55 protein-coding genes and 4 pseudogenes (2 of these 59 cut by a window edge) are annotated in these 57671 nt (G+C 53.2%); 38 read left to right on the top strand and 21 right to left on the bottom strand.

Going from position 1 to position 57671, the window contains the following annotated elements; genetic code table 11:
- Positions 1-1478, top strand: the 3' portion of a protein-coding gene (locus AO242_RS27560) for an FAD-dependent monooxygenase (protein ID WP_099271172.1). The gene continues 280 nt to the left of window position 1, outside the view; only the last 1478 of its 1758 coding nucleotides appear in the window; the start codon falls outside the window, past its left edge; its stop codon occupies positions 1476-1478.
- Positions 1479-1684: 206 nt separating this feature from the next.
- Here the strand turns inward: AO242_RS27560 and AO242_RS27555 are convergent, their stop codons facing one another.
- The 3 genes from AO242_RS27555 to AO242_RS27545 are packed head-to-tail and all read right to left on the bottom strand — an operon-like array spanning position 1685 to position 3116.
- Positions 1685-2128 (bottom strand): hypothetical protein, encoded by a 444-nt coding sequence (locus tag AO242_RS27555; RefSeq protein WP_141562246.1) that lies wholly within the window; start codon positions 2126-2128, stop codon positions 1685-1687.
- Positions 2082-2315 (bottom strand): TetR family transcriptional regulator, encoded by a 234-nt coding sequence (locus tag AO242_RS30345; RefSeq protein WP_099271170.1) that lies wholly within the window; start codon positions 2313-2315, stop codon positions 2082-2084. Before AO242_RS30345 ends, AO242_RS27555 begins: the two co-directional genes overlap by 47 nt.
- 18 nt (positions 2316-2333) lie before the next feature.
- The gene (locus AO242_RS27545) at positions 2334-3116 is read right to left on the bottom strand and encodes an IclR family transcriptional regulator (protein WP_099271169.1); all 783 of its coding nucleotides are present in this window, start codon (positions 3114-3116) and stop codon (positions 2334-2336) included.
- Between the two features lie 1357 nt (positions 3117-4473).
- Here AO242_RS27545 and AO242_RS30340 point away from each other — a divergent pair.
- The 4 genes from AO242_RS30340 to AO242_RS27525 all read left to right on the top strand — a co-directional run bounded on the left by AO242_RS30340 (position 4474) and on the right by AO242_RS27525 (position 7295).
- Positions 4474-4761, top strand: a complete 288-nt coding sequence (locus AO242_RS30340; RefSeq protein ID WP_373562266.1) for a hypothetical protein — start codon at positions 4474-4476, stop codon at positions 4759-4761.
- Positions 4762-5187: 426 nt separating this feature from the next.
- Entirely contained in the window at positions 5188-5373 is a 186-nt protein-coding gene (locus AO242_RS30335; RefSeq protein ID WP_141562245.1) for an aminotransferase class IV, read from the top strand.
- Positions 5336-5656: an aminotransferase class IV gene (locus AO242_RS30330; protein ID WP_373562263.1), complete on the top strand. Its 321-nt coding sequence runs from the start codon at positions 5336-5338 to the stop codon at positions 5654-5656. The genes AO242_RS30335 and AO242_RS30330 overlap by 38 nt, the downstream gene beginning before the upstream one ends.
- 1084 nt (positions 5657-6740) lie before the next feature.
- Positions 6741-7295, top strand: a complete 555-nt coding sequence (locus AO242_RS27525; RefSeq protein ID WP_218927862.1) for a PACE efflux transporter — start codon at positions 6741-6743, stop codon at positions 7293-7295.
- Positions 7296-7434: 139 nt separating this feature from the next.
- On the opposite strand, the gene AO242_RS27520 is transcribed toward AO242_RS27525, so the two are convergent.
- Positions 7435-8292, bottom strand: a complete 858-nt coding sequence (locus AO242_RS27520; protein WP_099271165.1) for a LysR family transcriptional regulator — start codon at positions 8290-8292, stop codon at positions 7435-7437.
- Positions 8293-8421: 129 nt separating this feature from the next.
- Here AO242_RS27520 and AO242_RS27515 point away from each other — a divergent pair, with 129 nt between their 5' ends.
- The 13 genes from AO242_RS27515 (at position 8422) to AO242_RS27455 (ending at position 20084) form a co-directional block, all read left to right on the top strand.
- Positions 8422-9723 (top strand): aspartate aminotransferase family protein, encoded by a 1302-nt coding sequence (locus AO242_RS27515; protein WP_099271164.1) that lies wholly within the window; start codon positions 8422-8424, stop codon positions 9721-9723.
- 154 nt (positions 9724-9877) lie between these two features.
- On the top strand, positions 9878-10999 hold the full coding sequence (locus tag AO242_RS27510) for a branched-chain amino acid ABC transporter substrate-binding protein (protein WP_099271241.1): 1122 nt from the start codon (positions 9878-9880) through the stop codon (positions 10997-10999).
- 99 nt (positions 11000-11098) lie between these two features.
- Entirely contained in the window at positions 11099-12022 is a 924-nt protein-coding gene (gene livH, locus AO242_RS27505) for a high-affinity branched-chain amino acid ABC transporter permease LivH (RefSeq protein WP_099271163.1), read from the top strand.
- The gene (locus tag AO242_RS27500; RefSeq protein ID WP_099271162.1) at positions 12019-13275 is read left to right on the top strand and encodes a high-affinity branched-chain amino acid ABC transporter permease LivM; all 1257 of its coding nucleotides are present in this window, start codon (positions 12019-12021) and stop codon (positions 13273-13275) included. Before livH ends, AO242_RS27500 begins: the two co-directional genes overlap by 4 nt.
- Positions 13272-14039, top strand: coding sequence for a high-affinity branched-chain amino acid ABC transporter ATP-binding protein LivG (livG, locus tag AO242_RS27495; protein ID WP_099271161.1), 768 nt, complete (start codon positions 13272-13274; stop codon positions 14037-14039). Before AO242_RS27500 ends, livG begins: the two co-directional genes overlap by 4 nt.
- Complete coding sequence (locus AO242_RS27490; RefSeq protein WP_099271160.1) at positions 14040-14741, top strand: ABC transporter ATP-binding protein; 702 nt, start codon at positions 14040-14042, stop codon at positions 14739-14741.
- A gap of 61 nt (positions 14742-14802) precedes the next feature.
- Positions 14803-15141, top strand: a complete 339-nt coding sequence (locus AO242_RS27485) for a tRNA-binding protein (protein ID WP_099271159.1) — start codon at positions 14803-14805, stop codon at positions 15139-15141.
- Between the two features lie 22 nt (positions 15142-15163).
- Positions 15164-15847 (top strand): HAD family hydrolase, encoded by a 684-nt coding sequence (locus AO242_RS27480; RefSeq protein WP_099271158.1) that lies wholly within the window; start codon positions 15164-15166, stop codon positions 15845-15847.
- A 62-nt stretch (positions 15848-15909) separates the two neighbouring features.
- Positions 15910-16677, top strand: coding sequence for an aldolase (locus tag AO242_RS27475; RefSeq protein WP_099271157.1), 768 nt, complete (start codon positions 15910-15912; stop codon positions 16675-16677).
- A 387-nt stretch (positions 16678-17064) separates the two neighbouring features.
- Entirely contained in the window at positions 17065-17967 is a 903-nt protein-coding gene (locus AO242_RS27470) for a transporter substrate-binding domain-containing protein (protein ID WP_099271156.1), read from the top strand.
- Between the two features lie 45 nt (positions 17968-18012).
- The gene (locus tag AO242_RS27465; RefSeq protein ID WP_099271155.1) at positions 18013-18654 is read left to right on the top strand and encodes an amino acid ABC transporter permease; all 642 of its coding nucleotides are present in this window, start codon (positions 18013-18015) and stop codon (positions 18652-18654) included.
- 9 nt (positions 18655-18663) lie between these two features.
- Positions 18664-19326, top strand: a complete 663-nt coding sequence (locus AO242_RS27460; RefSeq protein WP_099271154.1) for an amino acid ABC transporter permease — start codon at positions 18664-18666, stop codon at positions 19324-19326.
- Positions 19323-20084, top strand: coding sequence for an amino acid ABC transporter ATP-binding protein (locus AO242_RS27455; protein ID WP_099271153.1), 762 nt, complete (start codon positions 19323-19325; stop codon positions 20082-20084). The genes AO242_RS27460 and AO242_RS27455 overlap by 4 nt, the downstream gene beginning before the upstream one ends.
- Before the next feature lie 210 nt (positions 20085-20294).
- On the opposite strand, the gene AO242_RS27450 is transcribed toward AO242_RS27455, so the two are convergent.
- A complete protein-coding gene (locus tag AO242_RS27450) occupies positions 20295-20951 on the bottom strand; it encodes a TetR/AcrR family transcriptional regulator (protein WP_099271152.1) in 657 nt (218 codons plus the stop codon).
- Positions 20952-21033: 82 nt separating this feature from the next.
- On the opposite strand from AO242_RS27450, the gene AO242_RS27445 reads away from it, so the two are divergent.
- On the top strand, positions 21034-21774 hold the full coding sequence (locus AO242_RS27445; protein WP_099271151.1) for an SDR family NAD(P)-dependent oxidoreductase: 741 nt from the start codon (positions 21034-21036) through the stop codon (positions 21772-21774).
- Positions 21775-22136: 362 nt separating this feature from the next.
- Here AO242_RS27445 and AO242_RS27440 read toward each other — a convergent pair.
- Positions 22137-22778: pseudogene (locus AO242_RS27440) on the bottom strand (nucleotidyltransferase family protein).
- Positions 22779-23141 carry a hypothetical protein gene (locus AO242_RS27435; protein WP_218927861.1) on the bottom strand — a complete coding sequence of 121 codons (363 nt, stop codon included), beginning with the start codon at positions 23139-23141 and terminating at the stop codon, positions 22779-22781. It abuts the pseudogene before it with no gap.
- A gap of 371 nt (positions 23142-23512) precedes the next feature.
- Between AO242_RS27435 and AO242_RS27430 the strand changes: the two genes are divergently transcribed.
- The 7 genes from AO242_RS27430 (at position 23513) to AO242_RS27400 (ending at position 30442) form a co-directional block, all read left to right on the top strand.
- Positions 23513-24652: an aminotransferase class III-fold pyridoxal phosphate-dependent enzyme gene (locus tag AO242_RS27430; protein ID WP_218927860.1), complete on the top strand. Its 1140-nt coding sequence runs from the start codon at positions 23513-23515 to the stop codon at positions 24650-24652.
- A gap of 15 nt (positions 24653-24667) precedes the next feature.
- A complete protein-coding gene (locus tag AO242_RS27425) occupies positions 24668-26125 on the top strand; it encodes an APC family permease (RefSeq protein WP_099271149.1) in 1458 nt (485 codons plus the stop codon).
- A gap of 69 nt (positions 26126-26194) precedes the next feature.
- A complete protein-coding gene (locus tag AO242_RS27420; RefSeq protein WP_176560705.1) occupies positions 26195-26812 on the top strand; it encodes a TetR/AcrR family transcriptional regulator in 618 nt (205 codons plus the stop codon).
- Between the two features lie 147 nt (positions 26813-26959).
- Positions 26960-27679 (top strand): TorF family putative porin, encoded by a 720-nt coding sequence (locus tag AO242_RS27415; RefSeq protein ID WP_099271147.1) that lies wholly within the window; start codon positions 26960-26962, stop codon positions 27677-27679.
- A gap of 40 nt (positions 27680-27719) precedes the next feature.
- Positions 27720-28889: an MFS transporter gene (locus AO242_RS27410; protein WP_099271146.1), complete on the top strand. Its 1170-nt coding sequence runs from the start codon at positions 27720-27722 to the stop codon at positions 28887-28889.
- A 14-nt stretch (positions 28890-28903) separates the two neighbouring features.
- On the top strand, positions 28904-29878 hold the full coding sequence (locus AO242_RS27405) for an aminotransferase class IV (RefSeq protein ID WP_099271145.1): 975 nt from the start codon (positions 28904-28906) through the stop codon (positions 29876-29878).
- A gap of 189 nt (positions 29879-30067) precedes the next feature.
- Complete coding sequence (locus AO242_RS27400) at positions 30068-30442, top strand: histone-like nucleoid-structuring protein, MvaT/MvaU family (RefSeq protein WP_099271240.1); 375 nt, start codon at positions 30068-30070, stop codon at positions 30440-30442.
- Between the two features lie 149 nt (positions 30443-30591).
- Here the strand turns inward: AO242_RS27400 and AO242_RS27395 are convergent, their stop codons facing one another.
- The gene (locus AO242_RS27395; protein WP_099271144.1) at positions 30592-30867 is read right to left on the bottom strand and encodes a hypothetical protein; all 276 of its coding nucleotides are present in this window, start codon (positions 30865-30867) and stop codon (positions 30592-30594) included.
- 188 nt (positions 30868-31055) lie between these two features.
- The gene (locus AO242_RS27390; protein ID WP_099271143.1) at positions 31056-31487 is read right to left on the bottom strand and encodes a hypothetical protein; all 432 of its coding nucleotides are present in this window, start codon (positions 31485-31487) and stop codon (positions 31056-31058) included.
- 130 nt (positions 31488-31617) lie between these two features.
- Between AO242_RS27390 and AO242_RS27385 the strand changes: the two genes are divergently transcribed.
- Both AO242_RS27385 and AO242_RS30325 read left to right on the top strand, forming a co-directional pair.
- Positions 31618-31878 (top strand): histone-like nucleoid-structuring protein, MvaT/MvaU family, encoded by a 261-nt coding sequence (locus AO242_RS27385; protein WP_306475069.1) that lies wholly within the window; start codon positions 31618-31620, stop codon positions 31876-31878.
- Positions 31864-31946 (top strand): annotated as a pseudogene (locus AO242_RS30325) (hypothetical protein); the annotation flags it as partial. The gene AO242_RS27385 and the pseudogene AO242_RS30325, both read left to right, overlap by 15 nt.
- A gap of 35 nt (positions 31947-31981) precedes the next feature.
- Here the strand turns inward: AO242_RS30325 and AO242_RS27380 are convergent.
- The 6 genes and pseudogenes from AO242_RS27380 to AO242_RS27355 form a co-directional block, all read right to left on the bottom strand.
- Positions 31982-32122: pseudogene (locus AO242_RS27380) on the bottom strand (DUF2256 domain-containing protein).
- Between the two features lie 482 nt (positions 32123-32604).
- Positions 32605-33003, bottom strand: a complete 399-nt coding sequence (locus tag AO242_RS27375; RefSeq protein WP_099271142.1) for a hypothetical protein — start codon at positions 33001-33003, stop codon at positions 32605-32607.
- 510 nt (positions 33004-33513) lie between these two features.
- Positions 33514-34179: a pentapeptide repeat-containing protein gene (locus AO242_RS27370; RefSeq protein WP_099271141.1), complete on the bottom strand. Its 666-nt coding sequence runs from the start codon at positions 34177-34179 to the stop codon at positions 33514-33516.
- 98 nt (positions 34180-34277) lie between these two features.
- Positions 34278-35210 carry a hypothetical protein gene (locus AO242_RS27365; RefSeq protein WP_099271140.1) on the bottom strand — a complete coding sequence of 311 codons (933 nt, stop codon included), beginning with the start codon at positions 35208-35210 and terminating at the stop codon, positions 34278-34280.
- A gap of 312 nt (positions 35211-35522) precedes the next feature.
- Positions 35523-35945, bottom strand: a complete 423-nt coding sequence (locus AO242_RS27360; RefSeq protein ID WP_099271139.1) for a hypothetical protein — start codon at positions 35943-35945, stop codon at positions 35523-35525.
- Positions 35946-36193: 248 nt separating this feature from the next.
- Positions 36194-36463 carry a DUF7740 domain-containing protein gene (locus AO242_RS27355; RefSeq protein ID WP_306475068.1) on the bottom strand — a complete coding sequence of 90 codons (270 nt, stop codon included), beginning with the start codon at positions 36461-36463 and terminating at the stop codon, positions 36194-36196.
- A 397-nt stretch (positions 36464-36860) separates the two neighbouring features.
- Here AO242_RS27355 and AO242_RS27350 point away from each other — a divergent pair, with 397 nt between their 5' ends.
- Complete coding sequence (locus AO242_RS27350; RefSeq protein WP_257153518.1) at positions 36861-38048, top strand: DUF4427 domain-containing protein; 1188 nt, start codon at positions 36861-36863, stop codon at positions 38046-38048.
- A gap of 25 nt (positions 38049-38073) precedes the next feature.
- On the opposite strand, the gene AO242_RS27345 is transcribed toward AO242_RS27350, so the two are convergent.
- Entirely contained in the window at positions 38074-38844 is a 771-nt protein-coding gene (locus tag AO242_RS27345) for a hypothetical protein (protein ID WP_176560704.1), read from the bottom strand.
- A 311-nt stretch (positions 38845-39155) separates the two neighbouring features.
- Between AO242_RS27345 and AO242_RS27340 the strand changes: the two genes are divergently transcribed.
- A complete protein-coding gene (locus tag AO242_RS27340; protein ID WP_257153517.1) occupies positions 39156-40289 on the top strand; it encodes an RES family NAD+ phosphorylase in 1134 nt (377 codons plus the stop codon).
- A 127-nt stretch (positions 40290-40416) separates the two neighbouring features.
- Here AO242_RS27340 and AO242_RS27335 read toward each other — a convergent pair whose 3' ends face one another.
- Positions 40417-42945, bottom strand: a complete 2529-nt coding sequence (locus AO242_RS27335; protein WP_176560703.1) for an RNA-binding domain-containing protein — start codon at positions 42943-42945, stop codon at positions 40417-40419.
- A gap of 508 nt (positions 42946-43453) precedes the next feature.
- Complete coding sequence (locus tag AO242_RS27330; RefSeq protein WP_099271137.1) at positions 43454-44377, bottom strand: hypothetical protein; 924 nt, start codon at positions 44375-44377, stop codon at positions 43454-43456.
- Between the two features lie 717 nt (positions 44378-45094).
- Between AO242_RS27330 and AO242_RS27325 the strand changes: the two genes are divergently transcribed.
- The 4 genes from AO242_RS27325 (at position 45095) to AO242_RS27310 (ending at position 49569) form a co-directional block, all read left to right on the top strand.
- Positions 45095-46273 (top strand): hypothetical protein, encoded by a 1179-nt coding sequence (locus AO242_RS27325; protein WP_099271136.1) that lies wholly within the window; start codon positions 45095-45097, stop codon positions 46271-46273.
- On the top strand, positions 46266-46727 hold the full coding sequence (locus AO242_RS27320; protein WP_099271135.1) for a three component ABC system middle component: 462 nt from the start codon (positions 46266-46268) through the stop codon (positions 46725-46727). The genes AO242_RS27325 and AO242_RS27320 overlap by 8 nt, the downstream gene beginning before the upstream one ends.
- Positions 46724-48718 carry a DUF3732 domain-containing protein gene (locus tag AO242_RS27315; RefSeq protein ID WP_099271134.1) on the top strand — a complete coding sequence of 665 codons (1995 nt, stop codon included), beginning with the start codon at positions 46724-46726 and terminating at the stop codon, positions 48716-48718. The genes AO242_RS27320 and AO242_RS27315 overlap by 4 nt, the downstream gene beginning before the upstream one ends.
- 128 nt (positions 48719-48846) lie before the next feature.
- Positions 48847-49569, top strand: a complete 723-nt coding sequence (locus tag AO242_RS27310; protein WP_099271133.1) for a class I SAM-dependent methyltransferase — start codon at positions 48847-48849, stop codon at positions 49567-49569.
- 425 nt (positions 49570-49994) lie between these two features.
- Here the strand turns inward: AO242_RS27310 and AO242_RS29885 are convergent.
- The 3 genes and pseudogenes from AO242_RS29885 to AO242_RS27295 all read right to left on the bottom strand — a co-directional run.
- Positions 49995-50123, bottom strand: a pseudogene (locus AO242_RS29885) (integrase); the annotation flags it as partial.
- Between the two features lie 211 nt (positions 50124-50334).
- Positions 50335-51222, bottom strand: coding sequence for a GntR family transcriptional regulator (locus AO242_RS27300; protein WP_099271132.1), 888 nt, complete (start codon positions 51220-51222; stop codon positions 50335-50337).
- Positions 51223-51339: 117 nt separating this feature from the next.
- Positions 51340-52656 carry a CitMHS family transporter gene (locus AO242_RS27295; RefSeq protein WP_099271131.1) on the bottom strand — a complete coding sequence of 439 codons (1317 nt, stop codon included), beginning with the start codon at positions 52654-52656 and terminating at the stop codon, positions 51340-51342.
- Between the two features lie 317 nt (positions 52657-52973).
- Here AO242_RS27295 and AO242_RS27290 point away from each other — a divergent pair, with 317 nt between their 5' ends.
- The 4 genes in view from AO242_RS27290 to AO242_RS27275 are tightly spaced (at most 31 nt apart) and all read left to right on the top strand, a layout consistent with a single transcriptional unit that may run on beyond the window.
- Positions 52974-55580, top strand: a complete 2607-nt coding sequence (locus tag AO242_RS27290) for an aconitate hydratase (RefSeq protein ID WP_099271130.1) — start codon at positions 52974-52976, stop codon at positions 55578-55580.
- 31 nt (positions 55581-55611) lie between these two features.
- Positions 55612-56760 (top strand): 2-methylaconitate cis-trans isomerase PrpF, encoded by a 1149-nt coding sequence (gene prpF, locus AO242_RS27285; RefSeq protein WP_099271129.1) that lies wholly within the window; start codon positions 55612-55614, stop codon positions 56758-56760.
- Between the two features lie 18 nt (positions 56761-56778).
- Positions 56779-57483 (top strand): TerC family protein, encoded by a 705-nt coding sequence (locus tag AO242_RS27280; protein WP_099271128.1) that lies wholly within the window; start codon positions 56779-56781, stop codon positions 57481-57483.
- Between the two features lie 2 nt (positions 57484-57485).
- Positions 57486-57671, top strand: the 5' end (the start) of a protein-coding gene (locus AO242_RS27275; RefSeq protein ID WP_099271127.1) for a transporter substrate-binding domain-containing protein. The gene runs 555 nt beyond the window's last position; the window shows 186 of its 741 coding nt (coding positions 1-186); the start codon lies at positions 57486-57488; its stop codon lies beyond the right edge, outside the window.

The raw sequence follows: 57671 nt of genomic DNA, 5'->3' as shown, positions 1-57671 counted from the left end.
CCCGTATGCGTACCTGGGGCTCAGGAGAGGAGCGCAAAGGAGACTACGTCAAAGGTAGCCCCTGCCCGATGGCTGATATTACGCAGCCGCTCATGGAGCCGATCTTGGTGCAGCATGCTGCCGAGCGGGGCGCCCAATTCTCCTTTAACACGGAATACCTAAATCACGTTCAGGATGATGATGGCGTCACCGTGACCCTCAGGGATGTGCACACAGCCCGAGAATACAGTCTAAGGGCACGTTATCTCGTGGGCACAGACGGTGCCCGCTCTAAGGTTGCCGAGCACATTGGCCTTCCCATTGAAGGGGAGATGGCTCGAGCCGGCACTGCATATGTCATTTTCAATGCAGATCTGAGTCGCTACGTTGCGCATCGCCCAAGCGTACTCCAGTGGATTGCGAATCCGGTCGCAGGGTTCGGAGAAATCGGTCTGGGCCTGCTGCGGGCTGTAAAACCTTGGACTCAGTGGATTGCGGGATGGGGCTTTGACATGGCCCAAGGCGCGCCTGATTTTAGTCCTGATCATGTATTGCAGCGCATCCGGACGCTTGTCGGTGACCCCAATCTTGAGGTCGAGATAGAAAAAAACTCGACCTGGTACGTCAATCAGGCATACGCGACTTACTACTCCAAAGGCCGTGTGCATTGCGGAGGTGACGCCGTGCATCGCCACCCGCCATCAAGTGGCCTCGGGTCGAACACCTCGCTGCAGGACGGTTTTAATCTGGCTTGGAAGCTTGCCTACGTAATCAAAGGCTATGCAGGCGAAGCGTTGCTCGAATCGTATTCCGAGGAGCGTGCGCCGGTCGGTAAGCAGATCGTCATGAGAGCCAATCAGTCTCGCGCGGATTACGCGCCGTTCAAAGAATGCTTCCGCATGAATCAGGGCGTCGACAATATTGAGCAGCTTTTGGAGCGGATGCGAGCGCCTACCGAGGAGGGCGTAAAAACCCGTATTCTCCTTCAGAAAGCATTAGAGCTAAAAAACTACGAATTCAATGCCCAAGGCGTTGAGCTCAACCAACGGTATGAATCGAATGCTGTCTTGGCTGACAAAGAGGCAGGAGAGGAAACTTGGGCGCGCGACAAGCAGCTTTATTTACAGGCTACAACCCGTCCAGGCGCGAAGATTCCCCATGTGTGGCTTGTCGATAAAAATGGATTGAAGACATCAACGCTGGATGTCACAGGAAAGGGAAAATTTTCGTTGGTTACGGGCCTGGCCGGACAGGCATGGGCCCGGGCCGCTCGGGAGCTCAATTTGCCTTATCTGCGTACAGTCGTAGTCGGGGCCGCGGGTACCGCTGACCCTTATTTCGATTGGCAGCGGGTACGCGAAATCCATGAGGCAGGCGCACTGCTGGTTCGCCCGGATGGATACATCGCCTGGCGACAACCTGAAGGCGTGTGGGATGAAGGCGAAGCCTTGAACCAGTTGCGTAGCGCGATACAAGCTGTTCTTGATCAGACCTGGTGACAACGGAGCGGTCAGGGGATATTCCTGGCCATTTCGAAACTTACATCGAGCGAACAAATGAATTAGGGGGCTGCTGCTGTAACGGACGTAAGTGGGATCTCCGCTGTGTAGGCTGCCACGATCAGCCTCCCTGCGAAATCCCATTTTTGATCCCTGTGGCCCCCACCTTTTACCACGCCGGTATTTTAGGTCGCTTGCAAAAATCGCTATGCCAGTCTGCTGTGGATGATGCTGGGTATCAGCACTTCAAAGTTTTGCTGGATGTCATCGAGTTTCACCTCACTTTGATTCAACATCCATTCAAAAATTATCCCTGTCATGAGTGCCTTGATCGAGGTTGCTGCCGCCAATATGCCCGCACTGGATGTACCTGCTGCGTCAGTGACGCGCCACTTTAGAACGGCCACGATGTAGGATTTTACTCGTTCGAGAATCTCAGTCAGCCTGCAATACACCTGATGATTGTCCGTGATCAACTCTGTTCGGTGCAGCAAAATAAGAGTGATGCTGTGTGCGCTCGGATCCTGAGTGATTTCCACCAGGCCATCACTTACTTTTCTGGCCAGCTCGCGGATCGAGGTGTTTCTTCCAGCGAAACAAAGCTTACAGGCAAGCGATCCCGCGGTAATTGGGTAATTGAGTGCGGCCAAGCACTGCCTGGAGAAGTGCATACTTATCCTGAAAGTGCCAATAGACGGCCCCACGAGTCACCCCCGCGTATTGGGCGACATCATGGATAGTCGTTTCGGAATAGCCCTTCCTGCTGAAAACCACCTCGGCGGCATCTGGCAACAAGGTGTACGCTTGGTCGGTTATCTCTTTCGGCTTTCTGGCCATTTGAATGCCCTTACTCGATCAATCAGTGGCACCTGCAAATCGGGAAATAGTGGCTTTGCATTCTTCAAGTGCGCTCTTGAACTCGTCGGCACGAGTATTGAATCGTGAGGTGGGTGCAACGACGGTTACTGCATGAGGCCCCATGAACGTCGGAATTAGGATGCTGCAAGCACTGATGCCCACCGAGTACTCCTCATGGGCCGTGGCAAAGCCCTCAGCCCTGATCACATCCAGTTGCTTGAGGAGTGACTTCATATCAAGGGTCGCGGCAGTCATCTTTTCGAGAGAGTCACCCAACCATTCGCAAACTTGCTCGTTGGAGAGCGTAGACAACAACGCCTTACCATCCGATGTGGTGTACATCGGCATCGATAGCCCCATGGGAATGACCACCCGCAGGTCACGTTCGGCTACCACACGATCAATGATGATGTTCTGTCTGCCACTGATGCATGAAAGCGTAACGCTTTCCGCGAGCTGGTCGCAGAGAGACTCCAACGATTTTCGAGCAATAGAAATGATATCGGTATGAGTTTGATGAATCAGTTGCGCAAGTGCAGGGCCCAAGCGAAAGCCATTCCCCGGACGAATAGGTTCCACCAATTGTTCGGTCTCAAGAGCGGCGATGATTCTCTGGACTGTTGAGCGTGGTAGCCCAACGTGCTGTGCAATTGCGCTGAGACTGAGCCCCCTTGGGTTAGCTCCTAACGCACGCATTACAGCACTTGCCCGGGCGATAACCTGGATTCCGCCTACGCGGCTGCCATCCACATCTAGAACCCTATCTTCTCCACCACTCATTCTATACCTCGTCTTCTGTCGGCACCGTCAGGCCCACGCTGGTGCGCAGTCTACAGATTCGTCGCGGCTGTGACGCTTTCGAAAAGCTTCATCGCATGATTTAAATTAACCGCATTATGATATGCCAGACCGCAATTCGGTTAAGCTGATACCCTGAATCTGGAATCGTCACGCCCTTCCTTGGCTTGCCACAAAAGACGGGCAACCGCGCTTCAACGGAGAATGAAATGAATAAGCGGGCTAAAACTGGATATCATTCAGCGATCCCCTGGCTTGCGTAATCCGTCTTTGGGAACAAAAACCCATCCCTCTACAGGATCAATCGCCTCGGGCGGATGAACAATAAAGATAGGTTGGTATGCGTACGACCAGGCCACCAAGGCACAGGTCAGGGCATCTTGTAGATCGAGATGTTCGAGTCCGGCTACAAACTCCCTCGAGAAATATCGGCATCCGTTGAACCACTCAAATAGAAGGGCGCACGCAATTCTTCGATCCACCTTGATCGCTTACAAGCTGATGGGTAAGCCTCAATCGCTGTCAGGAATTGGTTGTCTGTCCACACCCCGCAACTTTCTTTGAATGGAGCAAAGCGCCCTAGTACATGCATGCCCTTAGTGGCCTGGCTACCAATCATGTCCTTGATGGGTGAAAGTGGGGACAGCCCATTTTCGAAGAGGAAATGCTCGGTCTGGCGGTGTAGGTATGGATTTGCAGATGAATTGCCAATCGGCGAGACGGTCTTGCCACAGGTTATCAAATCTATCAGTGGTTTCGAGAAGGTTCCTCATCGGCAATTCTGTTATTTGATCAGCGCATCGAATACGGCAGTTCACCATCGCCCACTAGCTTACGAGTGAGCAGGGGAGAGGACGGTGAAGACTTAACCAATAAAAAAACCCATGGCTTTCGCGCACGGGTTAAAACGTAGACGGGAGCGGGAGCTTCAACCTACGGGCTTCAATTGTAACCGTTGACGCGCTGAGATCAGGCCTTATCCCAACAACAATCATCGATAGTCGGTATTGATATTTACCGTTGTTCACGGAGCTTGTTCATGTGAACGATAAGGGGCCATTTTTTTCTTTTCAACTTTTACCAAGACCCAAGTCCGAGAGGGATCTATGAAGTTTTTACGTGCGACACTATGGAAAACGCTTGTTGTGATGTCTCTTTTGATTTCGGCGGGGTGCGCCGAGGTTAGCACTCGGCAAGCAGCCTTGGCGGCAGATGAAAATGATCCTGGATTGATGTCCACCCATACCGACCCGCGCAATAAAATGGCTGCGCGCGGAAGGTAGGGAGCGGGGGGAGGTCAGCCTTGAATTTGATCGAGGAAGGGTGCGACGTCTCAATCGTGCTGGCGAACCAACTGCCAGATTCCGGCTACATATCGACACGATTACGCACCATCTACAATGTGCTCTGCGCGTCGCCGCGTTACCTTAAACGTAAGGGCTCTCCCGCGTCGCCAGAAGAGCTCCAGGAGCATGATTGCTTACTGATGAGTAGCGTCGCTTTTCCCGATGTGAAATGGCTCTTCGAGGGGGTAGAAGGGCAATCCATTGCATCGTTGAATCCTCGCCTTTTCAGGTCAATTCGGTCGACGCGATCAGAGTCGCTATCTGAAGTGGTATGGGGATAGGTGTGCTACCCAGCTAGTCGGCAATAGCAGGGCTGCGCAGTGGCGAACTCGTTCGGGTGCTGCCGGATTACCAGTTGCAGCAGTTGAATCTTTACGCTATTTATCCTTCTCGGTTGTATATCGATGCCAAGATCAAAACCTGGGTGGAGCATTTGCGTCAATCACTGCCCGCAGCGTTGCAGAAGGATGAGCAGTATATGAATCCGCGGCATGACCGCTAGTGTTCAGGTGGCAGCACGGGTTAACGAGTAAGTAAGTGTGAGTTGAAAAAACCGGTTGTGCGAGCGCGTGGAAGAGCATTTAGATTATATGAGCGCTCCTTGCGAGACGTTCGCTTTGCGACCCCTATCGCCGCGACCAACCAAGCAACTTCTCCACGAGATGGTTCGCCTGTCAGGCATCGAGGACGCCTGAGTATGGTGGACAGTGAAGCGAGGCGTGCCCGCTGGGCATCGACCTCGGGTCAGCATCTTCAATGACTCGTCGGTATTGCTCGATGCCGAGGATTATCTGGCTGAGGCACCGGGAAGCAATATATTCATTGTGAGGGGCGGTGCGGTCATCACCCCTGCTGATGGCTGCCTCGAAGGTAGCACCTCAATCCGCGATTGAGCTGGCTCGTGAGCTGGTTCTACAGGTAGAGCTTCGCCAAGTGCACGTCCAAGAGCTGTTCGACGCTGACGATGCGTTCCTGACCTCTTCAGTCGGGGGCATATTCCCCGTCCGTAGCGTCAATGGCCAGCTTCTAATCTTGCTAATCAGGTCGGCGAGGTTGCTGAAAAAATCCACAACCTTTATTGGAAAAAACGCTGGTCGATTTGGCTCTCGACTCCGCTCGACTACTCGAAGCTGCTGTTTTAGCAACCTTTGCCGTACCTTTTTGGTTGGCAACTAAATCGAGTGACTCCCATTAGCCTTCTCAATATCTCCTGCCAACATTCTGGCGACCTGAGCGACATCCTTTGCATATTGGCACATTCGCGCTGCTGGATCATCGTAGGTACTTTCATCCGCTGCGCCAGCTGTGGCTACTTCCAGAAGGCCAGCGATAGTGGTAGGCATTTTCCCCATGACCCAGGCTGTCGAGCGATTATGGAAAACGCTGACTTTCATTGGCGCCAGTTGGCCGTGATCCTGCGACAGTTACCGTTCAACAAACCGACGGGTGCCCACAGCCATAACGCGGATCACTTCTAGGCTAATGATGGGCAGATAGGGAGTTGCCTTTAACGCATACGGAGATGGATTATGGACAAGCATAGGGTATTTGAGCGGCGTACTCAACGAACGGCAAATCGGCTGGTCGGGTCGTTGGATATTGATGGCTGATTTTGTGGTGTGCAGTCAATGTCTCGTCGCGCAACCCATCGATATGGCAGAGCAGACTTTCACCCATTCACCGGGGTGTGTGGCCAGCATGTATGATCTTTATCCTTGGCACGAGTTGCAGCAGATTTTGGGGCAGTTAACTTCTCAATATCAAACGCACCGACATTAACCGCATAGGTTTCGCGGGTATGCGCTGCCCGCAATGCTAGATATTAGCTCAATGCGAATGCATTGGTCAGCCAGCACGACGTGGCGGCCAGCTGATCAAAAAACGGCCCGCCCAAGTGGATTATTGAGTAAACAGCACGATAGAAACTGACCAAAAAACATGCCCAGCACTCTGATAGTCAAAGGCGCACTAAAACCTCTCGGATGTAGTCCTCGAAGGCGATCACCAGTGCGGATGGCTTTTTGCTATTGAGCTTCTCAGTTATTGATACGTCATGAAGTTGGGTAACCTGGGGGCGGCGAGTAGGTTCTGCAGGTCATCGGGAACAGCGTTCTGCGTTATAACTGCATTGCCTGGCCTGCGCGCCAAACGGCTGTTAGGTCGGTAACGCTGTGGTTTGAATAGGTAAGCCGATCTGGTCACCTGCATTTGAGAGCTCGGATGTGGCGGCAAGAGCAAATAGCGTATATGAGCATTAATTGTGTTGATATCTTCGCGTAACGCTACTTCCACCGTCTCGGCTCGCCAGATGGTGGTGGTCGCACCATCGCTCATCTTTAGCCATAATGGGGCGGCCACCACAGAGCTATTCAAGGAATACTTCATGCAAGGTGCTAGGCGAAAATTGGTTTTCGTCACATCTTTCGAGCTGATCGCAGTTATCTTCAACACGCTGATTCTCAGCATACTTGGGCATAGCACCACCCATTCAGGTGGTCTAGCAATCGCCAGCTCGACCGTCGCAATGCTCTGGAATCTCTGTTGGAACAGCGCATTTGAGTGCTGGGAATCCAAGCAAAAGGATCGCACTCGTACGATATTTCGTCGTGTCCTGCATGCGGCTGGTTTTGAAATAGGCTTGCTTGGACTGCTCGTTCCGATGTTCGCTTATTCCCTTAGTATCTCCATGAGGCAAGCACTGGTACTCAACGTTGACCTGGTGATGTTCTTTTTGGTTTATACCTTTATGTTCAATCTGATCTTCGACAAGATTTTTGGAATTCCCTCGTCGGCAAAGCGCTTGGAGCCTTGCTAAGTTCTTATATCGGTTGTGTAAGACGACTATGCTCATTTGCTTGAGCGACCGTTTTTGCCCAGAGCATAAATAGCTGGTTATGCTTGAGGTAGTAAGGGCGGGCTCTATTTGCCCACCGTTACCTGCGCAGGTACCCTAATCAAAGGCGTGGTAAAACCTCCCGAATGTGATCCTCGAAGGCGCTCACCAATGCGGACGGCTTTTTGCTGTCGAGCTTCACAGTGATTGATACGTCAGGAAGTTGAGGAAGCCCAAGCTCGGCAGGTAGGATTTGTAGGTCATTGGGAACAGCGGTCTGAGTCAGAACTGCAATGGCTTGGCCTGATCGCACAACGGCTGTTAGTCCAGACACGCTATGGCTTGCGTAGGCAAGACGATATGGGCGGCCTGCATTGGTGAGCACTGAAATGGCTGCAATGTGATCTAGCGTATCGGGATCAGAAAGCGCAAGTTTCAGCGGTTCCATCTGGGCTGCGTCACCTCCTTTAGCTCCTACCCACACTAATGGCTCTCGCCTAATGACGGCCTCTTCGATGGTATTACCTGGCAGTGAGATCATAGCTATGTCCAGAGTATGGTTTTCCAATCGCTCCAGCAGACGAGGCGTGGGTGCGCAGTAAACCTCGACTAAAACTTGGGGATGTTGACTAGCGAAATCGCGCAGCAATAGCGGCAAGAAAACCACCGCGTAGTCGTCAGGACATCCGAAGCGGATTGTTCCCGAGAGACCGGCGCCCGATAGCTCAGCCAAGGCCTCATCGTGAGCTCGCAGGATTTTTTGAGCATGGAGGAGTAAGCGCTCACCGTGGCCGGTTAAAAGAACACCTCGCCCGGTGCGTTTGAGCAAAGGCTGATTGACTATCTCCTCCAGTCGTTTCACCTGCATGCTGATGGCAGCCTGAGAGCGTCCGACTCGATCAGCTGCTCTGTTCAGTGCTCGAGTTTCCGCAATCATCGTAAAGGTGCGAAGCAGATCTAGATCCAGATAGCGGGCCAAGATATAAGTCCTATTGAAGGTTCATATAACATTTATTAGTTTTTATTGATTCAGTCAACTCCCTAGACTTATCCCATTACACGGTGTGCCGGGCATGGCGTCGGGCAGCCGCCATTTGGGGGAGTCTAAATGTCGAACAATCAAGATCCAGCTTTCTGGCAACACGCTCAGAATCATCTGATCCGGTATGGGGGAACGTTTGAGAAACGCATTATTGAACGGGCTAAGGGCAGCTTTGTGTACGATGCCGATCAGACCGCAATTCTGGATTTCACATCTGGGCAAATGAGTTCTTTGCTCGGCCATGGCCATCCCGAGATCAGCGCTGTTGTTGCTGAACACGCAAACAATCTGGATCACCTCTTCAGCGGCATGCTATCCAGGCCCGTTGTCGATCTAGCGCGCAAGCTTGCCGAGACATTGCCTTCTGGACTTGACCGTAGCCTCTTGCTGAGTACCGGCGGTGAAGCCAACGAGGCCGCCATCAAGATGGCAAAATTGGTCACTGGCAAGTATGAGGTCGTGAGTTTTGCACAGTCCTGGCATGGCATGACAGGTGGTGCCGCATCAGCTACCTACAGCGCTGGACGTAAGGGGTATGGGCCAGCAGCAGTAGGATCCTACGCCATTCCTGCTCCATATCCTTATCGCCCGCGTTTTGAACACAACGGTCAATTTGACTGGCAAGCAGAGCTTGATTACGCGTTTGCCCTCATTGATCGTCAGTCGAGCGGAAGTCTGGCCGCGTTCATTGCGGAACCTATCCTGAGCTCAGGCGGTTTGATCGATTTGCCACTCGGGTATCTCGCCGCCCTCAAACAAAAGTGTCAAGAGCGCGGGATGCTGCTCATCCTGGACGAAGCGCAAACCGGTGTGGGCCGAACAGGAATGATGTATGCGTTCGAGCGCGATGGCGTCGTCCCGGACATCCTGACACTGTCTAAAACCCTAGGCGCAGGGCTTCCGCTTTCTGCTGTTGTGACATCGGCGGCTATTGAAGAACTCTGCTACGAACGCGGTTTTCTTTTTTACACCACTCACGTCTCGGATCCGTTGCCCGCAGCAGTCGGGCTCAAAGTTCTGGAAGTTGTGGAGCGCGATGGTTTGGTCGAGCGCGCTCGTGTAGCCGGTGCTCGCTTGGAAAGCGGTTTGCGTGCTCTTCAGGAACGGTTTGATTGCATCGGTGATGTTCGGGGCCGTGGACTGCTCTTGGGCATGGAGATCGTCAAGGATCGGGCAAGTAAAGAGCCTGCCTCCGAACTGGGTGCGGCGATTACCCGGGAGTGTATGAATTTGGGGCTAAGCATGAACATCGTGCAGTTGCCAGGTATGGGTGGGGTGTTCCGCATGGCGCCGCCACTGACCGTAAGCGACAGCGAGATTGACCTCGGTTTGGAGCTCATAGGTAAAGCAATTCAAAGCGCTGTTTAGAGTCAAGCGCGTCACGCCCTCGAAAGCTCACCCCAAAGAACATAGCGATTCTTACCACGCCTGGTCAGTTACCGGGCGTGATCTAGATGGGTGAATTTCATGAATCATGATCTATGAGCCTGCCATCACTTTCCTGCACATACGTGGAGTATTCATGAAAATGACGTCAATGCCGCTTTCGAAAATGGTGGCAGCACTTGTTGTTGTCAGCGCAGCAAGCCATACCTTTGGAGCCGATACCGTAAAGATCGGTATCGCGGGCCCCATCACGGGGCCGGTGGCTCAGTACGGCGAGATGGTCAGTTCAGGGGCCAAGATGGCTATCGAGCAGATCAATAGCTCAGGTGGCGTTCTAGGGAAATCCATTGAAGCGGTGCTATACGACGATGCGTGTGATCCAAAACAGGCGGTCGCAGTGGCTAACCGAGTGGTGAACGACGGGGTTAAATTTGTCATCGGTCACGTTTGCTCCAGTTCTACGCAACCTGCAAGTGATGTCTATGAAGACGAAAACATTGTCATGATTTCTGCAGCATCAACTGCGCCAGGCATCACCTCGCGCGGGTACCAAATGGTATTCCGTACCATTGGCACCGACAGCATGCAGGCGCCCGTTGCAGTCAATTTTATCGCTGACAAATTAAAGCCTAAAACCGTAGCAGTCGTTCACGACAAACAACAGTACGGAGAGGGGATTGCTACGGCGGTGATGAAAGGCCTGCAAGCAAAGGGTATGAATGTTTCCCTGTTTGAGGGGATCAATGCAGGGGACAGAGACTATTCATCGTTGATAGCCAAGCTGAAGCAAGCCGATGTGGACTTCGTTTACTACGGGGGCTATCACCCAGAACTCGGACTGATTCTTCGTCAAGCGTCGGAGAAGGGGCTCAAGGCCCGCTTTATGGGGCCTGAGGGCGTAGGTAATTCGGAGATTTCGGCTATTGCTGGTAGTGCCTCGGAAAACTTGCTTGTAACCCTTCCCAAGTTGTTTGACGAAGATCCTGAGAATAAAACGTTGGCTGAGTCATTCAAGGCCAAGAATCAGGATCCCAGCGGTGCATACGTATTGCCGGGCTACTCCGCCGTACAGGTTATCTCCCAAGCGATCACGAAAACTGGTTCCACAGATCCTAAGGTGGTTGCTGCAGCAATGCATGCGGGGATGTTCAACACGCCTATTGGCAACATTGGCTTTGATTCCAAAGGTGACCTCACAAATTTCGAGTTCGTAATTTATCAGTGGCACTCAGACGGTACCAAAACCGCTGTTCGCTGATTGAATGCGTTTTGCGAACTATCCCGGAAAGGGGTGGTTCGCACAGTCCCCGAGCATAAATGGCCTTGTTCGGGCAAATGCGAATTTTTGGAGACCCCGATGCTCGATCTCTTCCATACGTCTCAACAACTGGTGAACGGACTTTCCGTCGGCAGCACCTATGCCCTGATCGCCATCGGCTACACGATGGTCTACGGAATTATCGGCATGATCAACTTCGCCCACGGCGAGGTGTACATGATCGGTTCCTATGTGGCGTTCATCGCCATTGCCGGCCTGACCATGATGGGCCTCGACAGCCTGCCATTGGTGATCACCGCCGCATTTGTCGCCAGTATCGTGGTGACCAGTGCCTATGGTTACGCCATCGAACGCGTGGCTTATCGGCCGCTGCGTGGCAGCAACCGCCTGATTCCACTGATTTCTGCCATCGGCATGTCGATCTTCCTGCAGAACTCGGTTTTGCTGGCTCAGGACTCCAAAGACAAGTCGATCCCCAACCTGATTCCCGGCAACTTTGTGTTTGGCTCGGCCAGCACACATGAAGTCGTGATTTCCTACATGCAAGTGCTGATCTTCGTCGTGACCCTGATCGCGATGCTCGGCCTGACCTGGTTCATCTCCCGCTCTCGCCTGGGTCGCGCCTGCCGCGCCTGCGCCGAAGACATCAAGATGGCCAACCTGCTGGGCATCAACACCAACAACATCATCGCCCTGACCTTCGTCATCGGTGCCGCACTGGCTGCCGTGGCGGCGGTATTGCTGAGCATGCAATACGGCGTGATCAACCCCAACGCCGGCTTCCTGGTGGGCATCAAAGCCTTCACCGCGGCGGTATTGGGCGGCATCGGCAGTATCCCGGGCGCGATGCTCGGTGGTCTGGTGCTGGGTGTGGCCGAAGCCTTTGGTGCCGACATTTTCGGCGACCAGTACAAGGACGTGGTGGCGTTCGGGCTGCTTGTATTAGTGCTGTTGTTCCGGCCGACCGGCCTGCTTGGCCGTCCGGAGGTTGAAAAAGTATGACCCGCAAACTCAAATCGGCGTTTTTCAGCGCCCTGTTGGTGCTGGCTGTCGCCTACCCGATCTTCGGTCTGAAACTGGAAATCGTCGGCGTCAAGCTGGCCGTTATCGGCGCCAGCACGACCACCACCAGCGTGATCTTCATCGGCGCAGCCCTGATGTTCATGCGCGTGTTTTTCCATGAGCAGCTTTCGGCCATGTGGCGCTCCTCGCCGAGCATGCCGTTGGTGCCTGCCAAAGCCAGCAGCTTCCTGACCCTGCCGTCGACTCAACGCTGGATCATCCTCGGGCTGGTGCTGATTGCATTGGTATGGCCGTTCTTCGGCTCGCGGGGCGCGGTGGATATCGCCACGCTGATCCTGATCTACGTGATGCTCGGCCTGGGCCTTAATATCGTGGTCGGTCTGGCTGGTCTGCTGGACTTGGGCTACGTCGGCTTCTACGCCGTGGGCGCTTACAGCTACGCGTTGCTCTCGCACTACTTCGGTCTGGGTTTCTGGATCTGCCTGCCGATTGCCGGGATGATGGCCGCGTTGTTCGGTTTCCTGCTGGGTTTCCCCGTTTTGCGCCTGCGCGGCGACTACCTGGCCATCGTGACCCTGGGCTTTGGGGAAATCATCCGCTTGCTGCTGCGCAACATGACCGACCTCACCGGCGGCCCCAACGGCATCAGCAACATCGAGAAACCGACCCTGTTCGGCCTGTCGTTCGAGCGCAAAGCCGCCGAAGGCATGCAGACCTTCCACGAGTTTTTCGGGCTGCAATACAACTCGATCAATAAAGTGATCTTCCTCTATCTGGTTGCTTTGTTGCTGGCACTGGCTGCGCTGTTCGTGATTAACCGCCTGCTGCGCATGCCGATTGGCCGTGCCTGGGAAGCGTTGCGTGAAGACGAGATCGCTTGCCGTGCGCTGGGTCTGAATCCGACCATCATCAAATTGTCCGCTTTCACCCTGGGCGCTGCATTCGCCGGTTTCGCCGGTAGCTTCTTCGCCGCGCGCCAAGGGCTGATCACGCCGGAATCCTTCACCTTCATCGAGTCGGCGATCATCCTCGCCATCGTTGTACTGGGTGGCATGGGCTCGCAACTGGGTGTGATCCTCGCCGCAATCGTGATGATCCTGCTGCCCGAGCTGATGCGTGAGTTCAGCGAATACCGCATGTTGATGTTCGGCGCCATGATGGTGCTGATGATGATCTGGCGTCCTCAAGGTCTGCTGCCTATGCAACGTCCACACATGGAGCTGCGCAAATGAGCCGCCCAATTCTTGAAGTCAGCGGTTTGAGCATGCGCTTTGGTGGTTTGCTGGCGGTCAACGGCGTTGGCCTGACCGTGAATGAAAAACAAGTCGTGTCGATGATCGGCCCCAACGGTGCCGGCAAGACCACGGTGTTCAACTGCCTGACCGGTTTCTACAAGCCGACGGCGGGTACCATCCGGCTCGACAGCGAGCCGATTCAGGGCCTGGCCGGTCACGAGATCGCCCGCAAGGGCGTCGTGCGGACTTTCCAGAACGTGCGTCTGTTCAAGGAAATGACTGCGCTGGAAAACCTGCTGGTTGCCCAGCACCGTCATCTGAACACCAACTTCCTGTCGGGCCTGTTCCGCACCCCGGCGTTCCGCCGCAGCGAACAGGAAGCAATGGATTATGCCGAGCACTGGCTGGAGGCGGTGAACCTCAAGGAATTCGCCAACCGCACGGCTGGCACCCTGGCTTATGGTCAGCAGCGCCGTCTGGAAATCGCCCGCTGCATGATGACCCGTCCACGCATCCTGATGCTCGACGAGCCAGCAGCAGGGCTGAACCCCAAGGAAACCGAAGACCTCAAGGCGCTGATCGGCGTGCTACGCAACGAGCACAACGCGACCGTTCTGCTGATCGAGCACGACATGAAACTGGTGATGAGCATTTCTGACCACATCGTGGTGATCAACCAGGGCACGCCGCTGGCTGATGGCACGCCGGAACAGATCCGCGACAATCCTGAAGTGATCAAAGCCTACCTGGGGGAAGCGTAAATGCTGCAGTTCGAAAACGTTTCCACCTTCTACGGCAAGATTCAGGCGCTGCACGGCGTCAATGTCGACGTCCGTCAGGGCGAGATCGTGACCTTGATCGGGGCCAACGGCGCGGGTAAATCCACGCTGTTGATGACCTTGTGCGGCTCACCTCGCGCCCACAGCGGCAGCATCCGCTATATGGGTGAAGAGCTGGTGGGTCTGGAGTCCTCGGTGATCATGCGTAAGAGCATTGCCGTGGTGCCTGAAGGCCGTCGTGTGTTTGCTCGCCTGACCGTCGAAGAAAACCTCGCCATGGGCGGCTTCTTCACTGACAAGGCTGACTATCAGGAGCAAATGGACAAGGTGCTGTACCTGTTCCCGCGCCTGAAAGAACGCTTCAACCAGCGTGGCGGCACCATGTCCGGCGGCGAGCAGCAGATGCTCGCCATCGGCCGCGCGCTGATGAGCAAACCCAAGCTGCTGCTGTTGGATGAACCTTCTCTGGGCCTGGCACCGATCATCATTCAGCAGATTTTCGAGATCGTCGAACAGCTGCGCCGTGATGGCGTGACGGTGTTCCTGGTGGAGCAGAACGCCAACCAGGCCCTGAAGATTGCCGACCGTGCCTACGTACTGGAAAACGGTCGTGTGGTCATGCAAGGCACCGGCGAAGAATTGCTGGTAGACCCGAAAGTGCGCGAAGCGTATCTGGGTGGGTGAGTAAAAATTCAGTATTCAGCGGCCTGGCTATTCTGAATAGACAATGATGTAGGAGGTATATGTGGAATTGATTGACTGGGCCGACTTTGCGAAGGTGCAATTATGCGTGGGCCGCGTAGTGTCAGCGGAAATATTCACAAAGGCGCGTAAGGCCGCCTATATCTTGCACGTTGATTTCGGGGACGAGATTGGGATTAAGAAATCAAGCGCTCAAATCACGGTGCACTACCAGCCGGATGATCTGGTTGGCAAGCTTGTGCTGGCGGTCGTTAACTTTCCCGCGAAGCAAATAGGGCCGATCCAATCTGAATGCCTTGTCACAGGCTTTCATGATGAGCACGGTGCAGTCGCGCTGTGCGTACCAGACAAAGACGTGCCTCTGGGCACTCGTCTCCTTTGAAAATTCCTAGAGAGGTCACGTTATGAAATGGGTCAAGGCAATCACTTTTGATTTTTGGGGAACCCTGGTCGATATCGACACCAGCGGTACAGCTGCTATGAGTCACGTGCTGCAAAAACTGTCTATTACAGATCAGGATCCATTAGCGCTTTACTTGGCGTGGGACTATGCCACTGTGCGCCGCTACCGCTCGGACGTTTGGCGTCCCTACGTCCAGTGGAGCGCCTTGGGGCTTGCCGACACACTTCAGCCGTTAGGTGTCGAATTGAGCGAAAGCGAGTGGGCGGATCTAGCCGATGTCTTTGTCACGATCATGACCTCTCAGGCCGCACCTCACCCTGAATCTCAAGAGGTCATCGAGTTTCTGAAACAGAAGCTCCCGCTTATGCCGATTACCAACATGGACGAGCATTACTTCAGCCTGAATCCTTTCCGTTCGCAGTTCGATCAGTGGCTAACGGCAGAAGAGGCGGGCGCGTTCAAACCTTCCGCTCTGATCTTCAACAAGGCGATTAGCAAAATCGGATCAAACCCTGGTGAAATACTGCACGCGTCATTGGCTCAATTTGCTGACTTAGAGGGCGCGATGCCTGTTGGCATGAAGGTCGCGTGGATCAATCGCGGCCAAGAGAAACTGGGCGCTTTCACACCAAAACCACTGTACGAGTTTCCTACCTTACTGGGTCTCAAGGCACTGTTTGAGTAAAGCTATCTTTTCTGTGCAGGTTGTCCTGCACTGCTTTCAGCCGAATGAATAAAGAGGTAACCATGGTTTCCATCCCTACTAATCGTTTTGATACACCTGAAATCAGGGAAGCCCGTAAGGACTTGGCCGCTGCATTTCGGTGGTCAGCCAAGCTAGGTATGCACGAAGGCACCTGTAACCACTTCAGTGTGCTGGTTCCAGGTTTGTCTGATCATTACCTAATCAATCCCTTCGGACTGCACTTCTCGGAAATCCGAGCGAGCGATTTGTTGATCCTGGATGGTTCTGGTTCCATCGTTGATGGCCAGGGAACGGTGGAAGCGAGCGCGTTCCACATCCACTCAAGTGTACATCGCGCCAACGCTAACGCTGTATGTGTGCTGCATACGCATATGCCCTATGCCTGCGCGATCCTGGGAACCAAAGACGGCCGTCTTGAGCTTTGTCACCAGAACGCAGCACGTTTTTATGGTCGTATCGCCTACGACTATGAAACTGGTGGTTTCCAAGGTTTGGCCCTCGATAATCAGGAGGGCTCAAGGATGGCCCGTGATCTGGGAGACAAGACCATTCTGATGATGGAGTGTCATGGCCCATTGGTGACCGGCGCATCAGTTGCCCAGGCGTTCGACAATCTCTATTACCTTGAGCGTGCAGCCCAAGTTCAAGTATTGGCCATGTCTATGAATCGTCCTTTGGCGTTGATTTCGGATGAGATGGCACGGCTTGTCGGGGGCGAGTTCGTGAGCCAGGCAGAGGAGTACGCAGACGCTCATTTTGGTTCTATAAAACGAATGCTTGATCGCGAGGATATGACTTGGCGGGACTGATGCAGGGTACACGCGCTCGCTACTGATGAACCAAATTTGCGGGTCGTTGAGCTTCTGGCTCATGGCCGCAGTTGGCAGCTAATGCGTGAGCTGGGAATTCACATTTTCTGATATCTCAAATAAGAAATATTAGTTTTATCAGATACTGATGGGTTGTTAGGATGTAATCAGCATAATAAACCACGCAAAGGGTGAGTGCGCGAAATAACTTAGCGCATCACCATTGCGTTTCTTAGCGCGAAAATTTCCCAGCGATAATTGGTTTCTGATTTTAGTGAATAATCTATCTGTTTTGTAATCGTTGTTTTATCGGCGAAGGCCTCGAAGATGGTCGCGCTTTGTTGTTATTTAATGAGCAATCTGCCGACCTAAATTGGAGTCATTGCGATGCTTGATAAATACATCGTTAAACCCGGCCGTGTGCACGTCAGAAAAATATCAACACTTAAATCGACCATTGCTGCATTAGTGATTAGTCTCCCGATATTCACTGGGGTGCTACATGCCGCAACATTGCAAGAGATAAATGCTCGAGGATTTATTAACACTGCCAGCGAAGACGATTTTCGGCCCTTTGTCTTCGTACAAGACGGCAAGCCGACGGGCTTTGAACACGACATGTTGGATGAACTCGGCAAATATGCCGCCTTCAAGGTGCATCGCGACATTATCCCGTGGACAGGTATGCTCGCCGCGCTTTCTGCAGGCAAATATGATGCTGCTGTCACAGGTACGATCATGACGGAGGATCGCCTCAAGGCCTACGATTTTGTAACCCCTATCGCATCTGCCACTCACTATTACGTTAAACGTGCCAATGACGACAGCATCAAGTCTGTCGCTGATCTGAACGGAAAAACTGTCGGCGTACAAGCTGGCAGCGCCCAGCTCGCTCGACTGCCAGAACTCAAGGCTATGCTTGCTCAGACGGGTGGAGCGCTTGGAAAGGTTGTTGAGTATCCGTCTACCCCCGAGATCTACGCAGACCTGGCAAACGGTCGTCTTGATTACATGATCAACTCGATCATCGGTGCTCAGTCGGTGGTTAAGGAACGCTCAAAAATCTTTGCCATCGGGCAGCCAGTCTCAGGCCCTGGCTTTCACGGCTGGATGGTCGCCAAAGGGAATACTGAGCTATTGGATTACCTATCAGGATTTATCGCCCATTTGCAGTCGAATGGTCGTCTAGCCGAGCTTCAAATGAAGTGGTTTGGACAGTCCTTCCCTGATCTCCCCCATGTACCTGTAACTTCAGTTGAACAATTTAAAGCGCTCACTCAAGCCAAATAATTGTGGATAGCTACCGTCTAGTGGCACTCCGCGTGGGGATAAAGTATGGATATCAATTCCTGGAAAATGCTGTGGGAGGGAGCGCTGACGACTGTCGGTCTGTCAGTTTGCTCAATCGTGGCCGGGGTTACCCTAGGCTTATTGATAGGTCTCGTGCGCCTGGCGCGTGTGCCCTTTCTCAGTCAATTCCTAGCGCTATATATCAGCCTTATCCGGGCCACTCCTGTGTTGACGTTGACACTGGCTGTATTTATCGCGGCGCCTTCTCTCGGGCTGGATGTCAGTCTGTTCGCAGTTGGAGTAATCGCTTTAACGCTCAATACAATGGCTTTCAACGCGGAGATCTGGCGAACAGCATTCGCCAGTTTCCCTCGTGAACAGTTGGAGGCGGCGAAAAGCGCTGGGATGACGCCCTGGTTATGTTTTCGCCGTATTGTGCTTCCGCAGGTTACCGTCAGCGCTTTACCGGGCCTTGTGAGCGAAATGTCCGGTCTTATCAAGGGTAGTCCTGCGGTTGCGGTGATAGGAATCGTAGAGCTGACACGTGTCACGAACCGCATAGCAGCTGAAACCTACGAACCGCTACCCTCAATCATCGCTGCCGCCGTGGTGTACATGGCAATGATTTTTATATTAGTGAGGGCTCAGCGATATTTTGAACAGTACGCCCAACGGCTTGCCGGTTAAGGAATTTTAATGAGCGCTTGGGAAGTTCTCTGGGGGCAGCGCCACATTCTGCTGACCGGATTTCAAACCACTGTGGAACTCTTTGTGGTTTGTTCAATATGCGCACTCTTGATGGGATGCGTTCTGCAGCTGGCTTTGGAAAAAGGAAAAGGGCCTCTGACAACGGTTGTACGCTTGTCGGTGGATACCATGCGAATGATGCCGTTTCTGGTGTTGGTATACCTGCTCTATTACGGGCTGCCAGTGGCTGGAGTTAGATTAGACGCACTTTTCGTAAGCTATGTGGCGCTCATTGCTTACCACGGCCTGTATTTCACCGAGATACTACGAGGTGCTCGCTCATCATTGCCACGAGGGCAGGGTGAGTCTGCAAAGGCTCATGGATATACAACCTCGGTGATGTACCGCAGGATTTTGCTTCCTCAGTTGATTATGCGTAGTGCGCCCATGCTGGGGAATCAACTGATCATGTGTCTAAAAGACACCGCCTTTCTGAGCATCATTACTGTGCAAGATCTGACGGGGGCGGCCACGGCCATCCAGTCTGTGTATTTCATTCCAGTTCAGGCCTTTGTCGTCGCGATTGGATTTTACTGGTTGGTTAGCCTGGCCATTGAAGCACTTGTTAGAAAGGTCGGCGATTTGGCACGGAATAGAGGTTTGGTTACATGAGCGTAAGCAAAATTGCAGTCGAAATTAGCCATCTGTCCAAAAGCTTCGACGGTGTGGAGGTGTTACGTGATGTGGATTTGCGCGTAGAGACAGGAACTACGGTGAGCATCCTCGGTTCATCTGGATCGGGCAAATCTACCCTGCTTAGGTGCATCAACTGGCTGGAAGAGCCTGATCGGGGTTCTATCACAATTGCGGGATCACGAATTGGTGTGGATGAGAGCAGCGGTCGGCCGATGTCGAACCGTCAGTTGGCAAAGATGCGAGCCAAGACGGCAATGGTTTTCCAAGGATTTCACCTTTGGCCGCATTTGACAGTCTTGCAAAACCTCATAGAGGCCCCGATCCACGTCCAAGGCATATCGCGCAAGGTTGCAACCGCGAAAGCCGAACAGCTTCTGGATAAGGTGGGTATGTCGCACAAGTGCGACAGCTATCCATGGTCGTTGTCCGGAGGGCAAAAACAACGCGTAGCCATCGCTCGTGCGTTAGCAATGGAGCCAGAGGTCATCTTGTTCGACGAACCAACATCGGCACTAGATCCAGAGATGGTCTCAGAAGTCCTTGCGGTGATGAAAGCGCTTTCTGCTGAGGGCTATACGATGATAATCGTCACGCATGAGATGGACTTCGCTAGACAGGCGTCGGATCAGGTAGTTTTTCTTGAGAAAGGCATCATTATCGAACGAGGAACGCCAGTTGAGTTCTTTGAACGACCTAGCTCTGAACGAGTACGAGCGTTTCTAAAGATGGCTTAAGGATGTATGGCCCAACGAACTGGAATCTAACTAAGGCACTTTTGCCTTCGGAAAGGGACAGAAGTCGAGCAAAGTGCATTGTCTGCTTAGCCATGACGACCGGAGGTGGTGGGACTTGCTAACTCCTGGATAAGACTGCTGGTTTTCCTTTACTGAAGGCTGGCTGTCGGGTTCTTGCGATCCCGTTGCACAAGGCTATTGAAACGCAAATTATTGCGCGGCCACTAGGGCGTCCCATCCCAGCATAGTAACTTCAGCCACTGCCTCCAGTTCCTTCCGATCCGCACCGTCCCGCGCTCGAATTGACATGCCGCTTTGAACGGTCTGTAGGAAGCGGGCGAGCTTGCTGATGTCGACCGATGGAGACAACTCACCATCACTCACGGCTTTCTCGAAGCGGTTGATCAGAAGCGTAAATGCACCTGCGCGATTCGTTCGCATCAAATCACTGAGCTCACCATGACCATCACTCCCAACAGTGGCAAGCGTTGCCATGCAACCACGCGGGATATCACAGACTGACCCAGTCAGAGCTGCCGCCGAGTTGTAGAGATACGCGATGGCCGCCTCGCGTGCAGTGCTGGCGGATCGGAAGCTCCCCCACACGAGCCCTTCATAGGTCTTGTAATAGAAGTCCAGTGCCTCCGCATACAGAGCGTCTTTCGATCCGAACGCGGAGTACAGGCTGGGTGCTGCTATCCCAAGCGCCGCAGTGAGATCGAGGATTGAAGTCGCCTCGTAGCCCTTCAGCCAGAACAAATGGGTGGCGGTAGCCAGTGCTGCCTCTCGGTCGAACGCGCGAGGGCGACCCCGGCGGCGTAGCGGCGCAGGTTCTTTCGTGTGGCTGTGATCGATAACTTTCTTCATCGATCACTAAATAAATCAGTTGACGTAATTAAGCAATGCTTTCACTATTTGTTTATCGACCACTAAACAAATGGAAAAGACGATGAAAAACCTCAGCGGCAAACGGGCACTTGTTACTGGTGGCTCACGTGGAATCGGGGCAGCCATTGCAAAAGCGCTGGCAGAGAATGGTGCAGACGTTGCAATCACTTACGAACGGTCAGTGGATCATGCTGCTGGTGTGGTCAAGTCGATTACGGATCAAGGACGGCGAGGCATTGCTATCCAGGCCGATAGCGCTGATCCAGAATCCATCCTGCGCGCCGTTGCAGAGACCGTAGAAGGGCTTGGTGGCCTCGACATCCTCATTAACAATGCTGCTATTGGTCGCCCTGGAACGGTTGCGGAAATTAGCCTCGAAGACATCCAGGCAATGCTGGATATCAATGTGCGTGCGCCGGTGTTGTTTGCTCAGGCGGCTATCCCGCATCTCCCCGCAGGTGGACGCATCATTTCAATCGGTTCGGCATTAGCGGAGCGTGTGCCTTTTCCGGGAGTGACAGCTTACGCAATGACAAAGTCCGCACTCCTTTCTTTCACCCGGGGCCTCTCCCGCGAGCTGGGCCCTAAAGGAGTGACGGTAAACCTCGTACTGCCAGGGTCGGTGGATACGGAAATGAATCCGGCTAATGGCGAAAATGCCGATTTTCAGCGCAGCCTTACCTCGCTAGGCCGGTACGCCAAGCCTAGTGAGATCGGAGACATCGTGGCGTTCCTCGCGAGCCCTGCAGCAGACCTGATTACTGGCACTTCGTTGACTGCAGATGGCGGATTCAGCGCCTGATGTGCTGAAGGATGAATCGCGGGTCTTGTCATCCGAAAAGGATTGCAAGGTGGGCGCTCACTCTGTGTTGCCGTGCACAAACTGCATGTTTTCGCATGTGGGCTCCATCATCACCGCACTGTGTCCGATAATGGTTCAGCGCTGAAGCGGGGCCACACGCTGCTTGTCATTGGCTTACAGTGGCAGAGTTATCGATTGAGCTGGGAGGTGGCCTCTCATCGCGCGCTAGGTTTAATTTGATACCTAGCGCAACAGCTGCTCCATGAGCCTTAGCTATAAATGAGTTCCCATGCTGTCCCTGTCACCGTTGCTGCTAGGGTAATAAGACCAGTGCACAAGAGCCGCTGATGACCGATCACATCTCAAAGCGCGGCGCACGGCAGGCCAGCGATGTAGTGCTCTTGTGAAACGCGTTTGAGATCAAAGTCGAACAATGGTTGTGCCATGGGAGCTGACCCAAGCGTAATCAGAGGCCATATCTCCATCCAGTTTTTAGACTTGAAGCGTTGTTCAAAGATCGCTTTTTTTCGACGTGGAAAACCTCTCTGTGGGTCTGAAACCAACCCAAATAAATCGTCCAGTCCCAGCGGTGCTGCAGCTTCTAATGAGCCTTCCGCGAGCAGCCTTACGGCTATCGATGTTGCGGTTCCTGGCCAGTACCGCATTGCGTCGTTCGCAGAAGGGTAAGGTTCATCGCCATTCTGAAGATGCATTCAGGCTTGGTTTTTTACAGACCACGTTACGGTCGGGTCTAGCTACGTAAGGACGGCCTCAAGAGCCCCATCTTCCTCTGGAGAGCAACGCTTTGCATCGAACCAGATGACATCAACATCTGTTGAGACCGGAGACGAATCACGCCCGTGCAAATAGTCCCACACCGCGTTTCGGACGAACCCCGCTCCTATCCAGCAATCTGGCAACCTAAGAGAGCGCACTGTTTCAAGCAATCGCGACTTAACGGGGTCGCTTGAAAGAATCGCTCGGACTGTCGAAGCTTTGTCCATTCAGAGCTCATCCCTATTTAAGCCAGGCAAACGAGCCAAAGCTCCAATCTTACCTAAGCGTTGGGTGCGGGGTAACTCCCGAATATCCACTGTACCGCCGGCCTCATAAGCTGGATTGCCGACCAGTAGCTTTTTAGCTTCAACGAGACTCTCTGCGCGGACTCGAATAAATCCACTGAGTTGAGTATCGCTAGGCTGACTCAAGTGATCTTTACGTAGACGCTCCCCTTGACCAATCGAGCTGCCACCATCGAATTGGCCGGTGCTGCGTAGATGGGGGAGATATTGAGCCCACTGCGCCATGTCAGACGCAGCGTCCCCGTTGGGCGCATCCCGGTGCATCAATAGTATGTATTCGTTCATTCGCTCCCCTTGGCATTCAAATACTGCATCGACACTCGCTTGGATCTCCCTTCCTTTGCACGCAGGTTAGCCGACAGGCACGCCGAAGCTCCGAATGCACCTCTATGCAACTCCCGAGCCCTTGACCGCACCAAGGCGGGTCATAAGTCGAATTACCTATCAAAATTATTTTTAAAAATCCACGATGGGCGTTGTATTTATTGAGCTTACAAAGCTGGCATGCAAAGTGCTTTGTTAATAAAGTGGAATTGTCTATCACTTTATGAGCATTTTTAATGAACAAAAAAATATTGGACGCCGAGCTCCGAGAGCGGGCACGTTTGGTAATTCCTGGGGGGATGTATGGGCACCTCAACGTGGGGCATGCACTCATGGCCCCTAACTACCCTCAATACTTCGCCAAGGCCGAGGGCTCAAGAATCTGGGACGTAGACGGCAACTGCTATGTGGATTACCTATGCGGTTACGGCACTAATCTTCTGGGTTACCGCAATGCGGAAGTAGAAAGCGCAGCCATGGCGCAAATGATGTTGGGCGATACCATGACGGGCCCGGGCCCGGCGATGGTGCTGGCAGCCGAACAGTTGGTTTCCATGATCAGCCACGCGGATTGGGCGATGTTCTGCAAGAACGGCAGTGACGCCAATTCCATCGCCATGGTGTGTGCACGCGCTCACACCGGAAAGTCCAAGATCCTGCTGGCCAAGGGGGCTTATCACGGCGCCGCCAATTGGAACACCCCGGTAATGGCGGGCATCACCAAGGAGGATCGCGCCAATATCATCTATTTCGACTACAACGACTCCGATAGTCTCGCCGATGCATTCAAGCGCGCTGACGGCGATGTCGCCGGTGTCTACGCCACGCCGTTCCGCCACGAAGTTTTTGAAGACCAGTTCTTTCCTACCCAAGAGTATGCCGAGGCGGCGCGCACACTGTGTGATGAGTATGGCGCGCTGTTGATCGTCGATGAAGTACGCACAGGCTTTCGCCTTGGACGGGACTGCTATTGGACTGAAAAACTGGGCGTAAGCCCGGACTTGTCCAGCTGGGGTAAAGGGATTGCCAACGGCCATCCGATCTCTGCTCTGGTTGGTGTAGAAAGTGTCCGTGAAGCTGCAAAGTCTGTGTTTGTCACTGGCTCGTTCTGGTACTCAGCTGTGCCAATGGCTGCCACCGTGCAGACCCTCAAAATGATCCAGAGCAGCGATTACCTTGAGCGCATGGTAGCTGCTGCGGACAAGTTGCGTGACGGGATTGCTGAGCAGGCGGCTCGATACTCATTTGGCCTGCGCCAGACTGGGCCATCGCAGATGCCTCAGATGCTGTTCGATAACGATGTCGATTTGAAAATGGGTATTGAATGGACAAGTGCAGTCCTGGAGGCTGGCGCCTACTTGCACCCATTCCACAACATGTTCCTGTCGTCTGCGCATACCTCTGCTGATATCGACGATACGTTGGAAGCCACTGAAAAAGGCTTCATGCATCTTTCCAAGACCTGCCGCTAATGATCGATTAACGCCATGCGCTCCTTACAGGAGCCCTTTAAAATTGAGGGATGCAGTATGACAGAGACAGTTACAGCTGCTGTGGCTGCGGGTTCGCCCGTCCATGTTTCCGCTCGTAGCGCCAAGACGTTGTCGACTTGGCAAATCGCACTAATAGTCGTGGCATGTGCAGCGCCTCTGGGTTCAATGATGGGCAATGTACCAATTGGATTGATGTTAGGTAATGGGCCAGGGTTGCCGCTGGCCTATCTGATCGCGGGCGCTGTGCTGCTGTGTTTCTCTATAGGTTATTGCGCTCTGGTTGCCGAATTTCCAGGTAGCGGCGCCTTCTATCTGTACATTCGCAACGTTTTCGGCGAGCGGGTAGGCATGGGGGCAGCACTCGTGGCGTTGGTGTCCTACACCGCATTGACCGCTTCGGTCGCCGCAGGGATGGGTTATTTCACTGACCTGGTATTCAGTAGCTTTGGCGTGTCTCTCGGCTGGAAAGTATGGGCGGCTATCGGCTTTTGCATCGTCAGCGTACTGGGACGTCTGTCCGCAGACTTGGGCGCAAAGGTGCTATTGATCATTGTTGCCTCAGAGTTTCTGATCCTGATTGGACTGGATTTAGCGGCGGTTGCTCAGGACGGCATTGCGGCATTGCCGGCGGCTTCGTTTGCCCCAGAGCACCTTCTGGTGCCCGGTATTGGCGTGGCATTGATGGTGGGTTTTACCTCTTTCATCGGGTTTGAATCCGCCGCCTTGTATTCGGCTGAAAGCAAAGACCCCAAACGCTCAATTCCTCGGGCTACTGTGATGGCCGTGCTGCTGATCTCGATCTTTTACTTCATAACCTCCTGGATAATAGTAGGCACGCTAGGCGTAGACACCGCCCGGGAAGCAGCCATCAAACTGCAGGGCGAAGTCGTTGGGGAAGTCATCAAGCAACGGTGTGGTGAATGGGTGGCACTCCTGGCTTCAGTCATGCTCTGCGCCAGTATTTTTGCAAGTTATCTATCGCTGCAAAATGCCGCATCGCGGTATGCGCTCGCTCTCAGCCAGCAAGGCTGTCTGCCCAGATATTTTAGTGTGGTAAGTACGCGCAATGGGGCACCAGCACGTGCAAGTACGCTTATCTCCGTGGTGGTGGCACTCGCCTTAATTATTCCTGCTCTTCAAGGGGCCTCACCCTATCTGACTTTGGGGGCCAGCAGCGCTGCACTGGCAACCCTAGGCATTGTTCTGCTGCAAGCCTTTGTGGCCGCAGCAATCATTGTTCACTTTTTTACCCGGCTGCGTGAACGCCGTGCCGTGGTTATAACTGCAGTCATTGCCCTGGTTGGACTATTAGCCACCGCTTTGTTGGTGGTTCAAAACTATAGCCTGCTGACAGGTAGCGAGGACGGGCTTGCCAATTACTTGCCCTGGTCATTGGTGCTGTTTTTCGCCTATGGAATGATACGGGCAACTCGCCGTTCTCCCGACGTTTGACGCTGCTCCCCAGCGCGGGCATGATCAAGATTTGCCATCGAATTTGATGCTGAGGTTATGAGCAAGGTTATGAGTGGAAAAGCATTACAGCAACGCAGCATTGATCGTATCAACACATTGCTCGATAGCGCTCAAGCCTTACTGGAGCATCGTGGAGCGGATGACATTAGCTTGGCGGATATCGCTCGGGAGGCGAGGATTCCTTTGCCGTCGACGTACCATTTCTTCCCGAACAAGATTTCCTTGTTCGAACGCTTGGCGCAGCGTTTCCATGAGGACTTGGCGGCAGACGCAGTTATAGGTTTGCCCCTAGCCGGTATTTCCTGGCAAGCAATGCTCAGAGAGAGTCTGGTAGAGGGAGCGCGGTATCAGAATCAACGCCCGGCGATGATGCGATTGTTTCTGGGTGCAGGTGTAAGTGCTGAGGTACGCAGTGCTGATGTGGCGGGGAACCGTAATGTGGCGATGGGCATGGCGAAACTATTAGCAGAGCGTTTTCATGTCCACTCGGAAAGTTACCTGGAAGAGAAAATTGCCATTGCGTTGGCGGTTTGCGATGGAGTTTGGCAACTCTCTTACAGTCGTTATGGACTGATTACGGAAGAGCTGATTGGGGAAGGGGTCAGGGCGGCACTCAGTTATTTGAGAGTTTACCTGCCTGAAGAAATGCCAATAAATGAAAATTAACCGTTTTCAATAATAATTAAAATATTTTCTGTACTGAGCATTTTTAGTACATCTTAGCTGCCTTTACCTTGTTTCTATAACTGTGTCGGACACGCTCCCCTCACTGGGCGGGCGCTGGCTGGCTGACGATTGCTGGTAGGGGAAATAATGAATAAACAGGTATTTGCAGTGGCCTCTTTAATGTCACTTTACAGCGTTGGTGCACACGCAATTTCGTTGACTCCGGATCTGGATTTGGCTTTGAAGCCGGCAATTGTTTCCGACTACCGAAGCAATGGTATATCGGCCAGCAGTAATCATGAGGCATTGCAGTTCGAAGGCACCCTTATGCACAGCTCTGGTTGGCTGGCTGGCGTGTGGGCTTCCCATGTCGACTACGACACCAAGACACGGTTAGAGGAAGGTGGTTATGCAGGTTACTACCACGCCTTTACACCTGAAATCAGTGTATTGGGAACGATAGGCCATTACATTTACCCCAAAAACTCGACCTATGCGGTTAAGGAGTTTTATGGTTTGGTAAAAGCATATGGATTCAGCTATAGCTTCATTTATGACTATCAGATGGACGGGGTGCCTAATGTCAAGTATCAGTACCTGGGTTACACCTTCGACCTGCCTTATGAGTCCACGTTGCTTGTCGAGTATGGGCATCACGATGTAGGTCTCGACCTTTATTCGGCGAGTGGGCAGACACGTAGTTATTACCAGACCAAGAAGTTGTCGTTAGCCAAAAAAGCCTTCGGTATTGATTGGACTGCCAGTTTTATCGATACCGACATGTCGAAAACGGAGTGCCTATATTATCAGGGACAAGACGATGTCTGCTCAGCCACGATGGTATTCGGCGCCAGCAAATCATTTTAACGCTGCTTCATCGGCATCCAGTTCATTATGAGTTAAGTAAATGAAGCCACTATTAACCGGCGCGGCAAGAGCCTCCGTCATCTATTTTGCTGTCTTGAGCTGGATGCTGCCGTATTTAGTTGCCTATAACGTGCAAGGTCTGACAACCCGGTTTGGTCTGAATGAAGCGGAAGCTGGGTGGATGGTGTCCGCTGAACTGTTTGCATTGGCCATATCGGCCATAGTGACAGGCCCTCAGCTGAGCCGTTTCGATAAACGCAAGGTCGTCGGTTTCGGCGCCGGTTTAGCGTTCGTCAGCCTAGGACTGTCTCTGTCTAACTCAGTACCATGGATGTTCGCGGTGACTAAAATCCTGTGTGGTGCTGGGCTGGGTATGGTTGTCGCCGTGGTTTATTCGATCCCCGTTTCCTTTGCCCACCCGGAGCGCTTTTACGCGCATTCGGCGATGGCGATTTCCATCGTATACAGCGTGGCGCTTTTTGTACTGCCGTTGATCATTCAGGCGGTGAATACGCGAGGGCTGGAGTTGCTGGAACTAGCAATGCTGCTGAACACCATCTGGTTTGTGCGGAAACTGCCTGATACAAAGGCCGATCAAATATGCGCTGTTGGGCAGCCTGTGCCGCTAACACGTGAAGGTAATACCAAACGACGGCAGTTACTGATATCGATTTTTGTGCTGTTTCTCGCTCAGTCAGCCACGGTGGGTATGGTGTTTATTTTGGCCGTCCCCCTAGTCATTGATATGAACCACCTGGGAATTGCGCTAATGCTGTCAGCCGTGCTGCAACTACCCGCAGGTTTCGCCATATCAAAGTTGGGTAATCGCCTGGGAATGCTGTTTCCTATTTTTCTGGGGACAACAGTATTGGCTTTCGTCTATTACTCGATTTTCTTAGGGAGCAGTCCGTTGGCTTTTCTGGTAGCGGTAGCGCTGCTTAGTACGGGCGTCACCTTCATCAGCCCGTACCAATTAGCCGGTATCGCCCTGTACGACGCCAGTGGCAGATCCTCATCGTTAGGCGGGGCACTGGCCAACTTCGGAAACGCCGCAGGCCCTGCCTTGGCCGGAGTGTTTTACGTGTATCTGGATGCAAGTGGTCTGGGCTGGGCAGCTATCTTGCTGTTGGGCGTGACTTTCCTGATGGCAAGCAACGCCTTGCGGTCGCCTCACCGTTATAAACCTTCTATCGATATCACTCCCCTTTAAGGAAAGAAGTAAATATGAGCTTATTGAAAGTTGAGCAAGTCATGTTGACGCACGATGAGCACATTGCGGCCTCGCATGCGCCTGAATATGAAAGTGGTGCGGCGTTTACGCAGGTGGGTTACACGCCTTTAAATACGGCGCAAATTCCGTTGTTAGATATGGGGTTTATACACGCCGATGCAGCCTACGATGTCGTTAGCGTATCTCGTGGGAATTTTTTCCGGCTGGAAGAACATCTTGATCGTATGGAACGCTCCTGCGAGAAGTTCGCTTTGAGCAATCCGTATAGCCGCGAGCAAACCAAGGAAATACTCCACGAGCTGGTTCGCCTGTCAGGCATCAAAGACGCCTACGTTTGGTGGGCAGTGACCCGAGGCGTGCCTGCTGGGCCTCGGTCAGACCCTTCGGCGCAAAAGAACGCGTTCTATGCTTTCGCGCTGCCCTATGTCTGGCTGGTCGACGAGGAAACGCGTCTCCGGGGCATCGACCTCGGGGTAAGCACCTTCAATCGCATTTCGCCAAGGGCCGTGGATCCCACCGCCAAGAATTTCCACTGGATGGACATGAAGCTTTCGCTATTCCAGGCGAAGAAAGCCAGCCAGGACTGGTCTGTATTACTCGATGCCGAGGATAATCTCACTGAGGCACCGGGGAGCAATATTTTCATTGTCAAGAACGGTGTAGTCATCACCCCGAACGACGGTTGCCTCGAAGGCGTCACCCGTCAATCCGCAATTGAGCTGGCTCAGGATCTCGGCTTACAGGTAGAGCTACGCCGAGTGCACGTCCAGGAGCTGTTAAACGCTGACGATGCGTTCCTGACGTCTTCAGCCGGGGGCATACTCCCCGTCCGTAGCGTTAATGGCCAGCTTCTAAATCCTGCTAATCAAGTCGGCGAGGTTGCTGAAAAAATCCACAATCTTTATTGGGAAAAACGCTGGTCAGGTTGGCTCGCCAGTCCGGTCAACTACGCGAAGGTGTTGTCTTAGCAACCTTTGCTTGGAAAGCAAGCGGCTCCGAGTGTGTGCGGCGCAATGACTTATTGCCCATATCTTTCTCTGGGGCGCAAAGGAAACGACATGCCTCTCAAAAAGCGGTTTCGCGTACTGCAGACTAATTTGTGCACATCACTTAATATGAGGGTTATCAGCCACGATTTTAATCACGAAGGAATTCACATGTCTCGTCTCGCCGAATACCGCAAATTAGAGCAACAACTCGCCGCCCAGCTCGCCGAGCTGGACGCCATGAAAAATGACACAGGCCTTCAGGCGGAGATGGAGTTTGAGAGCAAACTGCGTGGTCTGCTTGCAGAGTATGGCTACAGCTTGCGTGACATAGTTAACCTACTGGATCCAGCGGCTGCAAAACGCGGCAAATCGGCTCTGTTGCCGGCGACTGAGAAGGGCACCCGAAGGGCGCGGTCGCTGAAGGTTTACAAGAACCCGCACAGCGGCGAGATTGTTGAGACTAAAGGTGGGAATCACAAGCTGCTGAAAGCTTGGAAAAATGAACATGGCTCTGACGTTGTAGAGTCTTGGCTTAGTAAGTGATCTGTAAATTGTGTGAGTGAAGGACGCCTGAGGGCGGCTTTTGTATTTGCAGCTGATCGTGCAGCTTCGGCTGCGGCCTAAAAATGTTGTGGGTTGGTCAGCTCTGCTTACACTACCTGACAAATTTCCCGGGCGCGGCAATCATTTCTTCAGGTGTTAACTTTCATAATGGCACTGACCGCTGGGCCGTAGGCGACGTTGATTAGTTCGACTGCTTCTAGGTCATCCACCGAGAGCACGGCATCGCGGTCTGCCAGTTCATCCTGGAGGCCCTCCCATGCCCTGATTTTTTTGGCATCCGGCGTTGTGTTTTGCTCTTCACCACGTATCAGCTCGGAATAATGACCAATCATTATGTTCAGCCTGTTACGGGCCAAGTCGTAGCGCTCCCACTTGGTTGCTTCAGTGGTGTTTTCGTTTGCCATTGATCGTGTCCACTCTAGGGAAAGTCCAAGGTTACGTCATTACGTACTCAGCGCTTGGAGCGCTGCCTATGATCACCATCGCTTGAAAGGCAGCCGTAACCACTTTTCAAACCATCGTCGAAGCGGACGGGCTAGGCACTCGCAAGTGACGCGCTGATTCTGCGGGCTATCGCAGACAAACGTAGCAGCTAGAGGCTGGGGGTAGCAGCCCTCGAACGTAAGGACATGATGGCCTGAGCTGAAAGCTCCCGAATATCATTATTGTGAAACACCAAGTGCGCTCGATGCGCTTTAGTTTCTTCATCCCATAGCTGCAAATCTTCTAACCGGAATTGATGCTTGCCTTGGTATGCAGCCGCCAAGTCAATTGCCAGTCTGCGCGCGGCTTCACCAGGCGTGACCAGAGTCCATTCAATGATAACGGCAACCTGTTCGGCTGGTGTTCGTTCGGTGACTCCCTCGGCGCAGGCGCAGGCAAATTCGTTGTAGAGATACGCGCCTTCCTCAGGATCATCCGTTGGGTTACCAGGGCAAAGCCTGGATTCCCACGGGAGCACGTAAGATGGCCTATCAAGTATGTCCATAGGGACGTAGTCCGAGGGTTTAGCTAAGCGCTGCATGTGGTCTGCTCCCAAGGGAAAGTCTCATGGTAGCGTACTTGGCGTTGCGAAAATTTCCGGCTAGGAGAGGGACACGAAGCCGAAGCGTGAGGAAGCGCGGTTCAACATCTTTACCATGGTTGCTTAGGGGATGCGAACATGGGTCGGTAACGTGCCAGCGCTGCAGGCCGAGATGGAGTTTGAGAGCAAACTGCGCGGTTTGCTTGCGGAGAATGGCTACAGCTTGCGTGAAGTAATCAGTCTGCTTGATCTAGCGGCTGCTAAGCGCGGCAAATCGTGTCCGTTGCCGGCGGCAGAGAAGGGCACTCGCAAGGCTCGTGAGTTGAAGATTTATAAGAACCCGCATTCGGGCGAGATCGTTGAGACCAAGGGTGGAACCACAAGCTGCTAAAGGCTCGGGAAAATGAGCATGGCTCGGACGTGGTTGAGTCGTGGGCTTTCCAAGTAGTCTTGGGTTGAGTACAAAAGGGCCAGTAATGGCCCTTTTTTTGGGCTCAGGGTTTAGCAGATTTATTGCGTCGGCAGCGCTCCGAGCAATAACGAACCTCCTCCCAGCAGCGTGCCCATTTCTTTCTCCAAGTGAAGGGCAGGCCGCAGGTAAGGCAGGTTTATACTGGAAGCTCAGTTTTTTTCAAGTTACACCCATATTGATCTGCACCGCTGACCACTTTCTAATCCGCATCACCTGGATGCAAGGTTAGGAGGAATGTCCCGGTTTTGACTGCTATCAGGTGGGTTTGGCTCAGCTATCTACGGACTGAAGTTGGATGGCATTGCCCGTGTGGCATAAGTCCGTTGCGATTATGTTGGTAACTGTGCGATGACCGGTCGCGCTGTGAAACACTATCATGACCTCGAGACTGGAATAGCCATTTTCTTCCCCTTGAGGTTGTTCGGCATATGCCATGACATCATGCCGATCGCCGCATAAGTTGATGGCTTCCTTGAGCGAGCAGACACCGTTGGCGCGATCCTAGACTGGTCAACTAATCTCTGATGTAGAGGTTGCTGAAACGGCCGTGTCGCCTTATAGGGCAGCTGACGATGGAAGGCTTCTGGGGGAATAAGCACCAGCAAATCATAGCTCGTGCCGCCCATTCTAAGCTCGCGCGTTAATTTATAATGCACAGTCTGCTTCAAACAAACTCACGAGTCGAGCATCGCTAAGCAAATCTTTGTTTTGTCGCCATCGATTTTCTTCTTCGATTAGTTCGTCAATCAGTTTCTCTATGTTTATAGTAAGGATGTGGAATTCCTGCCCGGCTTCGGTTGCATAGCCCAATTCAAGCAGAAGATCTAAAAACTTTTCAGGGAGTGTCTGTGAGGTAAGGGTAGATTCGTTAATTATACCGGCATTTGACGTCACGTTATTAATCGAGCTATCTATTGCCTCTTTGTCAAGGACGCTAATTGCATTTTCGGCTTTTATCAAGCGTTGTGGATCAATTTTAATAAGCATAGAAGGGACTGTGAGTTCCCCCAAATCACCAATTCTTTTACTAGCGTCGTACTTCATCTTATGTCCTTGTATGTGAAATAATTTTATATGGGTCTTGCTATAAATTGCACGCTTAATCGCTTATCTATGTGACGATTTTTCACTGATAAAGTTGTCGAGCCATGATGCAAAATCAACGATGTCAGCTAAGCACCCATGTTGGTCAATGTGCTCGCCCGAATTAGCCGCGCTTTGCCCCTGGCGGCTGAGCCTTATGTGCGCCATTGATCACCTGCCCGTACCTGTCCGTTCCAATAATGATGGCAGACTCAGACGGCCAATGAGTTGTTTAAAGTGTGGCGAGGTGCTTTCCGCAGCCATCAATAATGGGTTGCGGAGTTTTTCCATATTTTTAACGCAAACAATAGAAGCGCAATACCTGTGCCTGCAAACAGTGCTGCCGTGGGCACCAACCCTATTTTCTCATGGATCCTACAGTGTGGACTTCGGAGATGCGACCCGAATGATGGGCAACTATCTGGAAAAGTTCAGGCTGTTCTTTCCCCTGACATCTTCGACTTGGAGATGCTAGCTCCCAAATCCTGAGGTAGGATCAAAGCCTACGGGGAACTGGGTATTGAGCATCCTAGCATCGTCCAGCACTACGTATTCTATTCGGGAATCACGCAGATCTGCCTCATCCATCACGGCTCGGGGCAGGTGTACGCCTCGAATCCAAGATGACCTGAAGTCTGCATCAATCAACACGGCGTCGTCCATGTCGCAGCGGTCTAATATCGAATGGTCTGCCACGACCTGCAATAGATCGCTTCGCTTGAGGTTACATTTGCAAAAAACCGCCTCGCTTAATTTGGAGCCTTGAAAACGAATCTCCTCCATGTCGCATAGGTGGAAACTGGCATAGCTCAGGTCGGCATAGGGCAGCATTGCGCCCCGAAGCTTTACATTCGTCATCGCCAAGCCGCGCAGGTCGGCCAAGACGCCTGGATCAGCAGCTTCAACGTCTGTTTCGGGGATCTCGGCTGCAACTTCACGCCAGCCTTGGCTGTCTGCCTGCCAGATTTTAATAAGCCGGGTCACCAGCTCACGGCCCGCGGGGGTTGTCCAGCGATCGCGTAGCTGGTCTAACTGCTCGGTCGTAAGGGCTGGATGTAAGTTCATTTCCTCACCAGTATTGAGCCTCAAACCGGTCGCAAGGATGGGTTTCGACTCAGTCGCGTGTTCATCTGCCATCTATAGAATCCAAGTTGAGCCGACGTTGGCATGAGTGCGTTTTCAATCATCCTAGTCTATGCGGTGGAACGGAGGCCCTGTGACGCTCAACCCCAGCATCAGACCTTAATGACCTGGGTCTTCAGAACGAGTGTCAGAGTAAGCCGGCGAGTGGTAAAAGTCTTGTAACGTCCTCCCGGCGAGGCAGGCGCAGGGGCTTTGGTGTTCGACCGCCACATCCCAAGAACGAGAATCTCGTTATCTCTCTCAATACCCTTGAACCATGACGGATCGCTTGCCCAGATGCTGACCTCCAAGCCAATACCATTGGCAGGGTCGTCAGAATCGGGTCGGAATTTGTTCATGAGTAGGTTGATGACGTTTTTGGATTCAACACCCTGGATTGCGTACTTCACGTCCTTGACCCGTCCCTGTATCGCAATTGGATGCTGAACCGTATTTTGCGAGACTGCATGGAAGGCTTCCATATGGCGCTCGGCTTCAAAATAGAACTGGCTCCAGGCGACATTCACGTTGCCCTCAAACACTAACTCAAGATGCTCTTGCAGCTCCCGATCATCAGTACACGCGGCACGCAGCTTCAAGGCTCTCTTGGCGGAGTTGATATAGGCCGGCAGGCGGCCAGAACTTGAGGCGTAGGTTTTTCTAGTGCCTGCACGGTTATCGCCGCTGCTATTGCTCTTGGATTTGGATGCCTCTTCCAAGGCCTCCTTGATCATGACCAGGCGCATCCGGTAACGATTGTTGCGCAAGCTCTCAATGAGTCCGTCAGACGTTTTGGCGATCTCAACGACTTCACTATCGATGCCGAACCTGCAGCCGGCGACATGAGGGCGCTTTGGGTACAGCCGGAAATACCCGCTCACTAACACGGGTTTGTCGTAAATCTCTTTAGGATGGGGAGGGTTGTGGGTGACGTTGACACCACAATGCTGGCACCTGAGCGGCTCAGCGCCTTGACCCTTTTGGTAGGTCTGCGCATCCCATTCGACCCCGTTCTGATCAAGGGCGTAGCCCATTTTGATGCCCATATGAATTCCTTATCCGTTTCTGCCTGAGCGGAACTCCGATTTCAAAAAATGGCAGGCTGTCTTCAGATGTGCACCTGCCGGTGAGCCACCACGGGACGCGTGTGAAAAAAGGTAGTTTACAGAGGGAGCACTCTAGGGCAAGGCTTTCAGGTGGGTCGTATAGCGTGATAGGACTTGAGGTAGAAACGTTCAGAGGAGGCCGAACTATCCCTGTTCAACCTTTACAGCGCAGCCTTGATCAGCTTCTTAGCTGTCTGAAAGTCAGTCCAAGCCTGCCTAAGTCATGTCAGCCTAGGATAGAAAGCATGGTGCTTACTGACCTTTCCACCACTGTTTAAACCAGGTGAAGATTGGAAAAGCCGCCAGGGCAAGCACCTGTTCTTTGTGATCGCCGATCTGCTGCCAGCTGAGACCCTTTGAAAGTAGCCCCGATACGATCACGATGACCACCAACATTGGCCAGCCGCTCAACAGGAGACGCAGGCGATAACGACCGGTGAAAGCCTTAGTGATCTCCGCGTATTGCTGGCGGTAATCATGGCCGATATACAGGATGTAGGCCAAGCAGCCAAGACCTGCCGCCACTGCCACGAGTGGGTTGATCTTTACAGTCGCCATAGCCCACAGAAGCCCAAGAATCTGGCCCCCGAGCACGCTCAGGCGATTGAAGTAGCGATATGCAGTCTGCATTTCAAGTGTGGTGATGCGAGGGTCGATGCCCGTTACTGGCGTCATTACGTCTTTGCTCCGTTTACCGTCGTTAAACCGGGCTTGCGTGCCCGATCTCACCACCGTACACGGATCCCCAACTTCGTTTCCACTCCACCCTGGTGACTTAGTCGCTACCGGGCAGTGGGGCCATATGTGGCACCAGCGGTAAATTGGCTGTCCATCGGGTCGATTGCCTAGGTTGATCAGGATTCGGGGATGCCGAACGGCCTTTCTGCACTATACGACGCAGTTGTTGAGGCGAGTCCGAAGGATTACTCGTCGACATTCAGCGAAATCTGCCAGACCATTTCGATTGGCTGCTTGCTGTGTATATCCAGATAGGTGAGGTCGCGCTGGCTGCGGAGCAGCTGTTTGACCACATTCTTCGCTGCGGCCCTGACGCCTGCATCCGTGCCGTTGATTTTTGCGGCCAAAAGCAGGACGAGGGTGGCGTTGGAGAGATTTATGCTGGGCCCCCAGGGAATGTGATCACCAATGCTCAGTGGAGAATTGATACTAGCGTCAGGTGACGGCAGGCCCAATATTGAGCCTCATCAGTGTCTCTGGCGAAGTAGGCGGCTGTGGTTCGTGATCGTTTTGAGCTGCGTCCTGGACGACTATGGAGCCCTGCACACTTAACGCCGTCATCCCACTTGGGCCCCCTGTTTTTCTGCCTCATCAAACATCAAGTTATTGTTATATTGATAAGTTGCGGGATGGTTTTTGTTTTCTGATACTTAATTTTTTAGTTATCTGGATTGGGTTTTGGTCAATATATTAATTATCCGTTGTTCTGGTTTTTGGTCAGGAAGAGTTTCGGTATTAACTTGCATAGTTCGAAGTATGTGTCTATGTTTTGTGGTGTCAGTTGGTTATAAATAATCCCTCAAAAACACATATGGAAGGAGGGGGTGTTTTGGGTAAGTGGAGATGCATAGAATGTTTAAGAAGCTCGACGTGTGCACGGCCCCTCGCATTGCCCACTATTTCCGAGATGTTGATCTGACCAGCAATTCACGCCCGGAACTGATACCCGCCCAATTTCCAATGAACTGTGAGAGTGGCGATGATCATTGGTCTGCCGGCTTCCTGCTCAGGATCGCTGTGCGCTTCCAGCACCTCTGGGCGACCTATGGCTACCGCAATGGCGAGAGGACGATCAAGGGCGAGGAACCGGCGGTGTGTTTCTCACCGTTCAACCTGGCTGACCTAATTGCTGTCCGCAACGGTCTTCCTCCGCAAAATGAAGCGGCTTCCTGTTTTGCGCTGACGTTCCCCATGTCGGTGGCGGAGAAGGGCGGCATCCTGCCGTTCATAGATGATGCTGCTGGGCGGGGTGGGCATGGAGAGGACGCTGGACACAAGCTTCACGAGTCTTCCATCAGCGGCTCAGAATGGCGGTGGTATTTCTCCGGAAACTATCGCAAAGCCATGGAGAATATCGGGATGGATGGGGTTGAGGGGAATGCCATCCCTGGGCTGAAGCTATTCCAGAAAAGGTGGTCAGGGATCGGTGTTGTAGTGCCTGATAGGGTGACGGCGCGGGTGCTTCAGTACGACATCCTTTCCCTTATTGATCGGGGGCTGGTTTCGGAAACGCATTTTGACCACATCCTGGTTTGCGACCAGTTGCCGGCAAACGTCAATAGGCTTGTCGAGCGCGAGCCATCAGCGGCGTTTTCCAAGGCCTGCTTCGATTTCAAATCATGCATGACAGTGACAGCCCCGGTAGTCGAGATCACCCAGCTCAGCTTCTCATCCCGCCTATCGAAGCTGGAGTCGTCGACGCGGAAGAAAACCGTGAGAGAGCAAGGAGGATGCTGGCTCTGGTTCGAGGACAATACAGACCCCTACGTCAGAGCCTTGATCAAGGCGGGCCGGGTTAAGCCGAACAAGGCGGGACGTTATCTCGCGTCGCTGGACGAGCTGGATCCGAACCGCGATCTTAGTGAGCGCCAACAAATGGCCACCGCGCTCGCTGAGCTGTTGGATGAGAGGTTTGGCGTCCGGAGTTGCTATTACAGTGTGCTGAACTCGCAATCGCCGGACGGCATCCCCTCTTTCAGCGGCAGGTGGTGGGAAAGCGGGTATTTCATTATCGATGGGCCCGAGCACAAGGATGAGTGACTCAAGGGTAAGCGGATCGGTTTGCTTAACAAACCAGCCACAAATCGCTGCCGTCTCTCTCGTCGAGGGAGCTGTAGATTCTGGCTTTAAGATCTGCGGCGAATGCCCGAATGGTCGCTATCGCCTGCTCCACCTCCTCCGGAGCCAGCACGATGGGGTCGTCGTGGACTGTCTTGCCGTTGCGATGGACGATGTCGTGACGCTTCGTACAGATACTAGCGACCCCACCAATCTGAAGCCCCCTCACGCGATCTCCAAACATCGCTCCCAGAACCGCCTTGATCGTGGCTGGGTTGTGAAAGCTCAGTTCGGATAGCACCTTGAGAACGATTGCTTCAACAATTTTTGGCTGTTCGGCAATCTCCCTGAGCGTGATCGTCCGTTTGTGCAAGCTTTCGTGGTTGGCTGCCAGCATCATCATCAAGCCCTGATCGGTCACCACGAGCTTTCGGACGATCGAGCTGATCAGTGTCTCCAGGAGGGTGACTGCGTGACCGTAGACAAGCTTGTGAAGCGTACTGGTCTGGCCTGGATCGTTTCCCAGTGCCAACAGGCTGGAAGCCATCGCAAGCCCCTCTGAAAACTCATCGAAGAATTGTCTGGGCGAATGGCGTTCGAGCCATTGAGCCTCTGCTTCCTCCGATTCGGCGTCGAGCATCGCCTGGTAGTCAGAGGCCAAGGTGTCCCATTGATCAGAAGGTTCATCGGGGTCGATATCAACGTCGTAGTTTTCCTTGATCCATGCAACGCACCGGCCCTGCTCAACCTCGAAGAGATAATCCTTGACCGAGCTCATTATTTCTGTCCTTTAACTTCGTGGGTTTGGGGGGCTTTGGTATGGGGTTGGCCAGGTGTTGAGGCGTTAGGTAACCGGGCGAACGATCAGTGCTGCAATCAGGCATTGGTGCGGGCCTGATCTTCGGCGATCATTCCGAGTTCAAGTTGCGCCTTTGTATTGCCAACCTTATGCGAAGAGATGTTGAGACCGCTATGGCTTTGAACTCTGTTGTCTGCTTCAAGTGCGTAATAGACCCCTTCTTGAGTCAGGAAATCCGGAGCAGTGGGGTCTGCACCTCATGCAACCTGTGCCAGTTGAAGCGCGAGTGCATGCCCCTCTCCGAAATCGTCTCGTTGGTCGAAGGGATTCTGGACAAATACATTTACGAGGGCGAAAGCAGGCACTGGTGCAACGGCAACCCCGTCATTGATCGCCCGGCTGGCAAAAGTGTTGAGTATTGGGTCAGAGAAATTTTCGGCTGTGACCATAGTGAACCCATTGTGAGTGCGGTATGTGCCCACCTGACCCGGTACCAGCGGGACATCGAGTACCCGAAGTCGTCTTTCTTGCCCCATCACATTGGTTTGCAGTGGGGCGAATTCCAACATCGTGTGAAGCACGCCAACCGTTTCTTTAATGAAAGTGCGAAGGAGTTTCTGGATTGGGTCTTCGAGGGGCTGGGCAGCTATTCCGCCTCGTCAGCTGAGCACGCCGTGGTGCGGGAGCTGACACCTGAAAATACGCCGCCGATCTTCCGCGCTCGCACCTGTATGACCTCCGAGGTCGTTCACGAAATCGCCTCTGATCCTGCTCGTAACCTCTCAGCGCCACCTAAAGAAAGGGCAGGCGAAGGACGGATGAACCCCGCCGGCGTACCAGCCTTTTACGGAGCATTCGAACGCAGCACCTGTGTCGCTGAGTTGCGTCCCCCGGTCGGTGCCACCGTCGTAAGTGGTGAGTTCAAGCTGAACGGGAAGGTCAGGGTGCTGGATTTTAGGAGATTCGAAAACGCGGATTTGGGGCCAATGCCAAGCTTCTTCGATCCCCAATACTTTCAGAAAATCGCTCGGCGTGATTTTCTTGATTATCTGCACAACGCGATCACTGTCCCCGTGCTGCCAGGCTCAGAGAGCAGCTATCTGATTTCACAGGTCATAGCGGAATACCTGTACAGCCATTGCGACCCCAAAATGGATGGCGTGATTTTCAAATCGGTGCAGGAAACCTCAGGCAGCAACATAGTTCTGTTTTCTCACGTCGCAAGCGCGGCCACGCCTCTGATGTGGCACTGGAAAGGCGCGCGGGGTGCACGGGGTGCCGTTGGGTCTGGTGCACCACGGATCGAATACGTGAACGGGAGCCTCCAGCGCCACGTGATTCGCGGTGTGGTCTACGACGATATTGTTCAGCCAATTCCGGATGACGAGGCCAAGGCGGAGGCGCCTGCCAGTTATGGGCGGTGATGGCAGGAGAGTTGGTTAGGCGGATGGTTATCTAAGATTGTTGCTAAGCTCGTTTCGTGCCTGGCTCGATGTGACAGCAGGTTTTTCCACTTATCACTCGAACCTAGTCCGAAACACTGTTAGGCGCTTATCGAGCAGCTTTGAACTTCGAATACGTGGCCTCTAAAGAGTGATGCACGTCGACTCTCGTCAGATCGATGCTTTCTATGACGTCGGCAAGCACTCGTTGGCATTCCGTGTAGCTAGACTCGATCTCTTTCTTGCGTCTTGGAGGGGTAGCGTCCGAGTTATAGATGCTGAAAACCGAGTTGGCGGCTTCCGATAGCCTGTAGTAGTTGACGCTGCGTATATCCCCGGCCTTGATCGCTTTGTTCATTGCTCTGACGCCTGCGAAATCTTCGCGCTCGGATGAGCTGACGGCCCACAGACGATCCACGAGCCGCATCGATAGCTCCTTAATCTCCTGTTTTACGGCTCCATGGGTTTTGCGCATTGATTTTGACGCGTCGTCATAGGCGCCGTTCAGAAGCTCCAGCTGCCGTTCAGATGAACCCACGATGGTCGAAAGCAGAAACTTCGATTCTGCGGATCGTCGATACCACTTGGTGTTCGCCAGGCGGCCATCCGTGATAGCCAAGCGACAGATCTCAACAACCTCTGATTTGCTGCCTACCTGGGCCTCGACCTGATACCAAAGGTCGAAGAGCAGCTCCTTCCTCTGACCGTGTTGGTACGCGTCCTTGAAGGCCGTGCGTACGATGTTGATGTCGGTCTTGGGGTCGAATGCCTCGACCTTTGCAAGGGCCAGCAGCAAGTCCGGGTTGTTCTTGAACTGCTGCTTTTTCAGCAACGCTTTGATCGTTGCCCGAGACCTTACGTAGTCAGACTCCTTGAGCAGGGCAATCGATTGACGTATGGCTTCGCCGACCGCTGATTGGTTGATCTGCTTGGCGTTTGCCTTCAGCCCTTGAGCCCGGCCTTTGACATAACCAAGGTAACGATCAGCGTTGGGGACAACGAGCTCTTTCAGCGAAAGTGTCAGGTTGGCTATCGACTGAGAGCTTTTGAATCGCGGCTCAGATTCAATGAATGATTCCGACTGAAGCAGGAATAGTTTTCCAAGCTCTTCAATTGAGTCTTCGATCAGCAGTTGTTCGAGCTCTGTGTAGTGGCGCAGTTCTGTGAGGGAGCACGACCCGATATACGAAATGGTGAGCAGGACTTTCCTGGCTTCAGGGCTGAGCTGCTCGATCTCACGACGCAGTGCGGCGCTTCGTACAGCCTCGCCTTTCTTGCCTTCCCATTCAGCGATCGCATTGTCTATCGAGTAACCCACTCTGCACAGTCGCAGGATAGATTCGGTGAATAGGGGCGAACCTTCTGAGGCTGCTGCGAGCTTTCTAATCGATTTCGTACTGATGTCTTCGAAGCCCATTGAGGACTTGAGCTCGTCTATGTACTCGTCGTATTCATCGCCCGACAGCCCCGGAACCTCAATGGCGGTGTCGGACGAGTAGCTGACATTCGCTCGCGTTGTCAGCAGAATCTTGGAGCTACCATTTCCGATCTCCCGGGCCGTCTCCATGATCCGTTTCTGCTCGTCCAACTCGGTAGAGTCGACGTCATCGATAACGATAAAAGATGGAACGCTTTGCAGGTTCTGCCGGGTGAGCCGCTTCAGCTGGTTTATGGATAGATCATCCAGCTCATCATCCAGAGAACCAGTTTTTTGGCAGATCGAAATCAGCAGGGTTTCGAGGTCGGAATAGTGTGTTTCTGGTGTTCCGATGAAGTCGTCAACACCCGCTTTGAACTGCCTGGTCTTGGCAGTCAGCCAGATTATCTGGAAAAAAAGCGGGGCGCCTGTAGAGGCAATCAGCTGGCAGAACTCATATGCGATCGAAGTTTTGCCTTTACCTCCCTCACCCGCGAGGACTTTGGCGTACTGGAACTCATCCGATAGCCATGCCCATAGTTTCTGGATTATCTCAACGCGCCCTACGAAGTGAGGGCAGATGAAATTCCGGTCAGGGAGGTTATGGTCAAGCAGGGCCATCTTTTTGAACTGTCGGCCCTCAAGCTCCGCGACCAGATCGCGACTGCTCGTCAGGAACTCGAAATCTGCTAGCGTAACGGCTTGTTTGCACTCATCACCGGTACGGTAAAGGGTCGAACCTTCAGAGAAAATCTGTTTGTTTTTTGCGTCGTCAGCGCGCCGGGTGGCAGAGATGGTGTGAGCGGTATCTGGGCGCTTGGGGATATGCAGGAGTCCGATGGTCACCTCAGGATCACCGTAAGGGATCTCTAGGTAGCTGACATCGAGCCGTCTGCCAAAAAACTTGTCGAGCTGGCCCTTAAGTTTTTGAAGGTTGAATTCGCCTACGGGAATTCCGGCTATCTCGAAAACCTTGTCCTTATCAGTTTCTTTGACGCCGTAGATGATGTACCCGCCATAGGTATTGTAAAAGCTTGCGATCGACTTGGCGGTCTTAGCGTAATCTTGGGTATCGGCTTCAAATTGCTCTTTATAGTCCCACAGCTCACATTCACGCGGCACAGGATTTCCGCCTGGAATGAGCTCATTCAAAACCTGACTCGAAAGGTTTCCGCTCTGAACGAGTGTATAGACGGATTTCTTGATATCAGTGATGTTCATCGCATAGTCCATTATGTCGACGGCACGTCAAGCGCCACGATGGTGAGGAAGCTTGAAGCCAGAGCTGGCATGTAAAGCTAGCTAAATATCACATGGCCATTATCTGGTAAAGGGGGGGCACGGGCCATCCTTTCTTTGGGGGCTTGGGGGTTACCTAGACAGGTCGGTGGCAACGTCACGAGGAACAACCGGCTAGCTGTTTTTCTCCGTCGTAGGTTTCGGATGGAACGCATGAGGGCGGTGGATGACGGGATGACCTTGACCCACAAAAAATGCCGGTGTACTGGATGATGGGGCGCAGAGTAGGTAGGTTCGCAGTTCTTTACCCGTATGAAGTTCCTGCGCGGGGCGGTTAAAGAATTTTCGAGCGCTCCAAATGCACGGACGTGCTCTAGCCGCTCTAGCTCTGCGCTGAAGACATGACATGTTTCATCAATCGGGTGCTCGGCGACGATGTTTGAACAAAGCCTGAGCCCGAATGGATACGGCTCAGCCAATCTATGGCAGCTTACTTAGCTCTCTGCCTGAGCACTGTCCAATCAGGTGGCGATATTTGTGCTTCTTTTGTCCACGACTGCAAGGCCTGCAAGAGCTCACTTTCAGACATCGGTTGCTTAGGGTCATATTTCGAGGGGAATAAATAGTCACCTACCGAAAGAGAAGCGGAGGCGATATACCTCTCGACAACCCCGGCGTTTCCCTTAAATGTCAGTGGCCAAGGTTTAGTGCTTTCAAACTCGTATGTCACCTGTGTACAGGCCCCGCCGCCAAAGGTGTTGTCGGAAATTTTAGTACTTAAGATTATTCCCGTCCGCAGCCCCGACTTCAGCATCGCGAAGATGCTCTGGTCGCGAAGATTTTCGGAGCGCTCGACGATCGTCCGGATGGCCTCAAGATATTCGAGGTTTACTTGTCTCCATGTGCTTATGAGGCTCTTGCGCTGTATCTCCGTTAGGGTCGGTGCTTGATAGCATGGCAGTGGCCTCTCGGGGCAGGTGGCGTTCACTGGGCAGATGCTGCCTTGTGCAACGTCAATTTTTGTAGACGCTTTAGTTGGCAGCAAGGTTACTTGTGGCGACCCCTTTCGTAATGCCTTAAAGGTTTTGAGAGCTTTGTATGGGAGCGTTTTGACAAAAGACTCCAGTTCGCCCGGTTTGACTGAGCTGTCAGCCGATGATTTTAGGAGCAACGAAAGTGCAGCGGCGATACCCGCACATACATCACTTTCGGAAGGAGGCGACGCCGGCGGACAAGTGAGAGACAAGTGTCTGACTTCGCTGTAGTCGGCGTACCCCAGCCCTCTCGAAAGGGTTTCGCGGGCAAGCGAGAACGTGATGGGGGACTGTCCTGGCCACCTGTTCTGAATGCATTTTGAAAGTTTTTGGAAGGACGCTTGAGGAAGCAAATCGCTTGCATAGATCGGAACGCGCATCGCAGATCTCCAATACGTCGCGGTGTCGGCTGCCCGCTGACTATTGTCGAAGTGCGTGCGGATGAAACGAATTGCACCTGATGCACAAAGGCTATGCTTGCCGACCGCTCAGTTCAGGAAAACCGATGCGTTGAACCTAGCACGAAGTTCTGGCGTTGATCAATCTTGGACGCGGAGATGAGCTAGATCACTTCGGAGGGCCGTCGATCCAGGAAAGTGGCTGATAAGCCAGCACTTCCTTCTCAGGCTATAACGATAACGATGCAATTTTTTGTAACGTTTCGGGCTATGTGCGACTCCGCTGACCCACTTCACGATCTGGCCGCTTTCGCAAGACTGGTACTAGCACCTGATGCTACCTGGAGCATCTCATGCTTAATGGCGCCGTCGATGTAGGGTACTGGCACCGTCTTAGCTTAGCCACCTAATCAACCGGAGGGGCAGCGAATTTCGGTTGCACTATTCATTGGTAACTCCTCACTAGTAGCCCTTTGCGATCATCTTCGTTCAGGTGTTACCATCGGTCGAATGCAGGACATAAAGCCTGTCCATATATACAGTATTGATGAGTTTTAAAATTTGAGCTGTGTATTTGTACAGTTGGTTCACAAGCAGGTTCCGTCTGCTCTTTGATTTGAAGTTTCGCCATGAAGTGTATGACGACTGCCTTGCATATCAATCTGGACAACTTGCCTTGACGGTGATCGCGGAATATTTATGGATAAATTGCCTGATAAGTTGCCCTTTGACGCAACCAAGTTATTCGAAGCACTTCACTACCAGTTAGTGGTCGCGCTGGAGTATTGCCTGAAGCTTCAGAATGGCAAGCGTCTGTGGGTGGAGGTCTATGGGGATGTCACGCTTGAGGACGTGGCTCAGGTAGAGGTCAAGTTATATGCCGACGACTTAAGGGATGGCCATTCTAATATTTGGAATACCCTGAATAACTGGTTGAATAAGGGTTTCGAACATGGCGCCTACGAGAGTCTGATACTGCTGACCAACCAGGAGTTTTCGCCAAAATCTACCCTCTCGGCTTGGAATTCTTGCACCGCGTCTGAGCGGTTCGACCTTCTAAAAGCGATCTACGACACTGCTGAGAAGCGCTTCAGCAAGTCCAAGGCTACGGAACCTTCAGAAGGTTTGGCATTGCAACGTTCCGTGATGGACGTGTCGCTGGAGCACGATCTGATGGAGGTGCTGGAGAAGGCCGTTTTCATCACCGAATCGCCGTCACTGAAAGACAAGTTGCACGCCTTCCAAGTGCAACACCTGCGTGTTGTTCGTGAGTCCAAGCTGCAGAGTTTCATCGATGACATCCTAGGTTACATCGGTAGCAGCAGATTTATCGAGAGTGGCTGGGAGATAACGTGTGAAGACTTCACCGAGAAGTTTACAGAGCTAACTGCCCGCTACATGAAGCACTCCAGTATCTTCCCAGATGTTAACGTCGGCAGCCTGGATCAGAAGATTGATTTGAATGAAATCAGCGATCGTCCTTTCGTACGCAAGATCCGAGAAATCGATGCCGATGGTGATGGTAGGATCAAGAAGGCTGCACTGCAGTTGCTGATCGCCAACGAGGTTGTCGACGAGCTTTACTGTGACAGCCTAGCCACGCCGTTTGATATCCAGCGCTACCAAAAAAACCACCTTGACCGCCACTTGGATGGACGCGAGAGCGCCATGCTCGACTGCCTGGGCGAGGAGTGCCCGGACAAGCTGAAGCGTCACTCGTTGAAGTTTTTTCTTCAGCAGCATGCTGCGCAGGTGGTGGCTTTCAAGACGTTCGAAGACACCACCGTGGACTTTCGCAACGGGATTTACCACATGCTGGCAGATGCCAAGGAGGACGACGAGTCCAGAGAGTTTTACTGGAGGCTATGGAGTGAGTAAGACCGCTGCAGATCATATTTACACCTTGCGCCGGACACCGTTTGCGCTTGCACCGGTGATCCACTCTTTTTACGATCACTGGGATCCCACGGAGAAGGATATCCTGCTGAGCTATCTAGTACTTCCTCTCATCACCTACAAGCCACTACATCCGTTTCTTCACAACGCCAAAAGGAATAGCTCCCTTCGCACCATGATGCAAGACCAGAGCCGAGTGCTAGGATTGGAGTTACGAATTGAAGAGTTCAAGTCGATCACCCACGCGGCTTTGCTGATCCTTAGATCAGAAAAGAGCATCGCCATCAACGACAACATGTCAGTTGCACCCCAAAGCAAGATCAGGGAGGTGAACGCTGATGCACAACTAATGAAGTATGCCCGTAAGCTCGCTGTTGTGTTTACCGGGGAAACCGTCGTTTCTATTTACAGGTCGCTGGGGCTGAAATCGCTATGAACTGTTTTGTCACCTGCATCGGTGTCGTCGACACAGACGATCAACTGCATTATGTCGAGTTTACCCGAGGTTTAAATATCATCACCGGTAAATCATCCACCGGTAAAAGCGCGATTCTAGAGATATTTGACTACTGCCTGGGCAGTAGTGAAGACACCATTCCCGACGGGAAGCTTACCGAGCGAGGCAAAACGTTTTTTACTGTCCTGCAGTTCGAGTCATTGACACTAGTAACGGGCCGGGCGGCGGCCTCGAAGCGCTGCTTCCTCCGAGAGATCACCGGGCATGAGCAAGAAGATGTTCTCGGGCTGCTGTCGAACGTGGACTACTTCTTCGATGACCGACACTTTATTCATAAAGACCAGTATTTGAAAAGCCTCGGCAAGTATTTTGGAGTAACCCTGGAGAACGTCGACGTCGATCCGATGTACAAGGAGATCACTGGAAGCAAGGGGGCGACTCCTTCAATCCGAAGCTTCCCATCGTTGATGCTTCAGCATCAGAACCTGGTCGCTAACAAGCATGCGATCTTCTACCGCTTTGACGAGAAGGTTAAGCGGGATCAGGCTATCGACCACTTCAAGATTCTGATGGGGATAGTGGGAGAGGACTATTTCGACCTGGCTAAGGAGCACACTGAGGCTTCCTACGAGCTGCGCAGAATTAAGCTCAAAATCCCAAAAGACGACAAGCTCAACGATGAGATTGTTCGAACCTTTGATGGGCTTCTTTCCGAGTACAAGGCGCTCGCAGGTAATCCTCTTTTCGACATGACGGCACAAGAAATTTTTGCCAAGCCGAAGGTAGCATTGAGGCTGATTCTGGGCACGCCGGTTATTGTGGATGGCCTTGCGGATGATTATGAGAACTCCCTCAAGGAACTCCGTGACAAAAAGGCAAAGCTGGTTGCTGAGCTTCGCTCAGCCATTGGCCGATTAAATCTTTTAGAGCGATCGGTTGAGCAGGCGAAAGGTATCGGCCAGTCCTTTGCTGAAATGCCAGTTCCTCGTTCGACTGATCTTGACCACACCTTCTGCCCAGTGTGTGAGTCTCACTCCGACGTTCCTGAAGACGAAGCGAACAAGCTGACCGAGGCGATTGAGTGGTTGAATACCGAGTTAAAGCTTTCGTCCTATGCTCGCGAGAGCCTGGGGCAGGAGAGCCGCGATCTGAAGAACGAAATCAAACAGACTCGGCGGGATCTCAAAGACGTCCAGGCCGCCCTAAAGCCTTTCGAGGAGCAAGAGCGCCGGTTGGCCGAGGTGGGCTCTTTGGAGGACGCTCCGAGAAAGACCAAACTGCGGCTTGAGATTGAGGTCGAGAAGTTTATCGAGAACCCACCTTCGGATCTTAAGGAAATGGCCGAATATTGGGAAAAGGAGGTCAAGCGTCTCGCAGATCTCATGGACAAGTATGATGTCGATATCGAGCTGGACAGGCTTTCGAAGGATATAAACAAAAAAATGAAGGAGCTCGGCAAGCACTTCCATTTCGAGAAAACCTACCAGACCGGCTCCCTGAAGTTCGACGTCAACAGCTTCGATCTATGGCATGAGAAGGATGCGTTCAAAAAGGTTTTCCTTCGGTCTATGGGTAGTGGGGCCAACTGGGTGTATTCCCATCTCACTTTGTTCATGGCGCTGCATTACCAGTTTGCAGCGCGAAGTGAGGAATGCAAAATTCCTCCCATCCTCTTTCTCGACCAACCAACCCAAGTCTACTTCCCGTCGAGAGACGAAGGCGATGAGTTCGCTGCTGAGAACCTTAGATCAGAAGACAGTGAAAACACCGATTTGCATGATGACATCGACGCGGTTTCCAACATGTTTACGCAGTTGGCCAAATTCTGTGATGACGCGAAAAAAGAGACCGGGGTAATGCCTCAAATTATCGTCTGTGACCACGCAGATAAGCTCGAACTGGGGCATGGCTATAAGTTCGCTGACTTCATACGTGCGAAATGGCGCCATCGTGGATTCATTGCCGATTGACCCGTTTCTCCAAAAATCGATTGCACGTTTGGAGATTCAACAGGCTGAAACGAAGCTCTGATTTGATGGAGGTGACGTCTGCTCTCCAGACGGTACATTACTTTGATTTTCCGTCCACAGGAGCATTTATGAATCAACTATCGAACCCAACACAGTACTCACAGCTGTGGGAGGACGAATCTAATACTTTGGAAGCCCAAGGTATTTACAAAGCGCTGGCACAGCTGATCCCGAAAGAGCGGGTGCTTGAGATCGGCTGCGGAGTGGGGCACGGCACGGTGTATCTGGCTGAGGGCCGCGAAGTGCTGGCTTTGGATAACAATGAGTCGCTCATCGCAAAGGCGTCGGAGCGTTTGAAAATGGCGGGTCGCACTGCCCAGTTTCATCACTGTGATCTCTTTGAGTTGAGTGACGAAGACCGAACCGTGATCAAGAATTTCGAACCCATGGTAGTTACAGCCTGGTTTATTGGCTCCCATGGCGAAGACATCTTTCGCCGGACACATGAGCACGAAGACCTCAGAGAAAGAAGCAAGGTGTACCGCGAAAACATCGAAGATATTGTCGTGTCGAGCGCTGTAACCACGGAATCGGTCGAGATTATCAACCTGGTTGCGAGAGGTGGAATGGCCGCCTGTTGTAGTCAGCAGGAAGCCTATGATGCTCAGAAAGATGACTACGATGAGCACGTTTTCAACAAAGTAGGCTTTGAAGTCTACGACGTCAAAATCGCGTATTGGGATCGCACGGGCAGCACGTTCGTATATGGGCACGCCGTAAATCCCAATTTTGTGGGCGGGGAAACACTGCAAGTGATTGTTTCAATCTCCGCGCGTCGCAAGCCTCGTTGACGCCCTAAGTGTGGACAGCTTGCGTAGGCTTCGCTCATCTATCAAGGGAGGATGCTGAGGAACCTTGCGAGGGACGATTTGATCTGGAGTTTTTGGGCGTAGGGAGTGGGGCAGTGAAAGGTGCAACAGCATAAGATGCAACTAGTTGCATCTTTTTTGGTGATGAAAGTGAAAAAGCTTGAAAGGCCCGGTTTTACTGGGTTAGGATTGATTTAGAGCTGTGCAGGGACAGAGTCATTTCAGCGGTATAGGGTAGGGCTCCTTATAGAAGGGTTCGAATCTCTATGCTTCCGCCATCTTAGATACGTCAAAGCCCTGATTATTCAGGGCTTTTTCGTTTTTGGGGTTTGGTGGCGCAAGGCTGCTAAATCGTCAAACGTTCCGATACTTTTGGCTGCGTTCCGAAACCAAGCTTAAAAAGTCGATCATTTGGTGGGGGCAACGACCTCTCCAACCCGTCTGTAAATTGTCTGAGTAATGCGCTTGTCTGTTTGTCCAAGTAGCTTGCTTGCGTTGCCCTGGTCGGAGATTTCACTCGCAGCCTCAGGACGAATGTGGTGGTGTGTTCAGGCGGACAAGCACGCAAGAGCTCGCTCCCTGCGCAGAGCTCAAAGTGTACTTTGAATAGATATAAGTCAATTATTGGTTTGTGAAAAACAGATGGAGCCGACGACTAACGTGAGCCGTCGGTGGCGGATCGGCGGGCACGCAAGAGCGCATGTGCTTGGATAGGTCTCGTGACAGCTCCAGAAGTGTCGACAGGGCTTATTCGAAGAGAGCGGGGTCGACTTTGTGGCGTCTTGCCTGTTCCAGGTGGCGTCGCATCTGATCTGCAGCTGCCAATCGGTCGCCTCGTTCCAGGCAATCAAGAATCGCAAGATGTTCCTCAGCCTGGCCTTTACGCGGGGTACGTGAACTGGCTTGGCGGTACTCAACAAGGCGTCGCAGTTGGTCAAGACGACGCACGGTTTGCTGCAGGAAACGGTTTCCGGAGCAAGCAGCCAAGGTCTCGTGGAACTGAGAATTAGCCTCGAAAAGCTCCTGCGGCGTCATGGTCAGATAACCGCCATTCGCGATGAATTCCTGCTGCCGACGGCAGGCAGCCAAGGTCTCACGGTCAATCTGAAAGGTCGGTGACAGAATCCCTGACGGTTCGATGGTGGCGCGGAACGAATAGCTTTCCTCGTACGCCTCAACAGAGTCGATCATCGGCAACAGACGCCACCCTTGGCCCGCTCGCTGTTCAACCCAGCCTTCTTGCTGGATCCGCGAGAGTACGGCTCGCAGAGCCGCTCTGGAAACGTCGAACTGACGCATGAACTCGATTTCGGTAAACAGCTCTGGAAGCTGTCTGCTTAGGCGCAGTTCTGCAAATTTCAGGTAGAGAGGATCGTCGCTGTTCTCCATGATCTCAGAGACCAGATCACCCAGATCATCGCTCGCGCGGGCCAGGAAAAAGCCTCTGTTGCGGTCATAGGTCAACATGCCTTTTTCGACCAGATGGCCCATGGCGAACTTGACTGGCGTGCGCGACACGTTGAGCGTCGTCGCCAGCTGCGACTCGACCAGATGATGACCAATAGCGAAGCGTTCACGACGTACGTGGGAGACGATGTCACGCGCAATGCGTGCTTGCAGTGGGCTTAGAGGCATTGGATCGGGAACCAGAGATAGCTGAACCAGAGAGCCGCCATTCTAGCGCGTCATTTTATGCAGCGGCAGAGACCATTTCCTGTCTCCGCCGGAGTACTTTGAGCGCGCAATATCTGCTCAGCGAACCTGATAGAACGGGAAAGCCCCGAACAGCATGCCCCCTATGAACAATCCAAAGCTTGCGAGAAGGGCCCACTTCAGCGCGAATCGCTGGTGATCGCCCAGGTCGACCTTGGCCAAGGCAACCAGCAGATAGAGTGAGGGTACTAGGGGACTCAACAGGTGTACCGGCTGGCCAACAACGGATGCGCGGGCAATTTCCAACGGCGTAATGCCGTACTGGGCAGCAGTTTGGGCAATCACAGGCAGGATGCCGAAGTAGAACGCGTCGTTCGACATGAAAAAGGTGAAGGGCAGGCTGACTGCAGCAGTGAATACCGCGAGAAATGGCCCGAAGCTCGGCGGAATCACGTGCAGCAGGCTCTTGGCCATTGAGTCCACCATGCCGGTGCCAGACAGGATTCCAGTGAAGATACCAGCAGCGAAGATGACTGCAGTTACCGCCAGAACGTTTGCTGCGTGAGCTGCAATGCGGGCTTTTTGATCCTCAATTTTTGGATAGTTAAGCGTGATCGCGATGGCAAAGCCGATCATGAACAGTATCTGGATCGGCATGGTGCCCAGCACCAGGCATGTGATCAGGGTTAGCGTCAGGATGAGGTTCGGCCAGAACATTTTCGGACGTCGGTTACCGTCACACTCTTCAGCAGAACCGTTACCCAGCGCCATTGATCCATTGTGGAAGTCGTCCAGGTGAATGATGCCAAGGCGCGCACGCTCCTTGCGTCCCAGAATCACCGCGGTGAACACCAGGCAGGCAGCGCCGATCAGCATCCCCGGAATCATTGGCACGAAGATGTCCATGGCGTCGACATGAAGTGCTGCGGCTGCGCGCGCGGTAGGGCCGCCCCATGGCGAGATGTTCATGATGCCGCTGGCGATGTTGACCAGGCACGTCATCCCCAGAACGTTCATACCCAAGCGCTGATAAAGCGGCAGAAAGGCCGCACACGCAATCATGTAGGTCGTTGAGCTATCACCGTCCAATGACACCAGCATGGTTAGCACCGCAGTACCGACCAACACCTTCAGAGGATCGCCTTTGACCAGCTTCAAAATGAAGCGCACCAACCCATCGAAAAGCCCTGCGTCAATCATGATTCCGAAGTACAGGATCGAGAACGTCAGCATGACACCGGTAGGGGCCAGCGTTTTCACGCCGTCGAGCATCATCGCGCCCAAACCGGCGTAGTGCCCGCCAATCAACGCGAACAGGATGGGGATCAGGATCAGAGCGATCAACGCCGAAAGGCGCTTGGTCATGATCAGGTACATGAAACAGATGACCATTGAAAAGCCAAGGATTGTCAGCACGGTCGAACTCCCTTTTTCTTGGATTTGTAGGGCGCCTGGCAGCCTGACAGCTGCAAGGTGGCCAGCGTGACTCAGGTCGAGACAGGCTCGATACAGACGGGAGGTCGAACGGATTCGGAGTGTGAAAGCTGGATCATGGAAGGCCTCATTTTCTTATGTTTATTTTTCTACTGTACCGGCCTGGCACGGTGCCAAAAGAGGTACGCACGATCTCAGTGGCTGAACGGATCGGATGAATCAAGATTGACCTATATCATTACAAAGTGCAATATCGGCCTCACAAAAACATTGCCTGTACAGCCTGTGAGGATTAGCCAATGCCTGAGTCAAAGGGTCAAACCGTTTCCGCCAACGGAATCGATTACCGTGTCAGCGACATTCGTGGGGTTGTGACTGACCTAGGCGCTGATTACGCAAAGCTGCCCTATAGCTTGCGAATCCTCGCCGAGAACGTTTTGCGTGGAGAGGCTGACCCAGAAGCCGCGCTCAAAGTCATCTGCGCCCGCTCCAAAGAATTCGATATCCCTTTCCGACCAGCCCGTGTCGTCCTGCAGGATCTGCTCGGTACGCCTGCATTGGTCGACCTCGCCGGGCTGCGTGATGCTGTTGCCGAGAAAGGTGGTAATCCTCGCCTGGTCAACCCGGTCACGCCGACCCACCTGGTAGTGGATCACTCGCTGAATGTCGAGCGTTGGGGCGATGCCAGCGCACTTGCCGATAACGAAGCCATCGAGCGTGAACGTAACGCCGAACGTTTTCAGTTCCTGAACTGGTGCAACAAGGCATTCAGCAACCTGTCGATCATTCCTTCGGGCAAAGGCATCCTTCACCAGATCAACCTGGAGCGCCTGACTACGGTCGTGGGGACTCAGCGCCGTGATGGCGAGCTGTGGGCATTTCCGGATACATTGGTCGGTACCGACAGCCACACCACTATGATCAATGCCATTGGCGTGTTGGGCTGGGGTGTAGGCGGTATCGAAGCTGAAGCGGCAATGCTGGGTAAATCGTTGATGCTGCGTCTGCCGGAAATTGTCGGCGTACGTCTGGAAGGCACGCTGCCTCAAGGCTATCTGGCAACCGACATCGCACTCGCCCTGACGGAGCAGTTGCGCAAGGCGGGCGTGATCGGTTCGTTCCTTGAGTTTTTCGGCCCTGGCGTACCACAACTGTCGCTGGCTGACCGTGGCACGTTGTCCAACATGGCGCCTGAGTTTGGTGCGACTGCAGCGATGTTCGCGATTGATGATCGCACTCTGCATTACTTGCGCATGACGGGTCGTGGCGGTCAGATTTCCGGCCTGACTGAGGCTTATGCTCGCGCTCAAGGTCTGTGGCATGACAGCCTGGGTGAGGCTGAGTACAACCGCGTCGTAACGCTGAATCTCAGCTCTGTGGCGCGTTCAATTGCGGGGCCCAAGCAACCACACCAGCGAATTGTATTGGGTCAAAAAGCACCAGCGACCAACCTTCCAGTTGGCTTGGACAACGGTTCGGTAGTCCTCGCGGCTATCACCAGTTGCACTAACACCTCCAACCCACGCGGCGTGATCGCCGCCGGTTTGGTCGCGCGAAACGCACGCAAACGCGGCTTGAAGCGTGCTCCCTGGGTCAAGACGTCCTTCGCACCGGGCTCGATGGTTGTCTCTGATTACCTCCAACGTTCCGGGCTCAACGAAGATCTAGACGCCTTGGGCTTCAACCTGGTCGGCTACGGCTGCACCACCTGCAACGGTATGTCCGGCCCGCTCCTCAGCCCGGAGATCGAAGAAGAAATCCGCACCCGTAAGCTGGAAACTGTAGCTGCGACCTCTGGTAACCGTAACTTCGAAGGTCGGGTTCACCCACTGGCTCGCGAAGTATTCATCATGTCGCCGCCACTGATCGTTGCCTACGCGATTGCGGGTACCTACCTGATCGATCCGGAGAAAGATGCTCTGGGCCTGGATGAGAATGGCGTACCTGTTTACCTGCACGAGCTGTGGCCAAGTGACGAAGAACTAACTCGTATCGAAGCGGACAACCTGACCGCAGACCTCTTCGACAAGGCATACGCAGATGTTCCTCGTGAAGCAGGTTTGATTGCCAGCGACTTGCGTGCAGGCGTCAGCGACCAATATGCCTGGCAGGCCAGCAGCACTTACATCCGTAAGCCTCCGTACTGGAGCGACGCGGTCACGGCTACGGATACCCGCAAAGATCTCAGCAACATGCGCGTCCTCGCCATGCTGTCAGACAACATCACCACCGACCATATTTCTCCATCGGGTGCGATCCTGCCTGAAAGTGATGCGGGTCAATACCTGCAGTGCCACGGTATCGCTGTTCCAGAGTTCAACTCCTACGGCACACGTCGCGGTAATCACGAGGCAGCACAGCGCGCTACTTTCGCAAGTCCACGCCTGAAGAACGAACTGCTCGAAGATGGTCGCGAAGGCCCATGGACGCTGCTGCTGCCTGAAAAAGAAGTTACTACGATCTTCAAGGCCGCTGAGGTCTACGCAGATCGCAAGCAGAGTCTGATTGTTGTTGCGGGCAAAGAGTACGGCAGCGGTTCTTCCCGCGACTGGGCAGCTAAAGGCCCACGCCTGCTGGGTGTTCGTGTTGTGGTGGCAGAGAGCTTCGAGCGTATCCACCGCACGAACCTGGCAGGGCTCGGCATCCTCCCGCTGCAGTTCGAGCAAGGTGTCTCGCGTCAAAGCCTGGGTCTGAATGGCCGCGAGACCTTTAGCGTAGAGGGCATCACTGATGACTTTCAGCCAGGCGCCAAGGTCACTTTGGTGATTGAGCGCGAAAACGGCGAAACCGAGCGCGTCAGCGTCGTGAGCCGTCTGGATACCTTCGAGGACGTTCGTTACTTCCGCAGCGGTGGTCTGTTGCCGCAGTTGCTGATCGAAAGCATGAAGAACGCATCCGCCAACTGATGCGCCGCTTATTTGTCGCAGGAGATATCAAATGACTCAAAGACGTATCCCGGCCGTTTACATGCGTGGCGGCTCCAGTAAGGGCGTGTTCTTTCTCGACAAGGATCTGCCGCCTGCTGGCCAGGAGCGAGATGCCATCCTGCTCCGTGTGATCGGCAGTCCAGATGTGTACGGCAAGCAGATAGACGGAATGGGTGGTGCGACCTCCAGCACCAGCAAGGTTGTGATCATCGGTAAATCAAGTCGTGAAGATTGCGACGTTGATTACCTGTTCGGGGCTCCGGCCATCGAGACGCCGGTTATTGACTGGTCAGGTAACTGCGGCAACCTGAGTTCGGCTGTTGGCCCGTATGCGATCTCTGAAGGCTTGGTGGATGCTCCTCGTGATGGCATCGCCGTTGTCCGTATCTGGCAGGCCAATATACAGAAACGAATCATCGCCCACGTGCCGATGCGCAACGGTGAGGTTCAGGAGGAGGGTGACTTCGTACTCGATGGTGTGGCGTTTCCAGCGGCTGAAATCGTGCTGGAGTTTCTCAAGCCTGGCGGGTCGGACGGCAGCATTCTGCCCACCGGTAACGCCATCGATGAACTGAAAATTCCAGGCATTGGCATTATGCCCGTCACGTTGTTGAACGCTGGTAACCCTACCATTTTCCTCGAGGCTGACCGGGTGGGTCTCAAAGGTACCGAAACTCAGGATCAGGTCAATGGCGATGCCGAGCTCCTGGCGCGCTGTGAAACCATCCGTGCTCATTGCACTGTTGCGATGGGGTTGGCCGCAACCGCCGAAGAGGCAACTCGTCTGCGTCCGCATACGCCCAAGCTGTGCTTTGTGGCCAAGCCTCAGCGCTATCAGGCTGCGGGTGGCAAGTTTGTCGAACCAGGTGATATCGACGTGATCGCGCGAATCCTGTCGATGGGTAAGCTGCACCACGCGATAACGGGTACTGGCGCTGTCGCGGTTGCTGTCGCGGCTGCTCTCGATGGCACGCTGGTAAATCGTATCGTGGGCGACATCGGGGATCGCCAGGTTCGTATGGGGCATACCGCCGGCAGCGTTGCAGTAGGCGCGAAAACCGTGCTGGAGGAGGGTGGCTGGAGTGTGAACAAGGCTGTGATGAGCCGCAGTGCTCGCCGGCTGATGGAAGGCTGGGTACGAGTTCCTGAAGTCCTCTGACGGCCTGGAGAGCTCATTTTGATCGAACTCATAAACTCGCCAGGGTTCTGGCTGGCCGTGATGCAAATCATCGCCATCGATATCTTGCTGGGCGGCGACAACGCGGTTGTCATCGCGCTGGCGTGTCGCAAGCTCCCTGAAGCACAGCGTAATCGCGCCATTATTGGCGGCGCGCTGGGCGCGATCCTATTGCGGATAGGAATAATCTTCTTCGCACTTCAGCTGTTGGAATTGCCTTTCCTTAAACTGATGGGTGCCGTATTGCTCCTCTGGATTGGTATCAAGCTGATGGTTCCTGAGGGTGAGGACGCACACGAGAACATGTCGACGAGCCCAAAGCTTTGGGGGGCGATCAAGACCATCATCGTTGCCGATGCGGTCATGAGCCTGGACAACGTGGTTGCGGTAGCAGGGGCCTCCGGCGGGCAGATTGAGCTGGTGATCTTTGGCATCGTGATCAGCATCCCGATCATCATCTGGGGCAGCAAGTTGGTACTGCATTTCATGGATCGATATCCGATTGTCATCACCCTTGGAGCTGCATTGCTCGGTTGGATCGCAGGCAGTATGGCGATCACTGATATAAGCCTGCCGGCGGTACCGGCCTGGGCTCATTACGGTGCCGGCATTGTCGGCGTGGCAATGGTATTGATCATCGGAAAATGCATTGTCAATTCGAATGCAACTGCGGGTGAGAAATCAGAAACAGAGAGGAGTGAGTAACCGTGGAATTTGATCTTGCCGCCATACGAAAAAATATCGCTCCACAGGGAAAGCTGCGGGTCGCAATCAATCTCGGTAATCCTGTACTGGCGAAGCTTGACGAGAAGACCCAGGTATTCTCTGGCGTGTCGGTCGTGTTGGCCAATGCACTCGCTGATGAGCTTGAAATTGCTATTTCACTGACCGCC

The organism is Pseudomonas sp. ICMP 561 (assembly GCF_002699985.1).
Classification (GTDB): Bacteria; Pseudomonadota; Gammaproteobacteria; order Pseudomonadales; family Pseudomonadaceae; genus Aquipseudomonas; species Aquipseudomonas quasicaspiana.
This window is presented reverse-complemented; position numbering and strand designations above follow the sequence as displayed.

What these genes read in the sequence shown, in the direction of transcription:
- AO242_RS27445 (WP_099271151.1), top strand. Translation starts at nt 21,034, where the DNA reads ATGAAAAACCTCAGCGGCAAACGGGCACTTGTTACTGGTGGCTCACGT.
- AO242_RS27370 (WP_099271141.1), bottom strand. Translation starts at nt 34,179, where the DNA reads ATGGCAGATGAACACGCGACTGAGTCGAAACCCATCCTTGCGACCGGT.
- AO242_RS27325 (WP_099271136.1), top strand. Translation starts at nt 45,095, where the DNA reads ATGGATAAATTGCCTGATAAGTTGCCCTTTGACGCAACCAAGTTATTC.
- AO242_RS30330 (WP_373562263.1), top strand. Translation starts at nt 5,336, where the DNA reads ATGGCTGCCTCGAAGGTAGCACCTCAATCCGCGATTGAGCTGGCTCGT.
- AO242_RS27330 (WP_099271137.1), bottom strand. Translation starts at nt 44,377, where the DNA reads ATGCGCGTTCCGATCTATGCAAGCGATTTGCTTCCTCAAGCGTCCTTC.
- prpF (WP_099271129.1), top strand. Translation starts at nt 55,612, where the DNA reads ATGACTCAAAGACGTATCCCGGCCGTTTACATGCGTGGCGGCTCCAGT.
- AO242_RS27340 (WP_257153517.1), top strand. Translation starts at nt 39,156, where the DNA reads ATGCCCCTCTCCGAAATCGTCTCGTTGGTCGAAGGGATTCTGGACAAA.
- AO242_RS27395 (WP_099271144.1), bottom strand. Translation starts at nt 30,867, where the DNA reads ATGGCAAACGAAAACACCACTGAAGCAACCAAGTGGGAGCGCTACGAC.
- AO242_RS27410 (WP_099271146.1), top strand. Translation starts at nt 27,720, where the DNA reads ATGAAGCCACTATTAACCGGCGCGGCAAGAGCCTCCGTCATCTATTTT.
- AO242_RS27375 (WP_099271142.1), bottom strand. Translation starts at nt 33,003, where the DNA reads ATGAAGTACGACGCTAGTAAAAGAATTGGTGATTTGGGGGAACTCACA.
- AO242_RS27290 (WP_099271130.1), top strand. Translation starts at nt 52,974, where the DNA reads ATGCCTGAGTCAAAGGGTCAAACCGTTTCCGCCAACGGAATCGATTAC.
- AO242_RS27450 (WP_099271152.1), bottom strand. Translation starts at nt 20,951, where the DNA reads ATGAAGAAAGTTATCGATCACAGCCACACGAAAGAACCTGCGCCGCTA.
- AO242_RS27315 (WP_099271134.1), top strand. Translation starts at nt 46,724, where the DNA reads ATGAACTGTTTTGTCACCTGCATCGGTGTCGTCGACACAGACGATCAA.
- AO242_RS27475 (WP_099271157.1), top strand. Translation starts at nt 15,910, where the DNA reads ATGGTTTCCATCCCTACTAATCGTTTTGATACACCTGAAATCAGGGAA.
- AO242_RS27345 (WP_176560704.1), bottom strand. Translation starts at nt 38,844, where the DNA reads ATGAGCTCGGTCAAGGATTATCTCTTCGAGGTTGAGCAGGGCCGGTGC.
- AO242_RS27455 (WP_099271153.1), top strand. Translation starts at nt 19,323, where the DNA reads ATGAGCGTAAGCAAAATTGCAGTCGAAATTAGCCATCTGTCCAAAAGC.
- AO242_RS27515 (WP_099271164.1), top strand. Translation starts at nt 8,422, where the DNA reads ATGTCGAACAATCAAGATCCAGCTTTCTGGCAACACGCTCAGAATCAT.
- AO242_RS27510 (WP_099271241.1), top strand. Translation starts at nt 9,878, where the DNA reads ATGAAAATGACGTCAATGCCGCTTTCGAAAATGGTGGCAGCACTTGTT.
- AO242_RS27310 (WP_099271133.1), top strand. Translation starts at nt 48,847, where the DNA reads ATGAATCAACTATCGAACCCAACACAGTACTCACAGCTGTGGGAGGAC.
- livH (WP_099271163.1), top strand. Translation starts at nt 11,099, where the DNA reads ATGCTCGATCTCTTCCATACGTCTCAACAACTGGTGAACGGACTTTCC.
- AO242_RS30345 (WP_099271170.1), bottom strand. Translation starts at nt 2,315, where the DNA reads ATGGCCAGAAAGCCGAAAGAGATAACCGACCAAGCGTACACCTTGTTG.
- AO242_RS27420 (WP_176560705.1), top strand. Translation starts at nt 26,195, where the DNA reads ATGAGTGGAAAAGCATTACAGCAACGCAGCATTGATCGTATCAACACA.
- AO242_RS27365 (WP_099271140.1), bottom strand. Translation starts at nt 35,210, where the DNA reads ATGGGCATCAAAATGGGCTACGCCCTTGATCAGAACGGGGTCGAATGG.
- AO242_RS27350 (WP_257153518.1), top strand. Translation starts at nt 36,861, where the DNA reads ATGTTTAAGAAGCTCGACGTGTGCACGGCCCCTCGCATTGCCCACTAT.
- AO242_RS27415 (WP_099271147.1), top strand. Translation starts at nt 26,960, where the DNA reads ATGAATAAACAGGTATTTGCAGTGGCCTCTTTAATGTCACTTTACAGC.
- AO242_RS27385 (WP_306475069.1), top strand. Translation starts at nt 31,618, where the DNA reads ATGCGAACATGGGTCGGTAACGTGCCAGCGCTGCAGGCCGAGATGGAG.
- AO242_RS27390 (WP_099271143.1), bottom strand. Translation starts at nt 31,487, where the DNA reads ATGCAGCGCTTAGCTAAACCCTCGGACTACGTCCCTATGGACATACTT.
- AO242_RS27545 (WP_099271169.1), bottom strand. Translation starts at nt 3,116, where the DNA reads ATGAGTGGTGGAGAAGATAGGGTTCTAGATGTGGATGGCAGCCGCGTA.
- AO242_RS27405 (WP_099271145.1), top strand. Translation starts at nt 28,904, where the DNA reads ATGAGCTTATTGAAAGTTGAGCAAGTCATGTTGACGCACGATGAGCAC.
- AO242_RS27480 (WP_099271158.1), top strand. Translation starts at nt 15,164, where the DNA reads ATGAAATGGGTCAAGGCAATCACTTTTGATTTTTGGGGAACCCTGGTC.
- AO242_RS27430 (WP_218927860.1), top strand. Translation starts at nt 23,513, where the DNA reads ATGGCCCCTAACTACCCTCAATACTTCGCCAAGGCCGAGGGCTCAAGA.
- AO242_RS27360 (WP_099271139.1), bottom strand. Translation starts at nt 35,945, where the DNA reads ATGACGCCAGTAACGGGCATCGACCCTCGCATCACCACACTTGAAATG.
- livG (WP_099271161.1), top strand. Translation starts at nt 13,272, where the DNA reads ATGAGCCGCCCAATTCTTGAAGTCAGCGGTTTGAGCATGCGCTTTGGT.
- AO242_RS27470 (WP_099271156.1), top strand. Translation starts at nt 17,065, where the DNA reads ATGCTTGATAAATACATCGTTAAACCCGGCCGTGTGCACGTCAGAAAA.
- AO242_RS27425 (WP_099271149.1), top strand. Translation starts at nt 24,668, where the DNA reads ATGCGCTCCTTACAGGAGCCCTTTAAAATTGAGGGATGCAGTATGACA.
- AO242_RS27435 (WP_218927861.1), bottom strand. Translation starts at nt 23,141, where the DNA reads ATGAACGAATACATACTATTGATGCACCGGGATGCGCCCAACGGGGAC.
- AO242_RS27300 (WP_099271132.1), bottom strand. Translation starts at nt 51,222, where the DNA reads ATGCCTCTAAGCCCACTGCAAGCACGCATTGCGCGTGACATCGTCTCC.
- AO242_RS27500 (WP_099271162.1), top strand. Translation starts at nt 12,019, where the DNA reads ATGACCCGCAAACTCAAATCGGCGTTTTTCAGCGCCCTGTTGGTGCTG.
- AO242_RS27490 (WP_099271160.1), top strand. Translation starts at nt 14,040, where the DNA reads ATGCTGCAGTTCGAAAACGTTTCCACCTTCTACGGCAAGATTCAGGCG.
- AO242_RS27335 (WP_176560703.1), bottom strand. Translation starts at nt 42,945, where the DNA reads ATGAACATCACTGATATCAAGAAATCCGTCTATACACTCGTTCAGAGC.
- AO242_RS27460 (WP_099271154.1), top strand. Translation starts at nt 18,664, where the DNA reads ATGAGCGCTTGGGAAGTTCTCTGGGGGCAGCGCCACATTCTGCTGACC.
- AO242_RS27465 (WP_099271155.1), top strand. Translation starts at nt 18,013, where the DNA reads ATGGATATCAATTCCTGGAAAATGCTGTGGGAGGGAGCGCTGACGACT.
- AO242_RS27400 (WP_099271240.1), top strand. Translation starts at nt 30,068, where the DNA reads ATGTCTCGTCTCGCCGAATACCGCAAATTAGAGCAACAACTCGCCGCC.